Consider the following 55,036-nt stretch of genomic DNA (forward strand, 5'->3'; position numbering starts at 1 on the left):
TGACCCGCCGGTCGCTCACCGGCACACCCAGCTGCGCGGTCTGCACCCGGAGCCGCCGCCGGACCTCGGCGAGGTGCCCCTGGTCCCCGTCCCGGGGCGACACTCCTCCCGGGGGCCGGTCCACGGTCTCGTGTCGCGGCTCCACCTCACGGGCGCCCACGTCGCGGTCATCTCGATCGTGGTCGCGGTGGCCGTCGCGGTGGCATCGTGGCTGGCCGTTCGCTCCGATCCCGAACCGGTGCCGGCGCTGGCTCCGGTCAGCGAGCCGCTCGTGAGCACGTCCCCGGTCCCGCCCGGATCGCCGGCGTCGATCCCACCGGGGCCGGCCACCGGGACGGCGACGGGGACGGCGACCGGGTCGGCCGAGGTGACCGTGGACGTGGCCGGCAAGGTGCGCAGCCCCGGCATCGCTGTGCTGCCGCCGGGCTCGCGGGTGGTCGACGCGGTGGAGGCCGCCGGTGGGGCACGGCGAGGCGTCGACCTTGCCTCGCTCAACCTGGCCCGACCGCTGGTTGACGGGGAGCAGATCCTCGTCGGACTGCCGGTCCCGGCGGGCGTGGTCGGCTCGTTGGGGGCGACACCCGGTCCCGCGCAGACGGGGCCGCTGGTCAACCTCAACACCGCCGACCCCGTGACGCTGGAGACGCTGCCCGGGGTGGGGCCGGTGACGGCCGGGGCGATCGTGTCGTGGCGCACCGAGCACGGCGGCTTCACCGCGGTGGAGGAGCTGCTTGAGGTGGACGGCATCGGTGACGCGACCCTGGCCGAGATCGCCCCGCACGTGACGATCTGAGGAGGTGGTGCGAGACCTTCGGCTGCCGTTGCTGGGGGTCGGCGCCTGGTCAGGAGGACTGGCCGCCGCGGGACTGCCCGCCTGGCTGAGCCTCGCGCTGGCCCTGCTGGCGCTCGGGATGGCCGCCTGCGCCCGGTCCTGGCCGGCGCTGGCGTGCGCCCTCGCCGCCCTGGCCGTCGTGGCGGTCGCCACGCTGCGGGTGGCGCCCTTCGGGACCGGCCCGGTGGCCGACCTGGTGGCGCAGCGCGCGGTCGTGTCCGCGCGGGTCTCGATCACGAGCGACCCGCGCGCCATGGCCGGGCGGTTCGGCGATCTCGTGGTGGTCCGGGGGACGCTCACGCACGTGACCGGCCGCGGGGCGACGTACTCCCTGAGGGCGCCGGTGGTGCTGCTGGCCGACGACGCATGGCTGGCGGTGCGCCTCGGCTCGGAGGTGCGGGTGTCGGGCCGGCTGGCGCCCGACGACGGCCATGGTGCGGCGGTGCTGGGCGTCCTGTCGGTGCGCGGGCCACCTGTCGTGGAGTTCGGGCCCGACGCCTGGTGGCGGGCGGCGGCCGCCGTTCGCACCTCGATCCGCGAGTCCGTGGCGCCGCGGGGCGAGCACGCGCGCGAGCTGGTGCCGTCGCTGGTGGTGGGCGACGACAGCGGCCTGGATCCGGCGCTGGCCGAGGACTTCCGCACCACCGGGCTGACCCACCTGCTCGCGGTCTCCGGCACCAATCTGACGTTGCTCGTGGGCTTCCTGCTGATCGTCGGGCGGTGGTGCGGTGTGCGGGGCCGGTGGACCTACGCCCTCGCTGCTCTCGGCATCATCGGCTTCGTGCTGATCGCGCGGACCGAGCCGAGCGTGGTCAGGGCGGCGGCGATGGGCACGGTGGCGCTGATCGGCATGGGGAGCAACGGCCGCGAGCGCGGCACGCGGTGCCTGGGCGCCGCCGTGTTCGCGCTGCTGCTCGTCGATCCGGGGCTGGCTGTGACCGCCGGGTTCGCGCTGTCGGTGCTGGCGACCGGCGGGATCCTGTTCCTGGCGCCGACGTGGCGCGACGCCATGACCCGCTGGCTGCCCCGCTGGGTGGCGGAGGCCGTCTCGGTGCCGCTGGCGGCCCAGGTCGCGTGCACGCCCGTCGTCACGGCGATCTCGGGACAGATCAGCCTGGTCGCGGTGATCGCCAACCTGCTGGCCGCGCCGGCGGTCGCGCCCGCGACGGTCCTCGGCCTGGCGGGCGGCCTCGTGGGCCTCCTGTGGACCCCGCTCGGGCAGGTGGTGGCCGCTCCCGCGGCCTGGTCCGTGTCGTGGATCGTGGTGGTGGCCCAGCGTGGAGCGGCCCTGCCGACGGCGGCCGTCGAGTGGGGGACCGGTCCGGTGGCGCTGGCGGTCGTCACGCTCGGATGCGTCGCCGTGGTCGTGTCCGCGCCGCGCCTGCTGAGATCGCCGGTCACGGGGGTCGGCTGCTCGGTGCTGCTGGTCGTGACGGTGCTGACGCGGCCACCGACCCCGGGCTGGCCGACCGCCGGCTGGGTGCTGGCCATGTGCGACGTCGGCCAGGGCGACGCCCTGGTGCTCAACGCCGGGGCGGGAGCGGGAGTGGTCGTCGACGCCGGTCCGGACCCGGAGCTCATCGATCGCTGCCTCGACCGGCTCGAGATCACGCACGTGCCGCTCGTGGTGCTCACGCACTTCCACGCCGACCACGTCGACGGGTTGTCCGGGGTGCTGGAGGACCGCACGGTCGGCGAGGTCGACGTGACCTCGATGGTCGACCCGCCCCAGGGTGCCGTTGCCGTCGGGCGCACCCTGGCTGCGCCGCCGGTGGTCGCGGCCTACGGCCTCACCCGTGAGGTGGGGGCGGTGAGGCTGCAGACACTGTGGCCGCTGCCGGGCGCGCCCACCGCCGGCGTCGGTGACGGCAGTGCGGCCAACGACGCCAGCGTGGTGCTGCTGGCGCAGGTCGGCGGCGTGCGCATCCTGCTCACGGGCGACATCGAGCCTCCGGGACAGCTCGCGCTGCGCCGTACCCTCCCCGACCTGGCCGTCGACGTGCTGAAGGTGCCGCACCACGGCAGCCGGCACCAGGACCTCGACTTCCTCACAGGGCTCCGGGCTCGGCTGGCGCTGGTCTCGGTGGGCGCCGACAACGACTACGGCCACCCCGATCCGGGCGTGGTGACGGCGCTGACCCAGACCGGTGCGGTCGTCCGCCGCACGGATCTCGACGGCGACGTGCTGGTGCTCGCGACGGACGACGGGATCGCTGTCCGCGGTCGCGGCTAGGGTTGCCCCACCATGGCTTCCACCCCCACCGCAGCGCAGGTCCTCGGCCGGATCATCCTCGTCACCGGCAAGGAGGAGTTCCTCAGCGAGCGCACCGTCGCCGGTGTGCGGACGGCCGTGAAGACCTTCGACACCGAGGCCGAGATCGCCGACTCCGAGGCCTCCGACGTGACGCTGGCGAGCCTGGGGGAGATGGCTGCGCCGTCGCTGTTCTCCTCGACCCGCTGCGTCATCGTGCGCGGTCTCGAGGGGCTGCCTGACGACTGCCACGACGGGATCCTCTCCTACGGCGCAGCGCCGGCCGAGGACATCGCGCTGGTGCTGGTGCACGGCGGCGGGCCGCGCGGCAGCGGCCTGCTGACCAAGCTGCGCAAGCTCGCGTCGGTCACCGAGGTGAAGTCGCAGGAGATCAAGGCCTCCGACCTGACGAGCTTCGTGAGCGCCGAGGTGGCCGGTCACGGCGCGAAGATCGCCGGCGACGCCGCGGCCTTCCTGGTGACGGCGGTCGGGGGCGACCTGCGCTCGCTCGCCGCTGCGGCCCACCAGCTGACCAACGACTTCCCCGGCGAGCAGCTCACCGTCGACAAGGTCCAGCGCTACTTCGGCGGCCGCGCCGAAGCCAAGTCCTTCGCGGTGGCCGACGCCGCGTTCGCCGGCCGCAAGGCCCAGGCGCTCGAGGCGCTGCGCTGGGCGATGGACGGCGGCACCGCCTCCGTGCTGGTCACCTCGGCGATGGCCGGCTCGGCGCGCAGCATCGCCCGGTTCCTCGGTGCCCCCAACGGCCAGCGCGAGGGCGACCTCGCCCGTGACCTGGGCGTGCCCCCGTGGAAGGTCCGGCAGGTCCGTGACCAGTCCCGCGCGTGGACCCCCGACGGGATCTCGGCCGCGGTCCGTGCGGTCGCAGTGGCGGACGCCGACATCAAGGGCCAGGCCCACGACGCGGCGTACACCCTCGAGCGGTTGGTGCTCACCGTCGCCGACCTGCGCAGCAAGCGCTGACCCAGCCACCCCGGTGCCATCCAGCTCCTCACTCCGTGGCGGTGAGTGAGCCACATTCCGTCACCCGGAAACGTGGCTGAGTCACCGCTGCTCGGTGTGTCCGCAGCGACTCGCCGAAGGCGAGGGGAGGGGAATTGCTCCGAAATGCACGAACGCCCCGCCGCAGTGCGACGGGGCGAACGAGTCAGAAGATCAGAGAGCGGCGGACTGCTTCGCGATCGACGACTTGCGGTTCGCAGCCTGGTTCTTGTGGATGACACCCTTGGAGGCGGCCTTGTCCAGCTTCTTGGCGGCGTCACGGCCCGCGACGACGGCGGTGTCCTTGTCGCCCGCGGCGACGGCCTCGCGGAACTTGCGCACCGCGGTCTTCAGGCCCGTCTTCACGGCCTTGTTGCGCTCGCGCGCCTTCTCGTTCTGCTTGTTGCGCTTGATCTGGGACTTGATGTTGGCCACAGGAGAACCTTTGCTCGTTGCTGGTCAGGGAAAGTCTGTGTGTCGGCTGCCGACAAACCCTTGACAGGGCTGGGCGCCGGACATGCAAGGAGAAAGACTACTGCCGAGGCGCCCGACCACCCAAATCGAGTCGATGACGACTCACGCCCAGCCCCGGCGCTCGCACAGCCAGTGCCAGCAGACCTCGCCCTGCCAGCGCTGGTGGTCGCGCATGAACGGTGAGGTGGGCGGCACCGGGTCATCGGCGGACTTGAGGAAGTAGCCCGTGAGGAGCGCCAGGACGCGGTCGATCGAATCGGCCGGTACGTCGCGGGTCAGCGAGCGAGCGGCCAGCACCGACTCCACGTCGAGGCCGTCGCCGCGCGGGCCGACCAGGGTGAAGAGGGTGTCGATCCACGCGGCCCCGACGATCGGCCAGTTCCAGTCGCAGATCCACACCTTCCCCTCGGCGTCGAGGAGCAGGTTGTCGTCGCGGATGTCGGTGTGGACGAGCGTGTCGCCCCCGACCACCTCGGCGTAGCCGGCCGCGAGCGCCGCCGCCTCCTCGGCGTGGGGCAGGTCGGGCCGGGTCGCCACGACGTGGTCCCACATGGCGACGAGGGGCTTGAAGTCGTCCTCGGCGCTGTCCAGCACCAGCCCGGCCGGGGGCGGGGTGAGCCGGTCGGCGACGACCTCGAGGGCGTCGAGGGCGGACTCGAGGTTCTCGGAGCGCCAGGGCCGGTGCGGTGCGCGCCCCTCGACGTACTCGATGCCGAGCGCGACCCAGTCGTCGTCGAGGTGCCAGAGCAGCCGCGGGCTGGGCACGCCGGGAGGAAGGGCCGCGAGCTTGCGCGCCTCCTCGCGGTAGGAGTCGGCGAAGAGTCGCTGGGCCTTGACCGAGGCGGCCTTCACGAAGTGGCGCGAGCCGTCCGCGCACACCAGCACGCTGGCGAAGCCCGGCGTGAAGCCGGACGTCTGGGAGATCGCCTCGACCACGGGGGAGCCGCACTTGCGCTCGATGAAGGCGCGCAGGTTGGGCGGCAGGAACGACCACTCCAACCGGCGGGCGGTCTGGCCGACGGGGGCGGGGTAGGGACCGGGCGCAGACGACATGGCGCCATCCTCCCGAAGAATTGGACTCGACGTGAATCGGATAATCGGTCCATGCCCGAACTCATCGAGCCGCACGTCCGTGTCCGCGCGTCCTTCCTGGAGGCCGTCGAGGAGCTGGTGGCCGACGGTCGTGCCTACGACGGCTCGATGATCGGTCGCTGGATCAGCCTGTACGGCGACCGCTGGGCCGACGAGGCCGGGTTCGCCGACTTCGTGGGCTACCTGCAGGCCGACGCGACCCCGCACGCGCCGCGGCCCACCACGCACGTGCCGCAGAGCACCTGGTGGCTGGTCGAGGGCGACACCTACCTCGGCCGGATCTCGTGCCGGCACCTGCTCACCGAGTGGCTGGCGGAGTTCGGCGGCCATGTCGGCTACGAGGTCCGCCCCTCCGCACGCCGGCAGGGCCATGCGACGACCATGCTGCGCGCCGTGCTCCCGCACGTGCACGCGCTCGGCATCGATCCCGCCCTGCTCACCTGCGACGACGACAACGTGGCGTCCCGCAAGGTGATCGAGGCAGCCGGCGGGGTGTTCGAGGACCAGCGTGGTGTGAAGCTCAGGTTCTGGGTGCCGACTCGGTAGTTCGTGGGCGCGCTGCCGTGCGTGGAAGAATGGCCGGACCTCGCCATACCCCTCCGGAAAGTCGCCTGTGTCCTTGAAGAACGCGCCCAAGCCGGGCCAGACCGATCCGGCGATCATTCGCAACTTCTGCATCATCGCCCACATCGACCATGGCAAGTCGACGCTGGCCGACCGGATGCTGCAGCTGACGGGCGTCGTCGACGCGCGCGCGGCCCGCGCGCAGTACCTCGACCGCATGGACATCGAGCGCGAGCGCGGGATCACGATCAAGAGCCAGGCCGTCCGCATGCCGTGGACCGTGCCGGCCGACAACGACGAGGGTGCGGTGCCGGGGACCTACGTCCTCAACATGATCGACACCCCCGGCCACGTCGACTTCACCTACGAGGTGTCCCGCTCGCTCGAGGCGTGCGAGGCCGCGGTGCTGCTCGTCGACGCAGCGCAGGGCATCGAGGCGCAGACGCTCGCCAACCTCTACCTCGCGATGGGTGCCGACCTCCACATCATCCCGGTGCTCAACAAGATCGACCTGCCGGGCGCGATGGTCGACAAGTACGCCGCCGAGCTGGCCGGCCTCGTCGGCTGCGAGCCGCACGAGGTGCTTCGCGTGAGTGCCAAGACCGGCGTCGGCGTCGAGGGCCTGCTCAACGAGATCGTGCTGCAGACCCCGGCTCCCGTCGGCAACGCGGACGCCCCGCCGCGCGCGCTGATCTTCGACTCCGTCTACGACACCTACCGCGGCGTGGTCACCTACGTCCGCGTCATCGACGGCAAGCTCACCCACCGCGACCGGATCAAGATGATGTCGACCGGTGCCGTGCACGAGATGCTCGAGGTCGGCGTGATCAGCCCGGAGCCGGTCAAGGCCGGCGACCTGGGCGTCGGCGAGGTCGGCTACCTCATCACTGGCGTGAAGGACGTCCGCCAGTCGCGCGTCGGTGACACCGTCACCAGCCAGCACCACGGCGCGACCGAGTCACTCGGCGGCTACAAGCACCCCAACCCGATGGTCTACTCCGGCCTCTACCCGATCGACGGCGACGACTACCCGACCCTGCGCGACGCCCTCGAGCGGCTCCAGCTCAACGACGCGGCGCTGACCTTCGAGCCGGAGACCTCCGGCGCGCTCGGCTTCGGCTTCCGCATCGGCTTTCTCGGGCTGCTGCACATGGAGATCACCCGGGACCGGCTCGAGCGTGAGTTCGACCTCGACCTCATCTCGACCGCACCCAACGTGGTCTACGAAGTGCTGATGGAGGACGGCTCCAAGATCGTCGTCACCAACCCCAGCGAATACCCTGAGGGCAAGATCGCCGAGGTGCACGAGCCGGTCGTCAAGGCGACGATCCTCAGCCCCAGCGATTACATCGGCACGATCATGGAGCTGTGCCAGGCCAAGCGTGGCAACCTGCAGGGGATGGACTACATCTCGGAGGACCGCGTCGAGATGCGCTACACACTGCCGATGGGCGACATCGTCTTCGACTTCTTCGACCAGCTGAAGTCGCGCACCAAGGGCTATGCCTCGCTCGACTACGAACGCGCCGGCGAGCAGGCGGCCGACCTGGTCAAGGTCGACATCCTTCTGCAGGGCGAGCCCGTCGACGCGTTCTCCGCGATCGTGCACCGCGATGCGGCGTACGGCTACGGCGTGATGATGGCCGGCAAGCTCAAGGACCTCATCCCTCGCCAGCAGTTCGAGGTCCCGATCCAGGCCGCCATCGGCGCCCGCGTGATCGCCCGCGAGAACATCCGCGCCATCCGCAAGGACGTGCTCGCCAAGTGCTACGGCGGTGACATCACTCGCAAGCGCAAGCTGCTCGAGAAGCAGAAGGAAGGCAAGAAGCGGATGAAGATGGTCGGCCGCGTCGAGGTGCCGCAGGAGGCCTTCATCGCCGCGCTGTCGACCACGCAGCCGACGGAGACGAAGAAGTAGGACCATGAGCGTCGTACGGCGAAGCGAGGTCGCCCCCGTCCCGTGGGCCAACGGCGGCGGGACGACGCGTGAGCTGCTCGTCGCCGAGGACGGGGCGTGGCGCATCAGCCTCGCCGACATCGAGCGTGACGGACCGTTCTCGTCCTTCCCGGGACGCGCGCGGCTGCTCACCGTGGTGGACGGGGTCGTGCTCGGGCTCGTCGTCGACGGTGTCGAGCAGGTCGTCGAGCCGCGGCGCCCGTTCGCCTTCCCCGGTGCCGCCGAGGTCGTCGCGAGCGTGCCCGAGGGCCCGGTGGTCGCGCTGAACCTGATCGTCGACCCGGCGCTGATCGACCCGTTCGTCACGGTCCTCGAGCTCGGACGCGGCTCGACGCTGCCGCTCGCGGACGACCAGGCCGCCCTGGTCCTTCAGGGACAGCCGGCTGCCGGGGTCGAGAGCGCAGCGCCGTACGACCTGGTCGCCGGCCCGGCCGACGTGTCCGGCCGCTGCACGCTCGCCGTCATCACCCTGCAGCGCACATGAGGCTCGCCGACCGGCTGCGGGTCGAGACGATGCGGGCGACCGCGCGCTTCACCGTGTCGTACGGCGACAACCTGCGCTTCGCCGGCACCGACCTGCCCGCCCCGGAGAAGGTGAGGGTGCCGACGCGGCACGGCCGGGTCCCGGTCCACCTCTACCGCCCGCCGGGCGCAGGGGACGCTGCCGTGCACGTGCACCTGCACGGGGGCGCCTTCCTGATGCGCCACCCCGCGATGGACGACTGGTGGTGCCGCTACCTCGCCGCGACCGCAGGCGTCGTCGTCGCCAACGTCGACTTCGAGGTCGCGCCGCGCGTTGCCTATCCCGTTGCGCAGCACCAGGCCCACGACGTCGCCGCGTCCTTCGCCCGGGACGGAGCCCGGGTGTCGGTCGGCGGGTTCAGCTCCGGCGGCGGCCTGGCCGCGTCGGTCGCGCTGCAGGCGCGCGACTCCGGGTCCTTCACCCCGACCCTGCAGGTGCTGGGCATCCCCTCGCTCGACCTCGCCGCGGAGCCGCGCGACGGCGACCCCGGCATGATCTCGCCGGCGCTGCGGCGGCTCGTCCGCCGGGTCTACCTTCCCGATCCGGCGTCCCGACGAGAGCCCTACGCCTCACCGCTGCTCGCCGACGACCTCACCGGCCTCCCGCCCGCGGTGGTCCTCACCGCCGAGCGCGACATCCTGCGGGCCGAGGGCGATGCGTACGCCGAGCGGCTGCGTGCGGCCGGGGTGCGGGTCGTGCACGACGTGACGCCCGGTGTCGACCACTACTTCCTGACCGAGGACCCGGTGCGTGCTCGCACCACGATGGCGATGGTCGCCGCAGAGGTGCGCGCAGCCGGTCAGCCGCGCATGGCACCGCCCGGCCGGTCGTAGGACTCCGCCACGATCTCGGCCACCACGGACAACGCGATCTCGCCGGGTGCCTTGCCGCCGAGGTTGTGGCCTGCCGGCACGTGCAACCGGGTGACGTCCACGCCCTCGGCGACCAGCTCGGCGAGCAGGCCCTCGGACCGGCGTCGGCTCGCCATCATCGCGACGTAGCTGGCGTCCGACGCGAGCGCGGCTCGCAGCACGGTCGGCGCGTCCGGTGCGTCGTGGTCGCACAGGACGACAGCGTCGCCCGCCCGGGGGTCGAGGCCGGGACCCCCGTCATCGGCGCCCTCGACCAGCACCTCGCGGCCCACGGTGCGCCCGATGGTCTCGATCGCCCTCGCGATCGGGTTGTCGCTCAGCACCAGGATCCGGCCGTGTGGCGGGCCGTCGTCGGACCACGGCTGCTCACGAGTCATGCGCCCACACTGACACCCTCGCGGGTCAGCGTCACCCCGGTGACCGAGATGCCCAGTGCGGCCTCCAGCGACGCGACCGGCTCGGACAGCTCGGACTGCCGCGGCTTGCGGGTGCCGGCGAACCACACCACCTCGAGCGGTCGCTTCCGCGCCGAGCCCGTGGCCCGCCAGTAGCCGGTGATGCGACCGTCGACGAGCAGCGGCGCCAGCACCATCCCGTTGTTCTGGTTCCACAGCCTCCGCAGGTGTCCCGGCTCGGCGAAGCGGTCGCGCGCGGACGGGTCGTAGCCGCACATCAGGGCATCGAACTCCGGCAGCAGGCGTACGCCGGGCAGGTCCCGCGCGGGCGGCGGGGAGGGTACGTCGACGTACGACCGTCCGTCGGGACCGGGGACGCCGACCAGCCCGAGCCCGTCGAGCGCGGCGTCGACGACCCGCAGTCCCAAGCCGGACCACCACGCGATGTCGTGCCGCGACACCGGCCCGTGGCAGCGGACGTGCAGCGCGACGGCATCGACCGGCGTCGCCGCGACGACCGGGGGCAGGGTCCGGTAGACGGGAGCGCCCTGGCCGGACCAGCTGCCCTTCGCCGGGCGGCGCACCAGGCCGCCGTGGCCGAACGCCAGGTAGCGCCCCGCCTGCTGACCGGTCACCTCGTCGTGGCCCTCGCGTGAGACCAGCCAGTCGTGCAGGTGCTGCTGCAGCTCGGCTGGCGTGCGCCACTCCGCTGCGAACTCCTCCGTCGCGGACCACAGCTCCTCGAGGGTGCCGTGCTCGAGCTTGAGCATGCGCTGCCACAGTGTGCGCTGGCCCACCCGGGTCGCGGCACCGAGCGCGGCGTACTGCTCCGGCGTCGACGTGTGCACCGTGCCGCGGATCGTGCTGCCGCGCACGATCTCTCCGGACTCGTACGCCGACGTGATCTCGGCATGCGTCGTGCCGGGCCGTCGCGCGGCGAGCCCGATGAACGGGGACCGTGCCGTCTGGGACTGGACCGGGCCGGTCGCCGCCACGAGGTCGGCGACGTCCCCGGTCGTGGTGGGGAACTGCCGGCCCAGCGACAGCGCGGTCAGGTCGTCGAGTGCGAACGCCATGCCCTCACGCTAGGGCGAAGGGAGGTCGGGAGTGGTCCACAAGGTGGGGTTCTGACGACCGTGTCGGGCTACCCTTCTTCTCGTTCACGAGGGGAGAGAGGAACGCGGTGGCGCACGAGATATCGGTTTCCAGAACGGGATCGGGGCAGGTCGTCGAGACGATGGGGGAACTTGGCCGTCAGACGTCGCGCACCCACTCGTTCGCGAGCTTCGGCTCGTCAATGCACGAGACGGAGGCGTTCCGCGGGTTCCTCGGGCTGTTCAAGGGCACCTACAGCACGGCGCACACCGATCTCGTCGACTGCCTGAAGCTCGCCTACGAGGCGGCCTTCGACTTCGAGGACGCGATCGCCGAGGCGCGCAAGGACATCCTCACGACGGACGAGAACGTTGCCGAGACGCACCGGAAGCTGGCCGTCAACCTCAACGATCAGGCGCCTGGGACTGGGCCGGGGCACTCGACGACCGGCTGGCCCGATCGAACCAACGGCCCGTTGGTCGGCGCCAACACCATGCACTCGATGATGAACGATCCCGAGATCAGCGACTCGATCGTCCGCAACCAGGCCGACCCTCCCAAGCACGCCGCGACCCATACCTCCACCCATTCGCCGTTCGCCCTGCTGGACGTTGCCCAGCAGGGACAGAGCGCTGTGCAACACGCGCAGGAGCAATCCGGCGCGCGCGACGACGAGGACAAGATGGACGACTACCTGAACCGCAAGGACCGAGACTGATGGCCTACGTCGTCCAGTTGCGCGACGTGGATTCCGTGCTGGTGTCCGGCGCCTCCGGCACCGAGGGCGACCTCGTCGAGCAGATCAAAGGCAACTGCGGCTATGTGGTGCGCGGCATCAACTGGGTCCTGGAGCAGGTCAACATCCACCTTCTCGACGCCTTGTTCGACAAGCTCGGCGGTGACTTCTCCACCGTCAGCGTGATGGCCGAGGACTGGCGCCGCACGGGACTGGCCGCCGGGATCCTCGCCGACAACTACCGCGAGATGGCCGCCGCTGTCCCGACCGTGTGGCGCGGCGACACGGCCGATGCGATGACGGCCAAGATGGAGGAGTTTGCCGAGAACCTGGACGCGGCCGCCGAGTGCATCGAGATGGTCCAGATGGCCATCGACGACATGCTGGCCGCGACGAAGTCGGCGATGGAGCTCGTCGCCATGTCACTGAGCCTGATCGACGATCTGTGCATGTACTTCGCCGGGAGCCTGGCGAAGCTGGCCAAGGAGATCCTCACCGGCGGACGACGGATCAAGCAGATCATCGAGCTTGCGCGCGACGTGATCCGCACGCTCGAGGCGCTCGCAGACCTGATCCCGGCTCTCACCAAGACCGCCTCGGCGGTTGCGGTGACCCTCAAGGGGCTCGACTTCGTCATCGTGGCCTCCAACACCAAGACCAACAAGGACGTCGGCGACAAGGCCGACGATGCGAGCTCCCACCTGCCAACCTTCCCCGTGGGCGGCCGGTGATGGGGCGCAACGAAGCCCTCCGGGCGCACATGGCGCAGTTGCGGTCGCAGGTGTCGGCGTTCCGCGAGGAGACGGCCGCCTTCCGCGAGCAGATGGAGCGACTGAAGACTGAGCTGCGCCCGCGAGCGGAGAGGGCCAGCGCCGATCGTTCCGAGGCCATGGAGGAGCTGCGCCGCGACTTCGCCGACAAGCGAGTCCCAGAGGAGGACCGCGCGCTCATTGCTCGGGTCCTCGGTGGCGAGACCACGTGGCACGACGTGCTGAGCGGCATCGACGAGCACGCGATCGCGGTCGACTACCGCAACCGCTTTGGCGCCGAGTTCAGCCGCAGCGTCGAGCAGCTTGCCGCGGACGACGAGGACCTGGCCCAGGCCCTCGGCGACGCCCAGTCGGACGACCACGACGTGGATCCGCGCCGATGATCGCCCGGGACGACCTGGCCGGTCGTGGGCTGCTGGAGACGTTGCGCTGGAGGTTCACCAACGGGGACATCTTCTACTGGAGGTTCCTGGTCGGATCGGTTGGCGTCACCCTCGCTCTCACCTACGTGCAGACGGCGGTTGTCTGGGGCGGCGGCGCGCAGCCCTGGTCGCTGCTCGCGCCCCTCCTTGCGCCGTTCGCGATCTACTTCTTCGTACGCGGGTGGGCCTACGCCAAGCCACTGCCCTACCTGTGCGGCTTCGTCTTGTTGATGGTCGGCGGCGTGCTCCCCTTCGCGCTGATCCAGCCCGGCTGACGCAGGTGACTCCTCAGCTCGGCGCCTGCCACTCCGGATCACGTCCGAGCCGGGCCAGCAGGCGGTCGGAGGCCGAGGCATCGGCGGCGACGGGCACGGCGGGGGAGCAGACGCCCTCGGCGTACAACGCTGGACCCCAGCCGTCGGCGGTGGCGCCCAGCGATGCCGCCTCGGAGTCGCTGATCGACCAGGGCTGGCCGGTCGCCCGGGCGATGTCGGAACCGTGGATGACCAGGTCCCAGCCGTAGAAGTCGGCCATGGTGGCGGCGATCGTGGTCCGGCCGAAGTGGCCGTCGTACTCCTGTTCGGCCACGCCGGGCTGGCCGAGGACCTCGGCGACGGTCTTGGCGTGGTCGCGCCAGGCGGTGGCGGGATCGGCGAGGTCGGGGGCGGCGCCGGGGTCGAAGCCCTGGCGCGTGAGGAAGTCGCGCTCGCTGTCGATGGCGTGCGCGACGACGTCGCGCACGGTCCAGCCGTCGCACGGGGTGGGGGCGTCCCACTGCTGGTCGGAGGAGTCGAGGATGGCGGCGAGCGCGTCGGCCCGCTCGATGAATCGCTGTGCGGTGTCGGTCATGGCTCCACGCTCGCACCGCCGGTGACCCGGGCTCTTGTGATAATCGGACACATGTCTGACACAGGGGGAGTGCGGGTCGTCGACCCGGTCGATCGGGCGCACCTCACCGGGGTCACCCGGTCGTCGCCACCCATCCACCGCTAGGCAGCGTCCGTGGAGCTCGCCGACCTGGTCGAGCGCTTCTGGATCCCGGTCTGGTCGCTGGCCGAGCCGTCGACGCAGAGCACCTTGCAGCACCCGGTGTGCCTGATCGTCGTGAGCAACACCTATGCCCGGTTCTACGGCGTGGGACGCGGGCGCTCGAGCGTGACGCTCGAGGGCGACGGCTGGGCGGTGGGCACGATGTTCACCCCGGCCGCCGGGCGGCTGGTCCTGGGACGCTCGGTCGCGGAGGTCACCGACACCTACGTCGACCTCGGTGAGGTCGAGGGTCTCGACGACGGGTCCTTGGTCGCCGAGGTCCGCGCGATCATGGGCGCCGACCCGCACGACCCGGCCGCCCACGCAGCGGCGATCGCGTCCGTCGAGCGGAGGCTGGCGGCGTACCTCCCGGTCGACGAGCCGGGGCTGCTCATCAACGAGGTCGTCACGTGGTTGCGCGACCACCCCGAGGTCACCCGGGTCGACGAGCTCGCGTCACACGTCGGTCTGTCCGAGCGCAGCCTGCAGCGCCTCGTCGAGCAGCGCGTCGGCATGAGCCCGAAGTGGCTGATCCAGCGACGCCGCCTCCATGACGCGGTCGAGGCGATGAAGGCGGGTGGGTCGTCGCTGGCCGACATGGCGGCGCGGCTCGGCTATGCCGACCAGGCCCACTTCACCCATGACTTCCGCACGGTCACCGGGATGACGCCGGGGGAGTACCTCGGCGACCAGCCACGGTGACCGCTGATCGGCTCACACGGCCTGCATGAGCACCTCGCGGACGACCATCGCGCCCGCGAGCTGGCCGGCGTGGGCGGCGGCCAGCACCGACGGCATCGGCATCGGCAGGTCTGCGACGTGCGCGAGGTCGCCGGCGGCGAAGACACCGGGGACGCTGGTGTGGCCGAACATGTCGATCGCGATGCAGCCGCTCTCGCGCAGCTCGAGCCCGAGCTGCTCCGCGAAGGGCGCTGACTGTTCGAAGGCAGGGTGGGCGAACAGTCCGTCGACGACGACGGCCGTGGACCCCGAGGTCACCACGAGCCCGGCCGCCGAGGAAGCCACCCGGGTCACCGGCGGCACCACGGTGATCGCCCCGGCGATCGGCGAGAGCAGCGCGACGGCGTGCCCGGCGTTGGGGGAGTCCTGGATCGCGACCCGCTTGCCGCTCAGCTCGTGGCCGTGGCAGAACGGGCACACGTGCACGGTGCGGCCCCACTGCTCGGCGAAGCCGGGGACGTCCGGCATCACGTCGCGCAGGCCGGTGGCCAGCACCACCGTGCGGCTCGCCACGGTGGAGCCGTCGGCGAGCGTCGCCGCGAAGGTGCCGTCGACCAGCCGCTCGACGCTGGTCGCCGCGACGTCGCGCACCTCCACCTCGCCGTACGCCGCCAGCTCGGCGCGCACGATCGACCTGAACTCCGCGGGGTCGCGGCCGTCGTTGGTGAGGATGTTGTGCATGGCGTCGACCGGGGCGTTGCGGTAGCTGCCGGAGTCGAGCATCAGGGTCGGCCGGTGCATCCGGCCGAGGGTCAAGGTGGCCTGCAGGCCGGCGGGACCGCCGCCGATCACGAGTGCGTCATACATGTTCTGTCTCCTTCGGGATTGCCAATGAGACGAGCATGTGACTTCATGTCAACATGAAGTCAAGTCGTGATCGCACCTGGTCCGTCGGCGAGGTCGCAGAGCGCTTCGACCTGCCCACCAACGTGCTGCGGCACTGGGAGTCGGTGGGCCTGCTGAGGCCGGAGCGGGACTCCGCCGGTCGCAGGAGATATGCCCACGACGACATCGCCCGGGTCGCGGCGATCCAGCGGAACAAGGACGCGGGCATGACCCTGGACCAGATCGGGGTGCTGCTCGACGCGGACTCGCCCGAGCGGCATGCCGTGCTGCAGGCCCACCTCGACGACCTCGACCGGAGGATGGAGCAGATGCGGATCTCGCGGGAGATGACCGAGCACGCCTTCAACTGCAAGGCGCACGACATCAGCGCCTGCCCCCGCTTCCAGCAGCACGTCAGCGACCTGATGGCGGCCTTCGAGTGAGGCTCCCGAGGGGCCGGACGAGGCAGGCCGTGCCCTCTATGCGGACTTTGCTACCACCGCGTAACAAGGTGATCTAGGTTACTCCTCAGGAGTCAGCCTCTGTGGTCCCCGGAGACCGCAGCCCGAGTAATTGAGTCAGGGAGTCGCATGCCCATCCACCACGACACAACTTTCGTCGACAAGATGCCGCGCAACGTCGCGGTGCAGTTCCACGACCGCGTCGCCAAGTCGCCCACCAGCGAAGCCTTCCGCTACCCCAAGGGCGACGCGTGGGAATCGGTCACCTGGAAGCAGGCAGGCGAGAGGGTCGAGGCGCTCGCCGCTGGCCTGCTGTCGCTCGGGCTGGAGTCCGAGCAGCGCGTCGGTATCGCATCGGGCACCCGCTACGAGTGGATCCTGGCCGACCTCGCCGTCATGTGTGCTGCTGGCGCGACGACGACGGTCTACCCGACGACCAACGCCGCCGACACGGCCTACATCCTGAGCGACTCCGAGTGCCGCATCGTCTTCGCTGAGGACGACACGCAGATCGCCAAGCTGGTCGAGAACAAGAACGAGCTGCCCCACCTCACGAAGGTCGTCACCTTCGACGGCAAGGCCGACGGTGACTGGGTCATCACCCTCGACGACCTGGCCGCCCTCGGCGCGAAGTTCCTCGCTGACAACCCCGACGTCATCGCCGAGAAGGCCGCCGGCATCGAGCCCGACCAGCTCGCGACCCTGATCTACACCTCCGGCACCACCGGCCGCCCCAAGGGCGTGCGCCTGCGTCACAAGTCGTGGGTCTACGAGGGCGAGGCCATCCGCGCGCAGAACATCCTCGACGAGAGCGACCTGCAGTTCCTGTGGCTGCCGATGGCGCACTCGTTCGGCAAGGTGCTGCTCTCTGCCCAGCTCGCCTGCGGCTTCGCGTCGGCCGTCGACGGTCGCGTCGAGAAGATCGTCGACAACTGCGCGAGCGTGAAGCCCACGTTCATGGGCGCGGCCCCGCGCATCTTCGAGAAGGCCTACGGCCGGATCCAGACGATGCAGGCGGCCGAGGGCGGTGCCAAGGAGAAGCTCTTCCACAAGGCGTTCGCGACCGGCCTCAAGGTCGAGCAGCTCAAGCGCGAGGGCAAGTCGATCCCGGTCGGCCTGAAGGTCCAGCACGGCCTGTTCGACAAGCTCGTCTTCAGCAAGGTGCGCGCCCGCTTCGGTGGTCGCGTGCGCTTCTTCATCTCCGGTGCTGCCGCCCTCAACCGGGAGATCGCCGAGTGGTTCAACGCCGCCGGCATCGTGATCCTCGAGGGCTACGGCATGACGGAGAACTCCGCCGGTGCCACGGTCAACCACCCCGACGAGAACCGCATCGGCACCGTCGGTCGGCCCATGCCGGGCAGCGAGGTCAAGATCGGTGACGGCGACGAGGTGCTGCTGCGCGGTCCGCACATCATGGACGGCTACCACAACCTGCCCGAGGAGACGGCCAAGGCGCTGGACGCCGACGGCTGGCTGCACACCGGCGACAAGGGCTCCCTGGACGCCGACGGGTTCTTGACCATCACCGGTCGGATCAAGGAGCTCTTCAAGACCTCCGGCGGCAAGTACATCGCCCCGCCGGCGATCGAGTCGAAGTTCAAGGCGATCTGCCCCTACGCCAGCCAGTTCATGGTCTTCGGCGCCGAGCGCAACTACGTCATCGCGCTGATCACCCTCGACCCCGACGCCATGGCCGGCTGGGCCGCCGAGAACGGCCAGGAGGGCGCCTCCTACACCGACCTCGTCCGCAGCGACGCGGTCAAGAAGATGGTGGGCGACTACGTCGACGAGCTCAACGCCAAGCTGAACCGTTGGGAGACCATCAAGAAGTGGGAGCTGCTCGACCACGACCTGACGGTCGAGTCCGGCGAGATGACCCCCTCGATGAAGGTCAAGCGCAACGTCGTCGAGGACAACTACAAGGACAAGATCGAGGCGCTCTACGCCTGAGATCGACCCCAGCACGTCGCTGGATGGGTGTCGGTGGGAGACCACCGGCACCCATTCGCCATTTCCGCTCCCGCCGCGGCGTGATCCGGGCCCCGCTGGTGATTGGATGTGCACGTGCCCCCCGCCCAACCCGCTGGCCTGACCATGCCTGCCGACGGATCACTTCCTGACGCGGCGCTGGCGGAGCTCGGCTCACAGCCCTTCGGGCTCTACGTCCACGTCCCGTTCTGCTCGGTGCGCTGTGGCTACTGCGACTTCAACACCTACACCGCCGAGGAGCTGGGCGATGTTCCGGGCGCGTCGCGTTCGACGTACGCCGAGGCGGTTATCGCCGAGATCCGGCACGCGCGGCGCGTGCTCGGTGATCGCGACCTGCCCATCGACACCATCTTCTTCGGGGGCGGCACTCCCACCCTGATCAAGCCGGCCGACCTGGGTGCCGTCGTCGCGAGCGCGGCCGCCGAGTTCGGGCTCGCCGACGGCGTCGAGATCACGACGGAGGCCAACCCCGACTCCGTCACGGCCTGGGACCTGGCGGAGCTGCGCCAGGTCGGCTTCAACCGGATCAGCTTCGGCATGCAGTCCGCCGTCGACCACGTGCTCAAGGTGCTCGACCGCACGCACGACCCGCTCCGGGTCCCCGCGGCCGTGGGCTGGGCCCGGCAGGCCGGCTTCGAGGAGGTCTCGCTCGACCTGATCTACGGCACGCCGGGGGAGTCGGTCGCCGACTGGGAGACCTCGCTCGATGCGGCGCTCGCGTGCGAGCCCGACCACGTGTCGGCGTACTCCCTCATCGTCGAGGACGGCACGGCCCTGGCGCGACGCGTGCGTCGCGGCGAGCTGCCGATGCCCGACGAGGACGACCTGGCCGACAAGTACGACCTCGCCGACGAGCGGCTCACCGCCGCCGGGCTGGAGTGGTACGAGGTGTCCAACTGGGCGCGGCGGCCCGAGAGCCAGTGCCGCCACAACGTCCTCTACTGGACCGGCGGGCACTGGTGGGGTGCCGGGCCGGGCGCGCACTCCCACGTCGGCGGCGTGCGCTGGTGGAACGTCAAGCACCCTGCGGCGTACGCCAATCGGCTGGCCGCGGGCACGAGCCCGGCCATGGCCTACGAGCACCTCAGCGGCGACGACCGCCGCATCGAGCGCATCCTGCTCGAGCTCCGGCTCCGGGACGGGCTGCCCGTCCTGGCGCTCGATCGCAGCGGGCGTGCGCAGGTCGCGCGACTGGTCGAGGAGGGACTGGTCGACCTGGCCACCGAACGCCTGGTCCTGACCCGCCGCGGGCGGTTGCTCGCCGATGCGGTCGTGCGCGACCTGACCTAAGGCGCAGTGACGAAGTCGATGAGCTCCTCGACCCGGCCGAGCAGCTGCGGGTCGAGGTCCTCGAAGCCGCGGACGCCGCCGAGGATGTGCTTCCAGGCGCGGGCGATGTCGGCTTGGTCGCGGTGCGGCCAGCCGAGCTGCTGGCAGGTGCCCTTCTTCCACTCGATGTTGCGCGGCACGTCGGGCCAGCGCTTGATGCCCAGGCGCGAGGGCTTCACGGCCTGCCAGACGTCGATGAACGGGTGGCCGACGATCAGCACGTGCTTGCCGATCTCGGACTTCACGATGCCCTGCGCGATCCGGCTCTCCTTGGACCCGGGCACGAGGTGGTCGACGAGCACGCCGACGCGACGCTGCGGGCCGGGCTTGAAGTCGCGCAGGTGCTCGGCGAGGTCGTCGACGCCGCCGAGGAACTCCACGACCACGCCCTCGATCCGCAGGTCGTCGCCCCAGACCTTCTCGACCAGCTCGGCGTCGTGGCGGCCCTCGACGAAGATGCGGCTGGCGCGGGCCACGCGGGCCTTCGCGTCGTGGACGGCGATCGAGCCGCTCGCCGTACGCGTCTTCTTCTCCGGGCCTGACCGGACCGGGCGCCCCAGCACCACGGGCTTGCCCTCGCGCAGGAACCCGGGGCCGAGCGGGAACGTCCGTCGCTTGTTGCGCCGGTCCTCGATCGTCACCGTGTCCAGGTCGCGGTCGATGGCGACCACCTCGCCGACCCAGTCGGTGATGACCTCCTCGAGGATCATCCCGATCTCGGCGGGCACGTCGACGGCGCGGCCGTTCTTCGGCGCGCGCCAGTCGGTGGTCAGGACGTCGGAACCGTAGCGATCATGCGTGGGGGAAGGCACCGTCCAACGCTAGGCGGGCGATGCGCCCGGTTGGTCCCGCCACGCCGGTGACGCTCAGTCCTCGCTCGGCTCCTGTGCCTCCGCGCTCGCGCTGGCCGCCGAGTCGGTGTCGGCGTGCTCCGGCTCCTCGGTCGAGGGAGTGGGCCCGGTGGACTCGTAGGTGCCGGGGGTGTCCTCCTGGGTGTCGTCCATGCCCAGCTCCTCGGGGTCCTTCGTCTCCTCGGCGTCGGGATCCAGGGGCTCGGCCAGCGGGTTGTCGTCGCCGGGCTGCAGGTCCTCGGGCAGCAGGTCGTCGTCGGAGTGGTCGGAGAGGCCGGCCAGCTGCTGGTCCTCGGGCGCCGCGGAGGAGCCGTCGTGGTCGGCGTCGGCCTCGCTGCTCGTGGAGGACGCCTGGGGCACTTCGCTCGATTCGGTCATGCCTCGTTCCTACGCGCCTCGCGCCGGGGAGTAAACACCCCTTCAGACGAGCGGCAGCCTTTTCTGCGCGCGCGGCAGGTGCTCATAGCCGAGGCGTACGGCGGAGGCGAGCAGCGCAGGATCCCAGGGCCACTCACCCTGCTCGAGCGCCTGGGAGACGGGCACACCCCGGCTCGCGAGGTCGCGGATCGTCTCGGCGATGATCCCGAGCTCCACGCGCTGGTCCTGGACGTAGTCGCGGTCGATGACCTTGCCGTGGCCGGGGACGACCACCGTGGCGTCGGTCATCAAGCCCATCACCAGGTCGAGCGTGAGCGGCCACTCCAGGGGGAACGAGTCGTCGCCGATGAACGGCTTGTCCGACTCCTCGACCAGGTCGCCGCCGACGATCACGTCGGCGTCGGGCACACGGACGACCAGGTCGCCGGCGGTGTGGCCGCGGCCTGGGTGGATCAGCTCGATCACCCGGTCGCCGAGGTCCAGCGCGACGACCGAGGAGAAGCCGCGGGTCGCCGGGCGCAGGGTCGTGGCCAGGATCTCGTCGGCGCGGGAGTTGTCAGCCAGGTGTGGGTCGTGGCGGCCCTGCGTCGCGACCATCCGGTCGAGCGCGAAGTCGGTGGCGTGCACCGGCAGGTCGCCGTACTCCGTGAGGAGGACGTCGTTGCCGTACCAGTGGTCCCAGTGGTCGTGGGTGTTGACCAGGGCCGTGATCGGGCCGGCGCCGAGCCGGCGCACGTCGTCGGCGACGACCCGCGCCTGCTTCTCGGAGCCGTGGGTGTCGACCATGACCAGGCCGTCGTCGCCACCGATCAGGGTGATGTTGACGGCCATCCAGTCGTAGTGGGCGACCCAGGCCCGTGGGGCCACCTCAGTGATGATGCCGTCGGTCTTCACGTTGCCACCCTACGTACCGCCAGAGTTCAGGCGTACGTCGCGGGCAGGACCGTCGACGGCTCCTAGCGTCGACGCCATGACCTCCACCCCGCAGACCTCGCGCCGCAACCTGCTCCGCGGCGCCGCCCTGACAGCCGGCGTGGCCGGCCTCCCATTCGCCTCGCTGGCGACCCGCGCGGAGGGCGCCACTGCGGCGTCCGCCGTCTTCTCCGACGCCGGCTACGGGCCTCTCCTGCCCGCGGTCGACCAGGCCACCGGGCTGCAGCTCATCTCGCTGCCACGCGGCTTCGAGTACCTCTCCTACGGCTGGACCAACGACCTCATGAGCGACGGCACGCCGACGCCCAACGCGCACGACGGCATGGGCGCCTACCGCCTCGGCGACCTCGTGCACATCGTCCGCAACCACGAGCGGAACCCGTCGGCTGCCTTCACCCAGCCGGCCTACAACCCGCTCGGCGGTGGCGGGACCACCACGATCGTGTTCGACCCCGAGGCCGGCCAGTTCACGGAGTCGTGGGGCAGCCTCGGCGGGACCGTGCGCAACTGTGCGGGCGGCGTGACGCCCTGGGGCACGTGGCTCACCTGCGAGGAGACCTTCAGCGAGGCCGGCGGCATGCGCCACGGCTACGTCTTCGAGGTGCCGCCCACGGGCAAGGGCAACCCGGCGCCGTACAAGGCGATGGGCCGCTTCAACCACGAGGCCGCAGCGATCGACCCGGCCACCGGCATCGTCTACGAGACCGAGGACCGCGGCGACGCCTGCCTCTACCGCTTCGTCCCGACCACGCCGGGGCGGCTGGCCGACGGCGGCCGGCTGCAGGCCCTGACGATCGGTTCGACGAAGGTGGACACCCGTCGCGACGGCTCCGGCACGTCGTACGGCGCCGTCGGCTGGGTCGACATCGACGAGCCGGACCCGGCGACCGACACGGTGCGCGTCGAGGCGCAGGGCAAGGGCGCCGCGGTGTTCTCGCGGCTCGAGGGCGCTTGGTACGGCAACGGCCGCATCTACGTCATCACCACCGACGGGGGACCGGCGCGGCAGGGCCAGGTGTTCGAGCTGGACCCGGTCACCGACCGGCTGAGCGTCCTGTTCGCCTCACCCAGCGGTGAGGTGCTCAACGCGCCGGACAACATGTGCGTGAGCCCGCGCGGCGGCCTGGTGCTGTGCGAGGACGGCGGCGGCACGGAGTACGTGCACGGCCTGAGCACCGAGGGCGAGATCTTCCGCTTCGCCGCCAACGACGCCGACCTGCGCGACGGGACGGCCGGCAAGAACGTGCCCGCCAACGACTACCGCGGCTCGGAGTGGGCGGGTGCGGTGTTCGAGCCGAGCAACGGCAGCTGGCTCTTCCTCAACATCCAGAGCCCGGGCATCACCTTGGCGATCACCGGCCCCTGGCGCCAGGGCGCCCTCTGACCCGAGCCTTCCCGCGCCAGCCCCCGGCCCGCCCTCCCACACGGAGGGCGGGCCTCCGCGTTCCACCTAGTAGTCTTGGCACTCACACAGTCGGAGTGCCAGAACACGGGAGGAGGGCGAGATGGTCGAGGACCGCAAGCTCGCCGTCCTGCGCGCGATCGTGGAGGACTACGTCGCCACCGAGGAGCCCGTCGGCTCCCGCGCCCTCGTCGAGCGGCACGGGCTGGGCGTCTCGCCGGCCACCGTGCGCAACGACATGGCCGCGCTGGAGGACGAGGGCTTCATCCACCAGCCCCACACCAGCGCCGGCCGGGTGCCGACCGACAAGGGCTACCGGCTGTTCGTCGACCGGCTGAGCTCGGTCAAGCCGATGAGCACCGCCGAGAAGCGGGCGATCGCCACCCTCCTCGACAGCGCGGTCGACCTCGACGACGTCGTCCAGCGCTCGGTGCGGCTGCTGAGCACGCTGACCCGCCAGGTCGCGATCGTTCAGTACCCGACGCTCTCGCGCAGCACCGTGCGCCACATCGAGATGGTCTCGATCACGCCGACCCGGGTGATGGTGATCCTGATCCTGAGCACCGGCCGGGTCGAGCAGCGCCTCGTCGAGATCCCGGGCGAGATGTCGGAGACCCAGCTCGCCGACCTGCGCATCCGCTTCAACCAGGCCGCCGCGGGGGAGCGCATCGCCGACGGTGCGGCTGCCCTGGGGCGCCTGCCCGACGGCGTACCCCACGCCGACCAAGCGCTGACGCGCTGCCTCGCCGACGTGCTCACCGACGCGATGTCCGACCACCGCAGCGACGAGCGCGTGGCCGTGGCCGGCGCGGCCAACCTCGCGCGGTTCGGCGACAGCTTCGACACCGCGGTGCGACCCCTGCTCGAGGCGCTCGAGGAGCACGTCGTGCTGCTCAAGCTGATCGGCGAGGTCACCGCCGGCGACGCGGTCACGGTGCGCATCGGCCACGAGGGCCCCTACTCCGAGCTCGCCTCCACCAGCGTCGTGGCCACCGGCTACGGCCCCCCTGACCAGGCCCTCGCGACGCTCGGCGTCGTCGGCCCCACCCGCATGGACTACCCCGGATCGATGGCTGCCGTGCGTGCTGTTGCGCGCTACGTCTCCCGGATCCTCGACGAAGGACAGCAGTGAGCCAAGACCTCTACGAGTTGCTCGGTGTCTCCCGCGACGCCGACGCGGCCGCCATCAAGAAGGCCTACCGGGGCCTCGCGCGCCAGCTCCACCCGGACGTCAACCCGGACCCTGCGACGCAGGAGAAGTTCAAGGAGGTCTCGCGCGCCTACGAGGTCCTCTCCGACCCGCAGAAGCGCGCCGCCTACGACCGCGGTGGCGACCCCTTCGGCGGCGGCCAGGCCGGCTTCGGTCAGGGGCAGGGCTTCTCCTTCACCGACATCATGGACGCCTTCTTCGGCGGCGGCGCCCCGGGCGGCGGCGGCCAGGGACGCGGTCCGCGCCAGCGTGTGCGCCGTGGCCAGGACGCCCTGATCCGCCTCGACGTGGAGCTGGCCGAGGCCGCCTTCGGCACCACCACCGAGCTCAAGGTCGACACCGCCGTCGTCTGCACCGCCTGCCACGGTGACGGGGCGGCGCCCGGCTCCAAGCCGATCACCTGCGAGACCTGCCGCGGCGCCGGCGAGGTCGCCCAGGTCCAGCGGTCGTTCCTCGGCGAGATCCGCACGCTGCGCGCGTGCGCGGCCTGCCGCGGCTTCGGCCAGATCATCCCCGAGCCGTGCCGCGAGTGCTCCGGCGACGGCCGCGTCCGCTCGCGCCGCACCCTCAACGTCAAGATCCCCGCCGGTGTCGACCACGGCACCCGGGTCCAGCTCACCGAGCAGGGCGAGGTCGGCCCCGGCGGCGGCCCGCCCGGCGACCTCTACGTCGAGATCCACGTCGAGCCCCACCCGACCTTCACCCGCCACGGCAACGACCTGCACAGCACGGTCACGCTGCCGATGACCGCGGCTGCGCTCGGCACGACGCTGACCTTGCCGCTGCTCGAGGCCGACCTCGAGACCGGCGAGGACTCCGAGGTCCGCACCGACTACGACCTCGAGATCGCGCCGGGCACCCAGTCGGGCAGCCAGCAGGTCCTGCGCGGCTTCGGTGTGCCGGGCCTCCGCGGTGGTCGCGGCGACCTGATCGTCACCGTCGTCGTCGACACCCCGACCCGGCTCGACGAGCGCCAGGAGGAGCTCCTGCGCGAGCTCGCCGCGATCCGTGGCGAGGAGTCGCCCACCGGCCAGGTGCAGTCGTCGCAGAAGTCCGTCTTCGGCCGGCTCCGCGACGCCTTCCAGCAGCACTGAGCCATGTCGCTCCCGGTCCATCTCGTGCCGTCGCTCGACGGTGTCGCCGTCGGGTCCAGCGTCGAGGTGACCGGTGACGAGGCACACCACGCTGTCGCGGTACGGCGCCTGCGGGTCGGCGAGGAGGTCGTGCTCACCGACGGTGCGGGCCACCGCGTCGTCGGGTCCGTCGCGTCGACCGGGAAGCGGGTCTTCGCCGTCTCGGTGACGTCCTTCGACCTCGTGGCTCGTCCCGCTCCCTCGTTCACCGTCGTCCAGGCGCTGCCCAAAGGCGACCGCGGCGAGCTGGCGGTCGAGGTGCTGACCGAGATCGGCGTCGACACCGTCGTCCCGTGGGCCGCCTCCCGCTCGGTCGCCGTGTGGAAGGGCGAGCGCGCCGCCAAGTCGCACGCGAAGTGGCAGGCCACCGCCCGCGAGGCCGGCAAGCAGGCGCGCCGCTCCTGGTCTTGTTCGGTCTCGCCCCTCTCGTCCAGCGCGGAGGTGGTGGCGCTGCTCTCGGACGCTGCGTTGGTCGCCGTACTCCACGAGGACGCGACGACGCCCCTGGCCTCGCTCGACGTGCCGAGCGCCGGTGAGGTCGTCGTCATCGTCGGCCCCGAGGGCGGCATCGCGCCCGATGAGCTCGCCGCCTTCGAGGCCGCCGGCGCTGTCACCGTCCGCCTCGGGGACGAGGTCCTGCGTACGTCGACCGCCGGGCTCGCCGCCGTCAGTGCCCTGCTCGCGCGGACTGCTCGCTGGAGCTGAGCTGCGCGAGCAGAATCGTCCGTGTGGACGAACGTGCACTCGCCGTCGCCCGGTGTGAGCGCGAGACCCCGCGCAGAATCGTCCAGAGGGACGATTCTGCGCAAGGTGGCGCCTACTCGATCGTGAAGTCCTTGGTGTCCTCGTGCGGCCCGGAGCCCTCGGCGCCACCGGAGGGGTCGTCGGTGCGGGCGACGAACGTGTAGTCGCCGGGCTCCAGCCCGGAGACGTCGATCGAGGTCTCCCACGGGTAGAGCTTGTCCATCCAGCCCTCGGCGGTCGCGAAGCCGTCGAGGACGACCTCGTCGCCCCGGCGGATCTCCCAGGGCATGGTGGCCTCGAAGGAGGAGCCGACACCGCTGGCCTCGAGCGTGTCGCCCGTGACGACCGCACCCTGCTCGGGGGTGGTGATGTTGACGAGACCCATGACGTCGAGCGGGGCGGCGTTGGTGAACTCCTGCTCGGTGCTCAGCCCGAACAGCCGGAAATCTGTGCCCCCGCGCTTGACCACGACCGGGACCCGCTCCTGCTGAACGCCCTGGATGGTGAAGACGAGCTGCTGGAGGGCCAGCTTCGCGGCCTTCCTCGACATGCCGTCGGGGCGCGCGGTGAAGCCGTCGCCGGGGATCTGGACGAGCAGGACGCCGTCGGTCGCACCCACCGAGGAGACCTCGACCTGGGGCCAGAGCGTGCGGTAGTCGGGATCGAGGCTGTCGCCGGCCAGCATCAGCGCCGTCGCTTCCATCAGCGGGTTGTCGGCGGGTACGGCGCGGAACTCCCGGAACAGTCGCGGCCCCTGCGGGGTGTCGCCGACGAAGTAGACCGGCACCACCGTCTCGCCGGCCGCCGCCCCGGTCTCGCCGGCCTCGCCCGGGTCGCTCGTGGGGGAGTCGGTGGGGGAATCGGTCGGCGTCTCCGTGGCGGTCTCGGCCGCGGGCGACGTGTCGCGGTCAGGGACCTCCTCGCTGCACGCGGTCGCGCCCAGGGCGAGCGCGCCGAGCGAGAGGAGGGCAGCAAGTCGACGGGAGGGGGAAGTCATGTGTTTCACGCTAGTGGGACGTACGGCGGTCGCAGCCGGTTACACGCCGCGCCCGCACGATCTACTGTGAAGGCCATGACTTCTCCAGAGCGCCCTGATGACTGCGTCTTCTGCAAGATCGTCACCGGTGAGATCCCGGCGGAGATCGTCCACGCGGGCGACACGACCGTCGCCTTCCGCGACCTGAACCCCCAGGCCCCCTCACACCTGCTCGTGATCCCGCGCAGCCACTACGAGACGGCGGCCGAGCTCGCGCACCACGAGCCGGTGAGCGCGGCCGAGATGCTGCGCGTGGCCGACGCCGTGGCCGAGACGGAGGGGCTCGACTCCTACCGCACGGTGGTCAACACCGGCGCCGGTGCGGGCCAGGTCGTGTTCCACGCCCACCTGCACGTCCTCGGCGGCCGGTCGATGACCTGGCCACCGGGCTGATCGCTCAGGAGCTGGGCAGGTCCCGCGCCGTGTCGACGACCTGGTCCCAGGTGACGATGCGGTGGTCGTGGCCGTGGGCCAGCACGGCCAGCGACCGGCGTCGCATGGCCGGGTCGAGCCCCGTCCCGAGCCGGTCCACGACCAGCAGTCGTTGGGGCCGGCTCAGACCGCCCAGCAGCTCGCGCGCGGCGTCCTGCAGGTCGCGCAACGTCGCCGGGGTCGGCGCTGCTTCGTCGGCCAGGACCACGGCGGCCCCCACGACGCGACCGAGTCGCTGGTCGGTCGTCTCGAACGCCTCCGCGTCGGTGACGAACGGCTGGTCGCGGAGCACGTCGCGCACCTCGTTGAGCGAGACGAGCTGCCCCGACACCGAGATGACCTCGTCGAGGCGGCCGAGGAACTCGACCTCCCCGGACGCGGTGCGCCGGGCCACGTCGCCGGTGGCGTAGACGCCGGGGTGCCGCTCCCAGTGGTAGGACGTCGGGTCCGTGCCGTCGGGTGCCTCGACCCCGCGCAGGACGCCGGGCCAGGGCAGCACCATGACCCACTCGCCGGGCTCGCCCGCCGCGACCTCGTCGCCCTCGGCGTCCACGATGGCGAAACCCGGGTCCGGCATCGCCGGTGAGGGTTCGTCGCTCGTCACGATCCCGCCGAGCTCGAGCTGGCCCCAGGCGTCCGACACCCTGACGCCGTCGCCGAGCACCTCACGCAGCCAGGCCCGGAGGTCGGGCTCGAGCCGGTCGCCGATCGTGGTCAGGCGGCGCAGCGACCCGGTGGCGCCGGTCGGCGTGAGGGACCAGCCGCGCAGCGCGCGCACGATCGAGGGGGACGTCATCATCGCGGTCACGCCGTAGCGCTCGATGATCTGCCACGTGCGAGCAGGCGCCGGGACGTCGAGGGTGCCCTCGTACATCACCGTGCTCGCACCGCCCAGCAGCGGACCGACGACGCCGTGCGCCTGCGCGCCCAGCCAGGAGATGTCGGCGGCGCCCCAGAAGACGTCGCCCTCGCCCATGACGTGGAGGTGGTTGGCCAGCGCGACGACCGCGAGATCGGCGGTGCCGTGGTGGATCGCGACCGCCCGGCCACGGCGGTTGGCGAGGTGGACGCAGGCGACCGGGTGCGAGGCGGGTACGGCGACGGGCTCGCCGTCACGCGGATCTGCGGCGGTCAGCAGGTCGTCGTACCACCGATCGCCTTCGTACCAGTCGACCTGGACGCCGGTGCGGCGCACCACGACCGTGGCCTCGACGCCGCTGCTGGCCTCGAGCGCCTCGTCGATCCGCGACTTCAGCGGCAGGATCGCGCCGTGGCGCCAGCCGCCGTCCTGGGTGAAGAGGACCTTGGGCCCGAAGTCGTCGACGCGCACGGCGAGGGCCTCGGTCGGCAGCGCCACCGGGATGACGGTGTACTCGGCACCGATCCGGGCGCACGCCATCATCGCGGTGACCGCCTCCGGCACCCACCCGAGGTGGAGGGCGACGCGGTCACCCTGGCCGACCCCGAGCGCGCGCAGGGCGGCGGCGAGGCGGACGACCTGCATGTGCAGCTCGCGGTAGGTGACGACGCGACGGTCTCCCGGCTCGCCCTCCCACAGGATGGCGGCGCGGTCGCCGCGCTCGGCGAGATGGCGGTCGATGCAGTTGACCGACAGGTTGAGACGGCCCTCGACGAACCAGTCGTGCAGGGGCGGCTGCTCACGGAAGAGCTCGGTCCAGGGGGTGTCCCACGTCAGGGTGCCGGCGGCCTCGGCCCAGGCAGCGAAGTAGGCAGCGGTGTCCCGCGCGGTCTCAGCCATGACCCAGCGTCCTTCCTGCTGCGCTTGCGGCGCGGGACAGGTGTGTCGCGATGACCTCGACCCGGGCGGCGTCCGCGCCGGGCGGGACGGTCGCGGACAGGGCGGCGACGGGGGTCTCGCCCGCGTCGTGCACGACCACGGCGATCTCGTCGCCGGAGGTGAGGTGAGCGGCTCGTGACCACTCGGCCCGCAGCCGGTCGGGGTCCTCGTCGACGAGCCCGGCGTGGGACGCGACGCACTGCTTCCACACCTCGTCGCCGGCGCGCGCGGCCAGCATCCGGCCCGCGGCGGTGGACAGGGCGTCGGTGACGCGGTGGCTGTCGCGGTAGGGACCGCCGTCGCTGGCGTCGATGCGGTCGACGTAGACGACCGACTCGCGCACGAGCACCGCGACGTGGATGGTCGTCTGCAAGGTGTCGCGCAAGGACACGAGATAGGGGGAGAGAGCCCCGAGGATGGGCAGCCGACCGAGGTAGCGCTGCGACAGGCGCGTGACCTCCGGGCCGAGGCTGTAGCGCGAGGAGCGCGGGTCCTGCTCGACCAGGTCCGCCAGGACCAGTGAGCGCAGCAGGCGGTGGGCCGTCGGCACGGACAGGCCCGAGCGCTCGGCCAGGTCCGTGAGCTGCTGGTAGGCCGAGCCGTCGGCCAGCAGGTCGAGGAGGCGCACCGCGTTGCGGACCGTCCCCAGTGTCCCGCGCACCTCCGTGGGTTCGCCCCGTACGTCGCTCATCGAGTCCCTTCCGCTTATGTGTGGCCGTCAGGCTATCAGCGGAAGCCGATTTCAAATAGGGGGTTGCACTTCCACATAGTGGAATCTATGGTGAGGTGCAGGTCACATCACTCCGCCCGACGGTTCGGGCGCCACAGGGAGGAACCAGGTGCTCAGTCGGGCATACCGCTTCGAGCTCAACTCCAGCCGCGTGCCGGTGGGCGAGCCGCTCCTCGAGATCGGCGACGTCTCCTTGCGCTTCGGCGGCATCCGCGCCCTCTCCGAGGTGTCGTTCACGGTCCGCCAGGGCGACGTGCACTCCGTCATCGGCCCCAACGGTGCCGGCAAGTCCAGCCTGCTCAACTGTGCGAGCGGCCTCTACAAGCCGCAGGACGGACACATCACGCTGCACACCCGCTCCGAGGAGGGTGTCGCGCGGACCCACGACGTCGTGGCCATGCCGCCCCACCGGATCGCCCGCCACGGCGTGGCGCGCTCCTTCCAGAACATTGAGCTCTTCGGCCACCTGACGCTCCTCGAGAACCTCATGCTCGGGCGCCACATCCACATGAAGCACAGCCTGCTCCCGTCGTTGGCGTGGTTCGGCCCGGCCCGCAAGCAGGAGTTCGCGCACCGCGAGTTCGTCGAGGAGGTCATCGACCTCCTCCAGCTCCAGGAACACCGGCATGCCCACGTCGGCGCCCTGTCCTACGGCATCCAGAAGCGGGTCGAGCTCGGCCGCGCCCTGTGCATCGAGCCCGGGCTGCTGCTGCTCGACGAGCCGATGGCCGGCATGAACGCTGAGGAGAAGGAGGACATGGCGCGCTACATCCTCGACGTCAACGAGCTGCGCGGCGTGACCGTCATGCTGATCGAGCACGACATGGGAGTCGTCATGGACATCTCCGACCGCGTCAGCGTCCTCGACTTCGGCAGGCTGATCGGCGACGGGACACCCGCCGAGGTGCGCGCCAACCCCGCCGTCGTCGAGGCCTACCTCGGGGCCGACTCATGAGCACGACCATGCCGCGCCTCCTGGCCGAGCGTGCCGCCGACCGACCGCAGGGCATCGCCCTGCAGGAGAAGCTCTACGGCATCTGGCAGCCGATCACCTGGGCCGAATATGCCGAGCGCGTGCGCGACATCGCCCACGGCATGGCCTCGCTGGGCGTACGCCGCGGGGAGATCGTCGCCGTCATCGGGGACAACCGCCCCGAGTGGCTGATCTCTGAGCTGGCCGCCCAGTCGCTGGGCGCCGCTGTGGTCGGGATCTACCCGACCAGCCTCGACGAGGAGATCGTGCACATCCTCGAGCTCAGCAAGGCCCGTGTCGTCATCGCCGAGGACCAGGAGCAGGTCGACAAGCTGCTCAAGGTCCGCCCGTTGCTCCCGCACGTCGAGCAGGTCGCCTACTACGACCCGCACGGCCTCGAGGAGTACGCCGACGAGTGGCTCGCCGACTTCGAGGACCTCGCAGCGCGCGGTCGCGAGTGGGCGACCGACCGGCCGGGCTGGTTCGAGCAGGAGGTCGCGCTCGGCACCGCTCACGACGTGGCGGTGGTCTGCACGACCTCGGGCACGACCTCGCTGCCCAAGCTCGGTCAGCTCACCCACCACAACCTCCTGTCGATGGCCGAGCACCTCACCAGCGTCGATCCGCTGGGACCCAAGGACAGGTTCGTCTCGTTCCTGCCGCTGGCCTGGATCGGCGAGCAGATGATGGCCGTGGCCTGCGGGCTGCTGCGCGGCTTCACGCTCTCCTTCCCCGAGGACTCCGCGACCCAGCGCTCCGACATGCGCGAGATCGGCCCCAACGTCATGTTCAGCCCGCCGCGGATCTGGGAGTCGATGCTCTCCGAGGTCCAGGTGCGCATCGACGAGGCTGGTTGGCTCAAGCGACGCGTGTTCGGCATGGCCTACTCCGTCGGCGACAAGGTCGCCGCCCGCCGCGTCAACGGCAAGGGCGCGGGCCCGCTGCTCGGGCTGCTGGCCCTGCTCGCCGACTGGGTCGCCCTGCGCCCGGTGCGCGACCAGCTCGGGCTCGCCCGGGTCAAGCGCTGCTACACCGGTGGCGCGCCGCTGGGCCCCGACGTCTTCCGCTTCTTCCACGCGATCGGCGTCAACCTCAAGCAGATCTACGGCCAGACCGAGATCTGTGGCATCGCGGTGCTGCACCACAGCAACGACGTCCGCTTCCACACCGTGGGCGTGCCGTTGCCCGAGACCGAGATGCGGATCGCCGACGACGGCGAGATCCTGCTGCGCAGCTCGTCGGTCTTCTCCGGTTATGTCGGCAACGAGGAGGCCACCGCCGAGACCGTCGACGCCGACGGCTGGCTGCACACCGGCGACGCGGGCTACCTCGAGGACGGCCACCTCGTCGTCATCGACCGCGCCAAGGACGTGCTCACCGCACCCGACGGCACCCGCTTCTCGAGCGCCTTCATCGAGAACAAGCTCAAGTTCTCGCCGTACGTCGAGGAGGCGGTCGCCTTCGGGACGACCGACATCACGGCGATGGTCACGATCGACCCGGCCACCGTCGGGTCGTGGGCCGAGCACGAGCGCATCGGCTACACGACCTACACCGACCTGGCCGGCAACGACCGCGTCGCCGAGCTCCTCAAGCAGGAGGTCCACCGGGCCAACGCCGAGCTCCCCGACAGCATCAAGGTCAAGCACTTCCTGGTGCTCTTCAAGCAGCTCGACCCCGACGACGACGAGATCACGCGCACCCGCAAGGTCCGCCGCAGCGTCATCAACGAGCGCTATGCCGAGCTCATCGAGGCGCTGGACCGCGGCGACGACCGGGTCGCCATGACCAACACCGTCTCCTATCAGGACGGCACGTCGACCAAACGGGCCATCACTCTCGACATCCACCACCTGGAGGGATACGTGCCCCCGCAACACAGCAAGCAGCGCCCGGTCTGGAGTGGTCGGCGATGAGCAACTTCCTGACCCAGACGATCTACGGCGTCTCCGACGGCGCGATCCTCGCGCTGGCCGCACTCGGCTTCGTGCTGATCTACAAGTCCACCGGCGTCATCAACTTCGCCCAGGGCGAGTTCCTGCTCATCGGCGCCTACACGGTCTACGCCGCCTTCGTCGTCTTCCAGCTGCCGCTGGTGCTCGCCGTCGTGGTCGGCATCCTGTTCGCGATCGTGATGGGCGTCCTGATCGAGCGGCTGATCCTCCGCCCACTGGTGGGTGAGAGCGCGATCAGCGTGATCATGGTGACCATCGGGCTCGCGGCCGTCCTCAAGGCCGTGGCGCAGCTGTTCTTCGGCACCCGCGCCGTCACCCAGCCCGCCGTGCTGCCGCGCACCACCATCGAGCTCGCCGGCGCCACGTTCCCCCTCAACCGCATCCTGGTGATCGTGATCGCAGCCGTCGTGCTGACACTGTTCACCCTGTTCTTCCAGCGCAGCCGCCACGGCATCGCGATGCGCGCCGTCGCCGACGACCAGCAGGCCGCGCTCACGCTCGGCATCTCGGTCCGCCGGATCTTCGCGATGGCCTGGGCGCTCGCCGCCGTCAGCGCGCTCATCGGCGGCGTGCTCCTCGGTGACATCACCGAGGTGAGCAGCCGGCTCACGACCTTCGGGCTGCTCGTCTTCCCCGTTGTGATCCTCGGCGGCCTCGACTCGGTCCCCGGCACGATCGTCGGCGGCCTGGTGATCGGACTCTCCGGCCAGTACGTCAGCAGCTACTGGGATCCGGGCCTGGCCCAGATCGCGCCGTACCTGCTGCTGGTCGCCATCCTCCTCGTCCGCCCCTACGGGCTGTTCGGCGAGACGCGGATCGAGAGGGTCTGAGATGTCTGCCACCGCAACCGGTGTCTACCACCGCAGCTATCGACGCGAGAGCGCCCTGCGGCACACGAAGGCGGAGTACTTCCGCCTCGCGCTGATGATCGTGGGCCTGCTCGTGACGCCCTACGTCCTCGACAACTACTGGCTCTCGATCGTCAACACGATCCTGATCGCCGTCATCGGCGCCGTCGGGCTCAACATCCTGGTCGGCTTCACCGGCCAGATCTCGCTGGGCCAGGGCGGGTTCCTCGCCATCGGCGCGTTCTCGTCCGCCCTCCTCTACCAGCGCGCTGACCTGCCCGCTCCGCTGAGCATCGCCTGCGCAGTCGTCATCACGGCCGTGGCCGGCGCACTGTTCGGCCTGCCGGCGCTGCGGATCAAGGGGCTCTACCTCGCGATCGCCACGCTCGCCAGCCAGGAGATCATCGTCTTCGTCGCCCGCCGCTGGACCTTCCTGCGCGACGGCAGCGCCCCGCTGACGGTCGACAGGTTGAGCCTGGGCAGCTTCGAGATCGAGCGCCAGTACTTCGAATGGCAGTGGTACTGGATCCTGCTCACCTTCGCGGTGCTGGCCGTCCTCGCGGCCCGCAACCTGTTCCGCTCGTCGCTGGGCCGCTCGTTCATGGCCGTGCGCGACCAGGACATCGCGGCGTCCGCGATCGGCGTCAACATCACCCGGGCCAAGGTCACGGCGTTCGCCGTCTCCTCGGGCTTCGTCGGTCTCGCCGGAGCGCTCTCGGCGCACTACACCGAGACGGTCACCTGGGAGGCGTTCACGCTCGACGTCTCCATCCTCTACCTCGCGATGATCATCGTCGGCGGGCTCGGCACCATCGCCGGCTCGGTCTACGGCGCGGCCTTCATGGTGCTGGTGCCGGTCTTCATCCAGGAGACCGTCGGCGCCGTGGGCGACTCGGTGCCCGTGCTGCTCAGCCGGGTCCCGGCCATCGAGCAGGTCGTCTTCGGCCTCGTCATCATCTTCTTCCTCCTGTTCGAGCCACGCGGGCTCGCCCAGATCTGGCAACGCATGAAGGACTACATCCGCTTCTGGCCGTTCCGCTACTGACCTCCCAGCTCCACCCCGCACCACGTCAGCACCACGTCAGCACCGCCCCAACCCACAAGGAGAAACCTCATGTTCAGGATTCGCTGGACGGCCACGCTCGCGGCCTCCGCCCTGGTTGCGCTCACCGCTTGTGCGCCCCCCGGCGCCGACGAAGGTGGCGACGAGGGCGGCGCCATCCCGATCGGCGTCATCGCCGACCTCACCGGTGCCACCGGCGACGTCGGGACGCCCTACAACGACGGCATGCTCGGCTACATCGACTGGGTCAACAGCGAGGGCGGCATCGAGGGCCGCGAGATCGACGCCACGTCGAAGGACTACGCCTACGACGTGCCGACGGCCGAGCGCCTCTACAAGGAATACCTCAACGAGGGCGCGGTCGCGATCCAGGGCTGGGGCACCGGTGACTCCGAGGCACTGTCCGGCAAGGTGTCGCAGGACGAGATCCCCTTCATGTCCGCGTCGTACGCCGAGGCGCTGACCGACCCCGCGCAGGCGCCGTACAACTTCGTGGTCGCGCCGACCTACTCCGACCAGGCGCGTGTCGGCCTGAACTGGATCGACGAGGACTCCGACGCCACGGCCGAGGTCGCGTTCTTCCACAACGACTCGCCCTTCGGCCTGGCGCCGCTCGCGGACGCCGAGGCCTGGATCGAGGAGAAGGGCCTCGACATCTCGATGGAGGCCTACCCGATGCCGGCCGGTGCGGCCAACTACGTCGGCCTGCTCGCGCGTGCCAAGTCCCAGGGCGCGAAGTACGTCCTGATCCAGAACGTGTCGAGCCCGGCGGCCACGGTCGCCAAGGACATCGCCGCGCAGAACCTGGACATGCGGATCGTCTGCCTGAACTGGTGCTCCGACGAGCTGTTCATCGAGACCGCGGGCGACGCGGCCGAGGGCAGCGTGCTGGTGCAGCCGTTCGCGCCGGTGACCGCTGACCAGGAGGGCCACGCCGACATCGAGGCCTACCTCACCGAGAAGGGTTCCTCCCTCGAGGAGGAGGGCGTGCACTACGTCCAGGGCTGGTACACGATGCACATCCTCGCCGAGGGCATCCGCCAGGTGCTCGAGGACGGTGACGACCTCTCCGGTCCGGCGATCAAGGAGGCCCTGGAGACGATGGGCCCGATCGACACCGGCGGTGTCGTGGGAACGGGCACGGTCGAGTTCAGCAGTGACTCGCACCGCGGCTCCACCGGCTCGGGTGTCTACGTCGCCGAGGGTGGCTCCATGAAGCCGCTCGAGACCGGTGTGACGCCGGAATGAGCGACACGTCCATCCAGTCCGCCGCGGCCGGGCACGTCCCGGCCGCGGCGGCGGGCCGCTCGCTGCTGAGCGTCGACAGCATCGAGGTGATCTACGACGAGGTGATCCTCGTCCTGCGCGGTCTCTCGCTGTCGGTGCCGGAGGGCAAGATCGTCGCCCTGCTCGGCTCCAACGGTGCGGGGAAGTCGACCACGCTCAAGGCGGTCTCCGGGCTGCTCCCCAGCGAGCGCGGCGAGATCTCCGACGGCAAGATCGTCCTGGACGGCCAGGACATCACCCGGATGGACGCGGCAGCACGCGTCAAAGCAGGTCTCTCGCTGTGCATGGAGGGGCGCCACGTCTTCGAGCACCTCACGGTGCACGAGAACCTCGTGGCAGGCGGCTACTCCCGTGGTGGCGCGAAGCCCGAGGACTTCGACCTCGTCTACACCTACTTCGAGAAGCTCGCCGACATGCGCAGCCGCGTGGCCGGTTATCTCTCCGGCGGTGAGCAGCAGATGCTGGCCATCGGCCGGGCCCTGATGGCCAAGCCGCGGCTGCTGATGCTCGACGAGCCGTCGCTGGGCCTGGCCCCGCTGCTGGTCCAGGAGATCTTCGGCCACATCCGAAACCTCAACGCGGAGACCGGGCTCACCGTGCTGGTCGTCGAGCAGAACGCCCGCCGCGCCCTGGAGGTGGCCGACCACGGCTACATCCTCGAGCGCGGCCGCATCGTCCTCGAGGGGACGGCGGCCGAGCTCTCGGAGAACCCGGACGTGAAGGAGTTCTACCTCGGCCTCGGCGGCGAGGGTGGCGCCAAGAACTACCGCGAGGTCAAGCACTACAAGCGTCGCAAGCGTTGGCTCTAGGAGGGGGAACGGTGTCTGACATGAAGGCGGTCCGGGACTACTACGACAAGCGCGGCGCCGAGGCCGCCGGTGCGGTCGGGCGCATGGTGGACCGGGTCCCGTCCATCCGCGACCGGCTGGCCGCAGCGGGGGTGGGCAGCTCAGGGCTCACCGCCGTCGACCTCGACTCGGTCCCGGTCCTCACGAAGGACGCCCTGCCTGCGCTGCAGCGTGCCTATCCGCCGTACGGCGGTCTGGTGGCCGAAGGCACGCCCGTGGCACGGGTGTTCGCCTCGCCCGGTCCGATCTACGAGGTCCAGCTCGAGGGCGAGGACCCGTGGCAGTGGGCGGCGGCGCTCCAGGCGTGCGGGATCGGCGCGGGGGACGTGGTCCTCAACTGCTTCGGCTACCACCTCTCGCCCGCGGGCATGATGTTCGACCTGGCCTGCGGCGCCGTCGGCGCCACCGTGGTGCCGGGCGGGGTCGGCTCGGTGGAGGTCCAGGCGCGGGTCGTGTCCGACATCGGCGTGACTGCCTACATCGGGCTGCCGAGCTATCTCGCGGCGCTGGTCGAGGCGTTCGACAACCTCGACCTGCCGACCGATCGCTGGCACGTCGACAAGGCGCTGGTGACGGCGGAGCCCCTGCCCGACGCGCTGCGCGAGCGCCTCGTGCAGAGGGTCCCGACGGTGCTGATGGCCTACGGCACGGCCGAGGCCGGTCTCATCGGCCACGAGGTCGAGCCGGGTGCCGGGCTGGAGGTGCCCGACCACGTGTTCGTGCAGGTCTGTGACCCCGAGAGCGGCGTGCCGGTGCTCGACGACTCCCCGGGCGAGGTCGTGGTGACGATGGTGGGGGCGGGGACGCCGCTGCTGCGCTTCGGCACCGGCGACATCTCGCGCTGGCAGCTCGACGAGGACGATCGGTTGCGGCTGGGTGGCGTGCTCGGCCGGGTCGGCGCAGCCGTCAAGGCGCGCGGCATGTTCATCCACCCGCACCAGGCCGCCGAGGTGGTCCGCGGACTGCGGGACCTGGGCGTCGAGGGCGGCCGCTACGTCGTGCTGCGTGACGCGGACCGGGACGAGCTGAGGCTCGAGCTGGTCGCCGGCAGCGGCGCCGACCGAGCCGTGGTGACCACGGCCGCGGAGGAGCGCACCCGCGCCTCGTTGCGGGTGCGGCCACTTGTCACGTTCGTGGAGTCGGTGCCCGCCGGCGACGTGCTGGTGGACGCGCGCGAGGCGATCTGAGGAAGGCGCTTCCGGGAGCACCGCCTGCGCCTAGGCTGGCGGGATGAGTGAACTGCGCGCACGTCGCGGCCTGGTCGCGCTGGCCGCGACCGCCACGCTCGTCCTGTCGGCCTGCGGTGGCACGGGTGCCTCCCGCGAGGACGGGCCCACGGCGGCGACCCAGTCACCGAGCGAGACCGCCGAGCCGGTCGCCACGGGCCACGACGGTCACGAGGCGGCCGAGCCGGCGAAGGAGGTCCCGCTCCGCAAGGGCGAGCGCCGCGCGACGCTGACCATGCCGGAGGCCTACTCTCCGTCGGCCCCGTTCGGCGCCGGCACCGACGACTACCGCTGCTTCCTCCTCGACCCCGCGCTGGCCGAGGACGAGTGGCTCACGGGGACGACGGTGCAGCCCGGCAACCCCGAAGTCGTGCACCACGTCATCCTCTTCCAGGTCCCGCCCGAGCAGGTCGAGACGGCCGAGGCGAAGGACGCCGAGGAGGACGGCGAGGGCTGGACCTGCTTCGGCGGCACCGGGCTCGACGAGTTCCAGGACGTCGACGACGCCCCGTGGATCGGGGCCTGGGCGCCCGGCGGCACGGAGTCCGTGCGCAGGCCCGGCCTGGGCGTGAAGCTGCGCGCCGGCAGCCGGATCATCATGCAGGTCCACTACAACCTCCTGGCCGGTACGGCGCCGGACACCTCGGCCGCGCAGCTGCGCCTGGCTCCCGGCGACCGCGAGCTGCAGCAGCTGCACACCATGCTGCTGCCCGCGCCGGTCGAGCTGCCGTGCCGCGCGAAGCACGCCGACGGTCCGCTCTGCGACCGCGACGCCGCCATGTTCGACGTGCTGGACCGTTTCGGCCCGGAGGGATCGCGCACCGCCAACGCGCTCTACCTGCTCTGCGGCGGCGAGCCCAGGGCCGGGCAGGTGCAGAGCTGCACGCGCACGATCCGGGAGCCGATGACCATCCACGCGACCGGTGGCCACATGCACCTGCTGGGGCGCCAGATCCGGATCGAGACCAACCCGGGAACGCCCGAGGCCGAGACCGTGCTCGACATCCCGGTCTGGGACTTCGACGACCAGGGCGCCCGTGACATCGACCCGGTGACGCTCCAGCCGGGCGACACCGTGGAGGTCACCTGCAAGCACGTGCAGTGGCTGCGCGACCAGCTGCCGTCCTTCGAGGGCCAGCCCGACCGCTACGTCGTCTGGGGCGAGGGCACCACCGACGAGATGTGCCTGGGGATGCTGCAGGTCACGCGTCCCTGACCCCGGACGTGGCGCCACCCCGGCGTCGAGCAGAACCCGGTGGGCGGCGTCGGTCCCGCTCGCTACCATTGAGCGACGCTTCCGTCTCCGCGATCCGGGAAGGCCGCCCACCATGGGCATCCATGACTGACACCTCACCAGCACCGACACACACCGTTGTCGTGCCCAACAGCATCGACATGGTCAACGTGCTCGGTCCCGGCGATGCGCACCTGCGGATCGTCGAGCGGGCCTTCGGTGCGAGCGTCCACGTCCGGGGCAACCGGATCACGCTGAGCGGGCCGCCCGCCGAGATCGCGCTGGCCGAGCGGTTGCTCGACGAGATCGTCACCATCATCCGCACCGGCCAGGGCATCAGCGAGGACGTCGTCGAGCGCATCGTCACGATGATGAAGGCCGAGACGAAGGAGCGCCCGGCCGAGGTGCTCTCGCTCAACATCCTCAGCAACCGTGGCCGCACGATCCGGCCCAAGACGGTCAACCAGAAGCACTACGTCGACTCGATCGACAAGCACACGATCACCTTCGGCATCGGCCCGGCCGGCACCGGCAAGACCTACCTCGCGATGGCGAAGGCCGTGCAGGCCCTGCACGCGAAGGAGGTCACGCGGATCATCCTGACCCGTCCGGCCGTGGAGGCAGGCGAGCGGCTGGGCTACCTCCCCGGCACGCTGAGCGAGAAGATCGACCCCTACCTGCGCCCGCTCTACGACGCGCTGCACGACATGGTCGACCCCGAGTCGATCCCCAAGCTGCTGGCCGCCGGCACCATCGAGGTCGCACCGCTGGCCTTCATGCGCGGCCGCTCGCTCAACGACTCGTTCATCATCCTCGACGAGGCCCAGAACACCTCGCCCGAGCAGATGAAGATGTTCCTCACGCGACTCGGCTTCGGCTCCAAGATCGTGGTCACCGGTGACGTCACCCAGGTCGACCTGCCCAGCGGGGTCAAGTCCGGCCTCCGCGTGATCGAGGGCATCCTCGACGGCATCGACGACATCTCGTTCAACCGCCTCACCGCCAGCGACGTCGTCCGCCACAAGCTGGTGGGCAGGATCGTCGCGGCCTACGACGAGTTCGACGCCTCCGCTCCGCACGCCGAGCCCGGCCGACCCCGAGGGACCCGTTCATGAGTGTCGAGATCCTCAACGAGTCCGGCACCGACATCGACGTACGCCGCCTCTCGACCCTGTCCCGGTTCGTCATGGACAAGATGCGGGTCCACCCGCAGGCCGAGCTGTGCATCAAGGCCGTCGACGAGGACACCATCGCGCTGCTCAACGAGCAGTGGATGGACAAGTCCGGTCCCACCGACGTGCTGGCCTTCCCGATGGACGAGCTGCGTCCCGGCAAGGTGACCGAGGAGCCGGAGGAGGGCGTGCTCGGCGACCTCGTGCTCTGCCCGGCCATCGCCGAGCGCCAGGGAGTCGAGGCCGGTCACGGCCGCGACGCCGAGATCGAGCTGCTCACCGTCCACGGCATCTTGCACCTCCTCGGCTACGACCACGCCGAGCCGGAGGAGCACCGCGAGATGTTCGGGCTGCAGGACCGGTTGCTGGAGGAGTGGCGAGCCCCCGCCGCTGACCCGGCCCAGTGAGCGGCGATCTGTGGCTGCTCCTCGTAGCAGCCTTGCTCGTCCTCCTGGCCGGACTCTTCTCCGCCGCCGATGCCGCTCTCGCGGGGTTCTCGCACGCCCGTGCCGAGGAGCTCGAGGACGAGGGCCGGCCCGGTTCGCGCCGGCTGGTGCGGATCCTCGACGACCCGGCTCGCTACCTCAACACCGCGCTGCTCATCCGGTTGCTGTGCGAGACGGCCGCGATCGTGCTGGTGGCGCTGTGGATCCACGACCTCTACGACGGTGACTTCTGGCCGGCCTACCTCACGGCCGTGGGCTCGATGCTGCTGGTCTCCTTCGTCGCGATCGGGGTCGCCCCGCGCACCCTGGGACGCCAGCACGACGCGTCGGTGGCGCTGTTCGCGGCAGCCCCGCTCTACTTCGTCACCTCGATCCTGGGTCCGCTCCCGCAGCTGCTCATCCTCGTCGGCAACGCCCTCACCCCGGGCCGCGGCTTCCGCGAGGGACCGTTCTCCACGGAGACCGAGCTGCGCGAGCTCGTCGACCTCGCCGAGGCGTCCGCCGTGATCGAGTCGGGCGAGCGCAAGATGATCCACTCGGTGTTCGAGCTCGGTGACACCACGACCCGCGAGGTGATGGTCCCGCGCACCGACGTCGTCTACATCGAGCGCCACAAGAACCTCCGCCAGACGATGTCGCTGTTCTTGCGCAGCGGCTTCTCCCGGGTGCCCATCATCGACGACAACCTCGACAAGGTCGTCGGCATCGCCTACCTCAAGGACCTCGTCCGCCGCGACTTCGAGCAGCCGGACGTCGAGTTCACCCAGCGCGTCGACGAGGTCATGCGGCCGGTGCACTGGGTGCCCGAGTCGAAGCCCGTCGACGCGTTGCTCACCGAGCTCCAGGCCCGGCGCCAGCACATCGCGGTCGTCATCGACGAATACGGCGGCACTGCCGGCATCGTGACCATCGAGGACGTCCTGGAGGAGATCGTCGGCGAGATCACCGACGAGTACGACGAGGAGGAGATCGAGGTCGAGTACGTCGACGACTCGACGTACCGCGTCTCCTCACGCTTCCCCGTGGACGACCTGGACGAGGTCGTCGGCATCGAGGTGCACGACGAGGAGGTCGACAGCGTCGGCGGGCTTATGGCCAAGCACCTCGGCCGGGTGCCGATCCCCGGATCGGTGGTCGAGTGCCACGGGCTCCGGTTCGAGGCCGAGCGCCTCACCGGTCGACGCAACAAGATCGGCACCGTGCTGGTGAGCGTGGTGGTCGAGGACGACGATGACGACGAGCAGGAGAACGACGATGACTGACCTCAGCGCCGAGGACCAGAAGCTGGTGACGCTCGCGCGCGCCACCCGCGCCCGCACCAACGCCGCCGAGGGGGCCGCCGTCCGCGACCTCGACGGCCGGACCTATGCCGCGGCGACCGTCGCGCTGCCGTCGCTGGCCCTGGCTGCGCTCGACGTGTGCGTGGCAATGGCGATCGCGTCCGGTTCGCGCGGGCTCGAGGCGGCCGTCGTGCTCACCTCCGCCGAGGAGGTGCCCGGGCTGGCCGCTGCGACGGAGTTCGCCGGGGCCGGGGTGCCGGTCCACGTCGGCGACGTCCGCGGAACCATCGGCTCGACCCTCTCCACCTGAGGCAGCCGACGCGCTAGCGTGGAGGAGTGCGCACCGCGGTCGGGTGGGAGACACATCGGGAGGGTGTCGCGCGGCTCCGTCAGTCCTGGGCCGCACTGCCCGGTGATGCTCCCGTGCGGCTGGCCAAGCCCACGTCCAACCTGTTCCGCGGGCGCGCTCCCCGGGGCGCCGGCCTCGACGTCTCTGGCCTGGACGGGGTCATCGCCGTCGAGCGTGCGGACGGCCGCAGCGTCGCCGAGGTGCAGGGCATGTGCACCTACGAGCACCTCGTCGAGGTCACGCTCGCGCACGGCCTGATCCCGCTCGTGGTGCCGCAGCTGCGGACGATCACCCTCGGTGGTGCGGTGAGCGGGCTCGGCATCGAGTCGACCAGCTTCCGCAACGGACTGCCGCACGAGTCGGTGCTCGAGATGGACGTCCTCACCGGCGCGGGGGAGGTCGTCACCACCCGGCCTCGCCCGGGAGACGAGCACCGTGACCTGTTCGACGCCTTCCCCAACTCCTACGGCTCGCTGGGCTATGCGACACGGCTGCGGATCGAGCTCGAGCGGGTCTCGCCGTACGCCGCTCTGCGGCACGTGCGCCTCGACGATCCCGAGGGCCTGCCCCAGGCCATCTCGCGGATCGTCGCGACGGGCGAGTGGGAGGGCGAGCGCGTCGACGGCCTCGACGGTGTCGTCTTCGCGCCCGACGAGGCCTACCTGACGCTGGCGCGCTGGACCGACGAGCCCGGGCCGACCAGCGACTACACCGGCCAGCAGGTCTACTACCGCTCGATCCAGCAGCGCTCGACCGACCGGCTGAGCATGCTCGACCACGTGTGGCGCTGGGACACCGACTGGTTCTGGTGCTCGCGCGCCTTCGGGGCACAGCACCCGGTCGTACGCCGCCTGTGGCCCCGTCGCCTCCGCCGATCCGACGTCTACATGTCGCTGGTCGCCCTCGATCGCCGGTGGGGGATCGGCGACCGCCTCGACCGGCGCGCCGGCCGCCCGCGCAGCGAGCGGGTCGTCCAGGACGTCGAGGTCCCGGTCGAGCGGCTGCCGGAGTTCCTGGCCTGGTTCGACGCCGAGATCGGGATGCGGCCGGTGTGGTTGTGCCCCCTGCGCCTGCGCCGCACGAGCCCGGCCCAGCCGTGGCCCTCCTATCCGCTGCGGGCCGGCACCACCTACGTCAACGTCGGGTTCTGGGGCAACGTCCCGGTCGGGCCACAGGCGCCGACCTCCCCGCGCAACCGGGCGATCGAGGCGAAGGTGCACGAGCTCGGCGGCCACAAGTCGCTCTACTCCGAGGCGTTCTACGACCGGGACACGTTCGACGCGCTCTATGCCGGCGCCAACCTCGCGGCCGTCAAGAAGAGGTACGACCCCGACGACCGGCTGACCGGTCTCTACGAGAAGGTGGTGGAGCGGAGATGAGCACGACCATCGCGGACGCCTTCGCGACCTTGATGCGCGGCGGGATGCCGGTGCGCTTCACGGCCTACGACGGCAGTGAGACCGGCCCCGCAGGCGCGGCGATCGGCCTGCACCTGCACAACGAGCGCGGCCTGGCCTACCTCCTGACGGCGCCCGGCGACCTCGGCATGGCGCGCGCCTACGTCATGGGCGACCTCGACCTGTCCGGCGTCCACCCGGGTGATCCCTACGACGCGCTCCTGCTGCTCAAGGACAACGTGCGGTTCCGGATGCCGCCGCCGGCCGAGGCCTTGGCGCTGGTGCGCGACCTCGGCCTGGGCCGGCTCCGGCCCCCGCCTCCTCCGCCGCAGGAGCACCTGCCGCGCTGGCGCCGCGCGGTCGAGGGGGTGCGGCACTCGATGGCCCGCGACGCCGAGGTGATCGCCCACCACTACGACGTCTCCAACCGCTTCTACGAGCTGGTGCTCGGTCCGTCCATGGCCTACACCTGCGCGGTCTTCGAGGAGCCGGACGCCACCCTCGAGGAGGCGCAGGCGGCCAAGTTCGACCTCATCTGCCGCAAGCTGGCCCTCGAGCCGGGGCAGCGGCTGCTCGACGTCGGGTGCGGCTGGGGCGGGATGGTGCGCCACGCCGCCCGGGAGCACGGCGTCCAGTCGCTCGGCGTCACGCTGTCCCTGCAGCAGGCCGAGTGGGCCAAGGCGGCGATCGATCGTGAGGGCCTCGGCGACCTCGCCGAGGTGCGCCACCTCGACTACCGCGACGTGGTCGAGGGCGGCTTCGACGCGGTCAGCTCGATCGGGCTGACCGAGCACATCGGGGTGCGCAACCACGCCGCCTACTTCGCCCACCTGCGCGACCGGCTCAAGCCCGGTGGCCGGCTGCTCAACCACTGCATCACCCGACCGCACAACCGCCGGCAGGAGACCGGGGCGTTCATCGACCGCTACGTCTTCCCCGACGGAGAGCTGATCGGATCGGGCAGCGTCATCCGCGCGGCGCAGGACGCCGGGCTCGAGGTGCAGCACACGGAGAACCTGCGCCAGCACTACGCGCTCACGCTCGCCCAGTGGTGCCACAACCTCGAGGTCGGCTGGGACGAGTGCGTCGCCGAGGTGGGCGAGAGCACCGCCCGGGTCTGGGGGCTCTACATGGCCGGGTCCCGGATCGGCTTCGAGCGCGGCGAGATCGAGCTGCACCACGTGCTCGCGACGCGTGCGGAGGAGACCGGGCCGGCAGCCTTCCCGCTGCGCCCGGACTGGACGCCGTAACCTTGCCCGGTGAGCACCCGAGCAAGGCAGTTCCAGGCGCAGGTCGTGCGACGGGAGCAGCTCTCGTCGCACTTCGTGCGCCTCGTCCTCGGCGGTCCCGGACTCGCGGAGTTCGCCTCGACCGGCATCCCCGACGAGTGGGTCGCGCTCGTCATCCCCGGCCAGTTCCAGATGCGCTACTACACCGTGCGTGCGTGGGACGGGGCCGAGCTCACGCTCGACATCGTCGTCCACGAGCACGGCCTGGTCACCGAGTGGGCCTCGACGGACTGCGTCGGCGACGTGGTCACGGTGAGCGAGCCGAAGGGCTCCTTCGCGATGCCCGCCGACGCCTCGTGGCTGCTGCTCGTCGGCGACCTCACCGCCCTGCCCGCGGTCGCGCGGATCATGGAGACGGTGTCGGTCCCGGTCACGGCGTGGGTCGAGACGCCCGACGAGCCGATCCGTGCGTACGTCGACGGGGACGTCAGCTGGTCCACGCCGCCCGACGGCCTGGAGACCGCGACGTCGGACATCGTCACCGCCATCGACTGGCCGGAGGGGTCCGGCTACTTCTGGATGGCGGGGGAGTCGGCCCAGATGCGGGCGATCCGCAAGCACCTCATGCGGGAGCGACAGCTGCCGTCGGCGGCGTACGACGTCATGGGCTACTGGCGCGGCGGTGGCCAGAAGCGGCAGCCCCGCGCGGTCGATCCGGGACCCATCTGGCGCGCCGGCAAGGCGGCAGGGAAGAGTGACGAGCAGATCTGGGCCGACTACGACGCAGCACGAGAGAAGACCGAATGAGCAACGAGCACGACAGTGAGCGGGACAAGGACTTCGACGTCAGCGGGATCGAGCCCGCGGGCCCGATCTACGGCACCCGTCCCGAGGGCTTCCGCAGCGGCTTCGCCAGCTTCGTCGGCCGGCCCAATGCGGGGAAGTCCACGCTCACCAACGCGCTCGTCGGCTCCAAGGTCGTCATCACGTCCTCCAAGCCGCAGACGACCCGCACGGTCGTGCGCGGCATCGTGCACCGACCGGACGGCCAGCTGATCCTGGTCGACACCCCCGGCCTGCACCGTCCGCGCACCCTGCTCGGCGAGCGGCTCAACGACCTGGTGAAGACGACGTGGGCCGAGGTCGACGTGGTCGCGGTGTGCTTCCCGGCCAACGAGAAGATCGGTCCCGGAGACCGGTTCATCGTCAAGGAGCTCGGCAAGGTCCGCCGTACGATCAAGATCGCGGTCGCGACCAAGACCGACCTCGTCACCCCCGAGCAGCTCGGCGAGCACCTCCTCGACATCGCCACGCTCGGCACCGAGACCGACACCGAGTGGGCCGAGATCGTCCCGGTCTCGGCCGTCTCGGGCGACCAGGTCAGCCTGCTGGCCGACCTGCTCCTCGCGCTCCTGCCCGAGGGACCGCCGCTCTACCCCGACGGCGACCTGACCGATGCGCCCGAGGCCGTCCTCGTCGCCGAGCTGATCCGCGAGGCCGCGCTCGAGGGCGTCCGCGACGAGCTGCCCCACTCGATCGCCGTCCTGGTCGACGAGATGGGCCTGCGTGAGGGCCGCGACGACGACAAGCCGCTGCTCGACATCTACGCCAACCTCTACGTCGAGCGCGACTCGCAGAAGGGGATCATGATCGGCCACAAGGGCGCCCGCCTGCGCGAGGTCGGCACCGCCGCCCGCAAGCAGATCGAGGCGCTCCTCGGCACCCCGGTCTACCTCGACCTGCAGGTCAAGATCGCCAAGGACTGGCAGCGCGACCCGCGTCAGCTGCGCAAGCTCGGCTTCTGAGTGTCTTCTGATGCGCGGGTGCTGGATCGTCTGAGCAGCTCGATCCGGAGCGGCGAGCCCTCGCGCAGCGATCCCCACTCGCCGGTGGCGACGAAACCACAGCTCTCGTAGAGGGCGCGCGCGGCGTCGTTGCCCTCGGTGACGTGCAGCTCGACGGTGCTGATCCCGTGGTCCTGCGCCCAGTCGAGCAGCCAGGCGACCAGGGAGCGGGCGTGACCGCGACCGCGGGCCTCGGGGGCGGTCCACATGCCCCACACCATCATCACGTCGGGCTGCTCGGGCGGCAGGTAGCCGCCGCCCATCGCGACGAGCCCGCCGGCGGTGCGTACGGCGATGGTCGGGCCGGGAAGCGACAGGGGTTCGCGCCACAGCTCGTCGGGTCGCTGCTCGGCGTCCGCGAGCATGACCGAGAAGGCGTCCGGGGCGTCGGCGAGCGCCCGCAACCGGATGGCGCGGCACTCCTGCCAGTCCTCGGGTCCGAGCTCGACGATGCTCATGCCGGGCTCACGCGGGTGCCCAGCAGATGCCGTGGTGCTGGCCGGCGTCCCACTGGGCGCGGGACGGGCGCTCCTCGGACCAGGTGAAGTCGAGCGGGTCGTCGGCGCGCGAGCGGGCGGCGGCGCGACAGGCCGACTCCATCTGCGTGCTGGCCTCGACGGCGGACGGATAGGACTTCCCGGTGAGGGCCACCGTCGCGACGGCCACCCACGAGTGCTTCGCCGAGCAGGTGACCCGCCGGTGCGACGCAGCGTCCGGCGTCGCCGTACCGCACATCGCGAAGCGGGAGGACGACCCCACGAGACCCGCTGAGGACCGGGGCAGCGGAGCGAGCCGGCCATCGCTCGCGAGGGCGACGACGTCGCAGCGGAACCAGTCCGCGCCCGCGGCCGCCTCCTCGACGGACGGTGTGAACCAGACCGCCTGGACCATGCTCAGGCGCAGGTCCTCCGGCGAGCCGCCGACGTGGGCACCCAGCAGCGAGGTGCACGAGGTCGCCACGGCGTCCTGGACCGACGGGGAGTCGACCGCCAGCAGGTGGCCGTCGGAGAGGAGAGAGAGCCTGCCGACCTTGTAGGTCTGCGACGTGTGCGGCTTCCTGCACGAGACGTCGGTGCCGCCGACGACGGGCGCGACGGCCTGCCGGTAGCTCAGGCGGTGGCAGCCGTTGCGGACCGGACGCGGGGGCAAGGAGGTCGCGGTGGTTGACGGCTCGGACGAGGACGCCGAGGGGGACGGGGAGGACGACGGGACGGGCGGTGCGGGATCGGTGCAGCCCGCCAGCACGATCGCCAGGAGCAGCACGGCGATGGGTCTCATGTCGTCGTCCAGGCCCAGCAGATCGAGCGCCGGTTGCCGGTCTTCCACTCGGCCTCGTGGAACCACGTGTAGGCGAACTTGTACTGCAAGGGGTAGCCGAGCCAGGCGCTCACCGAGTCGTCGCAGTAGTCGCGCGACGTGACCTCGACGAGCCGGTCACCGGGATAGGGGTCGCCCTCGGCGCCGACCTTGATCGTGGTCACCGCGCGCCACGTGTGGTCCTCGCTGCAGGGGATCCGGGGTGCGCCGGGCACGGCCTCGCCGTCGACGCACGACATCCACTGGTCGTCCGGCACGCCGGAGGACATCAGCCCCTCGGCCGTCTCGGGCAGCGTGACGAACTCGGTCGCCTCCTCCGTGCCGCCGACGAGGTCGCAGCGGTACCAGCGCGCGCCGTTGTCCCACGCCTCCTCGGACGGGCGGAACCATGCCCACGACAAGAGCGTGCGCATCGCCAGGCTCTCGTCGGCGCCCAGGAAGTTCATGAACGCCCGCGTGCAGGTCTGATAGGCGAAGGCACCGATGTCGGGATCGTCGTACGCCGCGTCGTCGAGCTCGGAGGGCAGCGGCCCGACGGCATAGGTCTCGGCCGTGTGGTCCTCCGCGCAGTCGACGGTGGGGGCGGAGTTGGCCGACGCGGCGACGTCATCGGGAGCCAACAGGCGGCAGGCGCCGAGCTCGGGAGCCGCCACCGAGGTCGCGTCCTCCGCGCCCGTGTCCTGGGAGCACGCAGTGGCGAGCAGCAGCAGGGTGAGGAGGGGAACCGTCAGCAGGCGCTCGGCCATGTGTCTCCCCGTCTCGTCACTCGCTCAGCAGCGCCGCGATCGTACCCCCGAGCTCGTAGCCGGACGCGCGTTCCTCGTCGCCGACGTCGCCGAGGACCTCCAGCACGGAGGCCGACTGCTGCCAGCCGAGGGCCTGCACGATCGACTGGACCGACCGCACGGCGCCGGTCGTGTCGTAGCGCCCGTGCACCCACAGCCCGTAGGGCTTGCGGCCGCCGGTCGCTGACCCCGCGGACCCGTCGTCGGCCAGCGCGCCGCCGGCCTGGAGGAAGATCGTGTCGAAGAAGTGCTTGAGCGCGCCGGACATGTAGCCGAAGTTGGCGGTCGTGCCGAGCAGGTAGCCGTCGGCGGCGAGCACGTCGTCCGCGCTGGCCGCGAGCGCCTCGCGCACCACGACCTCGACACCCTCGATCGCCTCGTCGCCGGCGCCCGCGACCACGGCCTCGGTCAGCGCGCTCACCGTCGGGGTGGGGGAGTGGTGGACGATCAGGAGTCGGGCCATGCCGTCAGCCTAGAAGAGAACAGGCCACTCGGGGCGGGCACAGGAGTAGCGTCGGATGCCGTGACGTTCGACGTGGCAGGCGAGGCATACGACCGGTTCATGGGGCGCTACTCGCGACCGCTGGCCGGTGCGCTGACCGACTGGCTCGACGTGCGGGCCGGGGAGCGTGCCCTCGACGTCGGCTGCGGCCCCGGCGCCTGGACCGAGCACCTCGTGCAGCGTCTCGGGGCCGGCCGGGTCTCGGCCGTCGATCCGTCGCCCTCCTTCGTGGACGCGTGCCGGGAGCGGTTCCCCGTCGTCGACGTGCGCCAGGGCAGCGCCGAGTCCTTGCCGTACGGCGATGCGTCGTTCGACCTCGCAGGCGCCTGTCTCGTCGTGCACTTCATGGCGGACCCCGCGGCAGGCATCGCCGAGATGGCCCGGGTCACCCGTCCGGGCTGCTGGGTCGGCGCGACGGTGTGGGACCTCGCCGGCGAGCGCGCCCCGATGGCGCCCGTGTGGTCCGCGCTCGCAGCGGTCGGCCCCGCGCAGGCGGCTCCGTCGGGCGAGCGGTCGCTGCCGGGCGGGGCTGCCGGCCAGCTCGAGGAGCTCTTCGTCGGGGCCGGACTGCACGACGTCGAGGGCACCGAGCTCGCGGTCACCGTCACCCACCCGGACTTCGAGGAGTGGTGGGAGCCCTACCTCCACGGCGTCGGTCCGATCGGCGAGGCGGTCGCGGCCCTCGACGAGGCGGGCGTGCAGCGGTTGCGCGAGCACTGCCGGGCCCAGCTCGGCGACGGTCCGTTCGAGATCACCGCCGTCGCGTTCGCGGTGCGAGGACGGGTCGCGTCTCACGATGCCGGGACAACTTTTCGTCGTGAACCCGACGGGGCTAGGCTGTCCTCATCATGACGCGCAGCCTCCTTCTTCGCTGCCGCAGCGGGGCCTGACCAGCCGGACCCCTCGCTGCGGAGAGTGTGTGCGCGCCGGCACCACCCACACCAGTTCGAGGACACCGTCATGATCTCCAGCAGCCCAGCACACGACCGCAACCCGCAGCAGTCGAGTGGCATGCCCCACCAGCGCTACGAGCCGTTCATCCCGGTCGACCTGACCGACCGCACCTGGCCGACCAAGCGGATGAGCCAGGCCCCGCGCTGGTGCGCGGTCGACCTCCGCGACGGCAACCAGGCGCTCATCGACCCGATGAGCCCCGCCCGCAAGAAGAAGATGTTCGAGCTCCTCGTGAAGATGGGCTACAAGGAGATCGAGGTCGGGTTCCCGGCGGCGAGCCAGACCGACTTCGACTTCGTGCGGATGCTGATCGAGGAGGACCTGATCCCCGATGACGTCGTCATCCAGGTCCTCACCCAGGCGCGCGAGGAGCTGATCGAGCGCACCTACGAGTCCCTGCGCGGCGCCAAGCAGGCCATCGTGCACCTCTACAACTCGACGTCCACCCTCCAGCGGCGCGTGGTGTTCGGTCTCGACGAGGAGGGCATCCTCGACATCGCCGTACGCGGCGCGGAGATCTGCAAGAAGTACGAAGAGCTGCTGCCGGACACCGAGATCTACTACGAGTACTCGCCCGAGTCCTACACCGGCACCGAGCTGGAGTACGCCGTCCGCGTCTGCAACGCCGTCATCGACGTGTGGAAGCCGACGGCCGACAAGCCGGTCATCATCAACCTGCCCGCGACCGTCGAGATGGCGACGCCCAACGTCTATGCCGACTCCATCGAGTGGATGGGGCGCCACCTGCGCAGCCGCGAGTTCGTCCTCCTCTCGCTGCACCCCCACAACGATCGCGGTACGGCGGTGGCGGCGGCCGAGCTCGGCTACCTCGCCGGCGCCGACCGGATCGAGGGTTGCCTGTTCGGCAACGGCGAGCGCACCGGCAACGTGTGCCTGGTGACGCTCGGCCTCAACCTGTTCACCCAGGGCATCGACCCGCAGATCGACTTCAGCGACATCGACGAGATCCGCCGCACGGTCGAGTACTGCAACCAGCTGCCGGTCGCCGAGCGCCACCCCTACGGCGGCGACCTCGTCTACACCGCGTTCTCCGGCTCCCACCAGGACGCGATCAAGAAGGGCTTCGAGGCACTCGAGCGCGACGCCGCGCGCGCGGGCGTGCCGGTCGACGAGCAGCCGTGGGCCGTGCCCTACCTGCCGATCGACCCCAAGGACGTCGGCCGGTCCTACGAAGCGGTGATCCGCGTCAACAGCCAGTCCGGCAAGGGCGGCGTGGCCTACATCCTCAAGAACGACCACAAGCTCGACCTGCCGCGACGCGCGCAGATCGAGTTCTCGCGGGTCATCCAGGCCCACACGGACTCCGAGGGCGGCGAGGTCAGCCCGGAGCAGATCTGGGAGACGTTCTCGACCGAGTACCTCGAGCGCGAGGCCCCGCTCAAGCTCGACTCCGTGCACACCTCCAGCGCCGAGGGGGAGAAGGACCAGCTCAACGTCGGCGTCTACGTCGACGGTGAGCTGCATGCCCTGTCCGGAGAGGGCAACGGCCCGCTGTCGGCCTTCGTCACCGCGATCAACGCGGTGCAGCGCGCCGACCACGACTCCTTCGACGTGCGGGTACTCGACTACCACGAGCACGCACTCAGCGCCGGTGGCGACGCGATCGCCGCGGCCTACGTCGAGTGCGCGGTCGGCGACCACGTCCTGTGGGGGGTCGGGCTCGACGCCAACATCGTGACCGCGAGCCTCAAGGCCGTGATCAGCGCGGTCAACCGCGCCAACCGCTAGGTGGACGTCCCGCGAAACCGCGGAGATTTCACCTAGATTCGGGCCATGTTGGTCTCCGAGCGCATTGGGCAGTTCTTCCTGAGTCACCCCGACAGCGGTCGGGACCGACTGGAGTACACCGAGTACGGCTCCGGCGACCACTGGGTGGTGCTGCTGCACGGGCAGCTGATGCCGCGCCGGATGCACCAGCCGCTGGCGCGTGCGCTCGCGGGCCATGGCCTGCACGTGGTGACCCTCGACCTGCTCGGCCACGGCCGCTCGGACCGTCCGGCGGACCCGCTGGTCTACTCGATGACGGCCTTCGCCGAGCAGGTCGTCGCGCTGCTCGACCACCTCGGCGTCGACCGGGCAGTCGTCGGCGGCACCAGCCTGGGGGCCAACGTGTCCCTCGAGGTCGCGGTGCTCGCACCGGGGCGGGTCAAGGGGCTGCTGCTCGAGATGCCCGTCCTCGACAACGGCCTCGAGGCAGGGCTGATGACCTTCGGCCCGCTGCTGTTCACCGCCAGGTTCCTGCCGCTGACGGTCTCGGCGCTGCGCTGGGTGACCCGGCCGATCCCGCGCGGGATCGTGCCGTTCTGGGCCGGCATCGTCCTCGACACCTGCAACCAGCGCGCGGAGCCGATGGCGGCCACCGTCCACGGCATCTTCTTCGGCCGGATCGCACCCTCGTCGCGACAGCGCCGCGCGATCACCGTCCCGGCGCTGGTCATCGGCCACCCGGCCGACCCGATCCACCCCGCCGCGGACGCCGCCATGGTGGCCGAGGAGATGCCCAACGCGACCTTCGTGAGCGCTCGCTCCATCCTGGAGTGGCGCGCCCGGCCCGAGCGACTCACCGCCCTCGCGGTCGACTTCGCGACGTCCTGCTGGGAGACCCCGAAGCGCTCGCGCCGCCGCGCCACCTGAGGTCACGGCCCGCAGATCCCGGCGCCGGCCCGGCGATGGGGGAGAATGGCTCCGTGCCTCTCTATCGCGACGAGGCGATCGTGCTGCGCACCCACAAGCTGGGCGAGGCCGACCGCATCATCACCCTCCTGACCCGTCAGCACGGGCGGGTGCGCGCCGTTGCCAAGGGAGTGCGCCGCACGACCTCGCGCTGGGGCTCGCGGCTCGAGCCGTTCATGCACGTCGACCTCCAGCTCGCCGAGGGCCGCAACCTCGACACGATCACCCAGGCCGAGACGATCGACCCGTTCCACGCGCGGCTCGGCCTCGACTACGAGCGCTACACCGCCGGCACCGCGATGCTCGAGACCGCCGAGCGGCTGGTGACCGAGGAGAAGCAGCCCTCGGTCCAGCACTTCCTCCTGCTCGTCGGCGGGCTGCGCGCGATGGCCGCCGAGGAGCACGCCGCCAACCAGGTCCTCGACTCCTACCTCCTCCGCTCGCTCGCCGTCTCCGGCTATGCGCCGTCCTTCGACCACTGCACGAGCTGTGGCGTCGAGGGTCCCCATCGCTACTTCAACCCGTCGGCCGGCGGCGTGCTCTGCACGACGTGCAAGATCCCCGGCTCCGCCTCGCCCGCCCACGAGACGATCCGCGTCCTCTCCGCGCTGCTCACCGGCGACTGGGCGTGCGTCGGTGCCACAGACCCCCGCCACCTGCGCGAGGCGAGCTCGCTGGTCGCCGCGTACCTCGCCTGGCACCTCGAGCGCGGACTGCGTTCGATGGCGTACGTCGAGCGCTGAGCGAGCACGCTCGTTAGTCTTCGCCCGTGAACCGATCCGTCCGCCGGCCGACCCCGCACCCCAGCGGCGCGCGACCACCCGCCGTACCCGCCGATCTCGTGCCGAGGCACGTCGCGATCGTGATGGACGGCAACGGCCGGTGGGCCAAGGACCGTGGCCTGCCGCGCACCGCCGGTCACGAGCAGGGTGAGAGCTCGCTCTTCGACGTCGTCGAGGGCGCGATCGAGATCGGCGTGAAGGCGATCTCGGCCTATGCCTTCTCGACCGAGAACTGGTCGCGCTCGCCCGACGAGGTGCGCTTCCTGATGGGTTTCAACCGCGACGTGATCCGCCGGCGCCGCGACGAGATGCACGAGCTCGGGGTGCGGGTGCGCTGGGCCGGGCGCGCGCCGCGGCTGTGGAAGTCGGTGATCAAGGAGCTCAAGGTCGCCGAGGAGCTGACCAAGGACAACGACGTCTGCACGTTGACGATGTGCGTCAACTACGGCGGCCGCTCCGAGCTGGTCGACGCCGTGCGCGGTGTCGCCCGCGAGGTCGCCGCCGGGAAGATCAAGCCCGACAAGATCGACGAGCGCGCGATCGCCCGCCACCTCTACGTCCCCGAGCTGGCCGATGCCGACCTGGTCTGGCGGACGTCGGGGGAGCAGCGGCTCTCCAACTTCATGCTCTGGCAGGCGGCCTACAGCGAGTTCGTCTTCACCGACGTGCTGTGGCCCGACGTCGACCGTCGCGACCTGTGGCGCGCGATCGAGATCTACGCCGGCCGCGACCGGCGGTACGGCGGAGCAGCGCCCAACTTCTAGGCCCGCCGGCAGGCGGCGCAGGTCCCGAAGATCTCCAGGGTGTGCGCGACGTCGGAGTAGCCGTGCTCGGCGGCGATCGTGCGG

The 55,036-nt window shown here is 71.0% G+C and carries 58 protein-coding genes (1 of these 58 only partly in view); 41 read left to right on the forward strand and 17 right to left on the reverse strand.

All coding sequences use genetic code 11. The features are described 5' to 3' along the window. The 3 genes from CF8_RS07405 to holA all read left to right on the forward strand — a co-directional run. A partial coding sequence (locus CF8_RS07405) for a helix-hairpin-helix domain-containing protein (protein WP_084622815.1) occupies positions 1-793 on the forward strand: 793 nt, incomplete at its 5' end. 7 nt (positions 794-800) lie between these two features. Next, entirely contained in the window at positions 801-3,065 is a 2,265-nt protein-coding gene (locus tag CF8_RS07410) for a ComEC/Rec2 family competence protein (RefSeq protein ID WP_010832510.1), read from the forward strand. A gap of 12 nt (positions 3,066-3,077) precedes the next feature. After that, positions 3,078-4,064 carry a DNA polymerase III subunit delta gene (gene holA / locus CF8_RS07415; protein WP_010832511.1) on the forward strand — a complete coding sequence of 329 codons (987 nt, stop codon included), beginning with the start codon at positions 3,078-3,080 and terminating at the stop codon, positions 4,062-4,064. Between the two features lie 192 nt (positions 4,065-4,256). Here the strand turns inward: holA and rpsT are convergent, their stop codons facing one another. Further along, a complete protein-coding gene (rpsT, locus tag CF8_RS07420) occupies positions 4,257-4,517 on the reverse strand; it encodes a 30S ribosomal protein S20 (RefSeq protein ID WP_010832512.1) in 261 nt (86 codons plus the stop codon). Between the two features lie 141 nt (positions 4,518-4,658). Then, positions 4,659-5,609 (reverse strand): phosphotransferase, encoded by a 951-nt coding sequence (locus CF8_RS07425; protein WP_051204147.1) that lies wholly within the window; start codon positions 5,607-5,609, stop codon positions 4,659-4,661. Positions 5,610-5,660: 51 nt separating this feature from the next. Here CF8_RS07425 and CF8_RS07430 point away from each other — a divergent pair, with 51 nt between their 5' ends. The 4 genes from CF8_RS07430 (at position 5,661) to CF8_RS07445 (ending at position 9,525) form a co-directional block, all read left to right on the forward strand. Next, on the forward strand, positions 5,661-6,194 hold the full coding sequence (locus CF8_RS07430; RefSeq protein WP_036490484.1) for a GNAT family N-acetyltransferase: 534 nt from the start codon (positions 5,661-5,663) through the stop codon (positions 6,192-6,194). Positions 6,195-6,267: 73 nt separating this feature from the next. Then, positions 6,268-8,130 carry a translation elongation factor 4 gene (gene lepA / locus CF8_RS07435; protein ID WP_036492480.1) on the forward strand — a complete coding sequence of 621 codons (1,863 nt, stop codon included), beginning with the start codon at positions 6,268-6,270 and terminating at the stop codon, positions 8,128-8,130. Positions 8,131-8,134: 4 nt separating this feature from the next. Further along, positions 8,135-8,653 (forward strand): HutD/Ves family protein, encoded by a 519-nt coding sequence (locus CF8_RS07440; RefSeq protein ID WP_010832515.1) that lies wholly within the window; start codon positions 8,135-8,137, stop codon positions 8,651-8,653. Then, the gene (locus CF8_RS07445; RefSeq protein ID WP_010832516.1) at positions 8,650-9,525 is read left to right on the forward strand and encodes an alpha/beta hydrolase fold domain-containing protein; all 876 of its coding nucleotides are present in this window, start codon (positions 8,650-8,652) and stop codon (positions 9,523-9,525) included. The genes CF8_RS07440 and CF8_RS07445 overlap by 4 nt, the downstream gene beginning before the upstream one ends. Here CF8_RS07445 and CF8_RS07450 read toward each other — a convergent pair. Both CF8_RS07450 and CF8_RS07455 read right to left on the reverse strand, forming a co-directional pair. Further along, positions 9,492-9,941 (reverse strand): XdhC family protein, encoded by a 450-nt coding sequence (locus CF8_RS07450; protein ID WP_010832517.1) that lies wholly within the window; start codon positions 9,939-9,941, stop codon positions 9,492-9,494. The genes CF8_RS07445 and CF8_RS07450 overlap by 34 nt on opposite strands. After that, a complete protein-coding gene (locus CF8_RS07455; protein WP_010832518.1) occupies positions 9,938-11,035 on the reverse strand; it encodes a DNA glycosylase AlkZ-like family protein in 1,098 nt (365 codons plus the stop codon). Before CF8_RS07455 ends, CF8_RS07450 begins: the two co-directional genes overlap by 4 nt. 107 nt (positions 11,036-11,142) lie before the next feature. Between CF8_RS07455 and CF8_RS07460 the strand changes: the two genes are divergently transcribed. Genes CF8_RS07460 through CF8_RS07475 form a run of 4 tightly spaced genes read left to right on the forward strand, consistent with a single transcriptional unit; the run spans position 11,143 to position 13,257 of the window. After that, positions 11,143-11,772 carry a hypothetical protein gene (locus tag CF8_RS07460; protein ID WP_156887173.1) on the forward strand — a complete coding sequence of 210 codons (630 nt, stop codon included), beginning with the start codon at positions 11,143-11,145 and terminating at the stop codon, positions 11,770-11,772. Then, the gene (locus tag CF8_RS07465) at positions 11,772-12,521 is read left to right on the forward strand and encodes a hypothetical protein (protein WP_010832520.1); all 750 of its coding nucleotides are present in this window, start codon (positions 11,772-11,774) and stop codon (positions 12,519-12,521) included. Before CF8_RS07460 ends, CF8_RS07465 begins: the two co-directional genes overlap by 1 nt. After that, complete coding sequence (locus CF8_RS07470) at positions 12,521-12,943, forward strand: hypothetical protein (protein ID WP_156887174.1); 423 nt, start codon at positions 12,521-12,523, stop codon at positions 12,941-12,943. The genes CF8_RS07465 and CF8_RS07470 overlap by 1 nt, the downstream gene beginning before the upstream one ends. Next, the gene (locus tag CF8_RS07475) at positions 12,940-13,257 is read left to right on the forward strand and encodes a hypothetical protein (protein ID WP_010832522.1); all 318 of its coding nucleotides are present in this window, start codon (positions 12,940-12,942) and stop codon (positions 13,255-13,257) included. The genes CF8_RS07470 and CF8_RS07475 overlap by 4 nt, the downstream gene beginning before the upstream one ends. A gap of 13 nt (positions 13,258-13,270) precedes the next feature. On the opposite strand, the gene CF8_RS07480 is transcribed toward CF8_RS07475, so the two are convergent. Next, on the reverse strand, positions 13,271-13,831 hold the full coding sequence (locus CF8_RS07480) for a TIGR03086 family metal-binding protein (protein ID WP_036490486.1): 561 nt from the start codon (positions 13,829-13,831) through the stop codon (positions 13,271-13,273). Positions 13,832-13,984: 153 nt separating this feature from the next. Here CF8_RS07480 and CF8_RS07485 point away from each other — a divergent pair, with 153 nt between their 5' ends. Then, entirely contained in the window at positions 13,985-14,713 is a 729-nt protein-coding gene (locus CF8_RS07485; protein WP_010832524.1) for a helix-turn-helix domain-containing protein, read from the forward strand. Between the two features lie 12 nt (positions 14,714-14,725). Here the strand turns inward: CF8_RS07485 and CF8_RS07490 are convergent, their stop codons facing one another. After that, entirely contained in the window at positions 14,726-15,559 is an 834-nt protein-coding gene (locus tag CF8_RS07490) for an NAD(P)/FAD-dependent oxidoreductase (protein WP_010832525.1), read from the reverse strand. A gap of 53 nt (positions 15,560-15,612) precedes the next feature. Between CF8_RS07490 and CF8_RS07495 the strand changes: the two genes are divergently transcribed. From CF8_RS07495 to hemW, 3 genes are all read left to right on the forward strand, one after another. Beyond that, the gene (locus CF8_RS07495; RefSeq protein WP_010832526.1) at positions 15,613-16,020 is read left to right on the forward strand and encodes a MerR family transcriptional regulator; all 408 of its coding nucleotides are present in this window, start codon (positions 15,613-15,615) and stop codon (positions 16,018-16,020) included. 147 nt (positions 16,021-16,167) lie between these two features. Beyond that, the gene (locus CF8_RS07500) at positions 16,168-17,988 is read left to right on the forward strand and encodes an AMP-dependent synthetase/ligase (protein WP_010832527.1); all 1,821 of its coding nucleotides are present in this window, start codon (positions 16,168-16,170) and stop codon (positions 17,986-17,988) included. A gap of 114 nt (positions 17,989-18,102) precedes the next feature. Beyond that, positions 18,103-19,317: a radical SAM family heme chaperone HemW gene (gene hemW / locus CF8_RS07505; RefSeq protein ID WP_036492486.1), complete on the forward strand. Its 1,215-nt coding sequence runs from the start codon at positions 18,103-18,105 to the stop codon at positions 19,315-19,317. Here hemW and CF8_RS07510 read toward each other — a convergent pair. Genes CF8_RS07510 through CF8_RS07520 form a run of 3 tightly spaced genes read right to left on the reverse strand, consistent with a single transcriptional unit; the run spans position 19,314 to position 21,479 of the window. Continuing rightward, on the reverse strand, positions 19,314-20,168 hold the full coding sequence (locus tag CF8_RS07510) for a DUF3097 domain-containing protein (protein WP_010832529.1): 855 nt from the start codon (positions 20,166-20,168) through the stop codon (positions 19,314-19,316). The two genes, hemW and CF8_RS07510, sit on opposite strands and share 4 nt — an antisense overlap. A gap of 54 nt (positions 20,169-20,222) precedes the next feature. Next, entirely contained in the window at positions 20,223-20,585 is a 363-nt protein-coding gene (locus CF8_RS07515) for a hypothetical protein (RefSeq protein ID WP_010832530.1), read from the reverse strand. A gap of 42 nt (positions 20,586-20,627) precedes the next feature. Next, the gene (locus CF8_RS07520; RefSeq protein WP_010832531.1) at positions 20,628-21,479 is read right to left on the reverse strand and encodes an MBL fold metallo-hydrolase; all 852 of its coding nucleotides are present in this window, start codon (positions 21,477-21,479) and stop codon (positions 20,628-20,630) included. Between the two features lie 76 nt (positions 21,480-21,555). Between CF8_RS07520 and CF8_RS07525 the strand changes: the two genes are divergently transcribed. From CF8_RS07525 to CF8_RS07540, 4 genes are all read left to right on the forward strand, one after another. Next, positions 21,556-22,902: an alkaline phosphatase PhoX gene (locus CF8_RS07525; protein ID WP_010832532.1), complete on the forward strand. Its 1,347-nt coding sequence runs from the start codon at positions 21,556-21,558 to the stop codon at positions 22,900-22,902. Positions 22,903-23,023: 121 nt separating this feature from the next. Further along, entirely contained in the window at positions 23,024-24,052 is a 1,029-nt protein-coding gene (gene hrcA, locus CF8_RS07530) for a heat-inducible transcriptional repressor HrcA (protein WP_010832533.1), read from the forward strand. Beyond that, entirely contained in the window at positions 24,049-25,224 is a 1,176-nt protein-coding gene (gene dnaJ / locus CF8_RS07535; RefSeq protein ID WP_010832534.1) for a molecular chaperone DnaJ, read from the forward strand. Before hrcA ends, dnaJ begins: the two co-directional genes overlap by 4 nt. A gap of 3 nt (positions 25,225-25,227) precedes the next feature. Then, on the forward strand, positions 25,228-25,968 hold the full coding sequence (locus CF8_RS07540; RefSeq protein WP_010832535.1) for a 16S rRNA (uracil(1498)-N(3))-methyltransferase: 741 nt from the start codon (positions 25,228-25,230) through the stop codon (positions 25,966-25,968). 112 nt (positions 25,969-26,080) lie between these two features. On the opposite strand, the gene CF8_RS20800 is transcribed toward CF8_RS07540, so the two are convergent. Next, positions 26,081-27,004, reverse strand: a complete 924-nt coding sequence (locus tag CF8_RS20800; RefSeq protein ID WP_051204148.1) for a Gmad2 immunoglobulin-like domain-containing protein — start codon at positions 27,002-27,004, stop codon at positions 26,081-26,083. 75 nt (positions 27,005-27,079) lie between these two features. Between CF8_RS20800 and CF8_RS07550 the strand changes: the two genes are divergently transcribed. Further along, on the forward strand, positions 27,080-27,436 hold the full coding sequence (locus CF8_RS07550; protein ID WP_036492495.1) for a histidine triad nucleotide-binding protein: 357 nt from the start codon (positions 27,080-27,082) through the stop codon (positions 27,434-27,436). A gap of 4 nt (positions 27,437-27,440) precedes the next feature. Here the strand turns inward: CF8_RS07550 and CF8_RS07555 are convergent, their stop codons facing one another. Continuing rightward, positions 27,441-29,234: an AMP-binding protein gene (locus CF8_RS07555; RefSeq protein ID WP_010832538.1), complete on the reverse strand. Its 1,794-nt coding sequence runs from the start codon at positions 29,232-29,234 to the stop codon at positions 27,441-27,443. After that, positions 29,227-29,964: an IclR family transcriptional regulator gene (locus CF8_RS20805; protein ID WP_051204149.1), complete on the reverse strand. Its 738-nt coding sequence runs from the start codon at positions 29,962-29,964 to the stop codon at positions 29,227-29,229. The genes CF8_RS07555 and CF8_RS20805 overlap by 8 nt, the downstream gene beginning before the upstream one ends. Before the next feature lie 148 nt (positions 29,965-30,112). Here CF8_RS20805 and CF8_RS07565 point away from each other — a divergent pair, with 148 nt between their 5' ends. The 16 genes from CF8_RS07565 (at position 30,113) to era (ending at position 47,115) form a co-directional block, all read left to right on the forward strand. Continuing rightward, entirely contained in the window at positions 30,113-30,958 is an 846-nt protein-coding gene (locus tag CF8_RS07565; protein ID WP_010832540.1) for an ABC transporter ATP-binding protein, read from the forward strand. Then, on the forward strand, positions 30,955-32,892 hold the full coding sequence (locus CF8_RS07570) for an AMP-binding protein (RefSeq protein WP_010832541.1): 1,938 nt from the start codon (positions 30,955-30,957) through the stop codon (positions 32,890-32,892). Before CF8_RS07565 ends, CF8_RS07570 begins: the two co-directional genes overlap by 4 nt. Then, positions 32,889-33,761: a branched-chain amino acid ABC transporter permease gene (locus CF8_RS07575; protein WP_010832542.1), complete on the forward strand. Its 873-nt coding sequence runs from the start codon at positions 32,889-32,891 to the stop codon at positions 33,759-33,761. The genes CF8_RS07570 and CF8_RS07575 overlap by 4 nt, the downstream gene beginning before the upstream one ends. 1 nt (position 33,762) lies before the next feature. Beyond that, positions 33,763-34,824 carry a branched-chain amino acid ABC transporter permease gene (locus CF8_RS07580; RefSeq protein ID WP_010832543.1) on the forward strand — a complete coding sequence of 354 codons (1,062 nt, stop codon included), beginning with the start codon at positions 33,763-33,765 and terminating at the stop codon, positions 34,822-34,824. A gap of 69 nt (positions 34,825-34,893) precedes the next feature. Next, positions 34,894-36,090: an ABC transporter substrate-binding protein gene (locus tag CF8_RS07585; protein ID WP_010832544.1), complete on the forward strand. Its 1,197-nt coding sequence runs from the start codon at positions 34,894-34,896 to the stop codon at positions 36,088-36,090. Next, positions 36,087-36,938, forward strand: coding sequence for an ABC transporter ATP-binding protein (locus CF8_RS07590; RefSeq protein WP_010832545.1), 852 nt, complete (start codon positions 36,087-36,089; stop codon positions 36,936-36,938). Before CF8_RS07585 ends, CF8_RS07590 begins: the two co-directional genes overlap by 4 nt. Before the next feature lie 20 nt (positions 36,939-36,958). Beyond that, positions 36,959-38,164 (forward strand): phenylacetate--CoA ligase family protein, encoded by a 1,206-nt coding sequence (locus CF8_RS07595; protein ID WP_010832546.1) that lies wholly within the window; start codon positions 36,959-36,961, stop codon positions 38,162-38,164. A 43-nt stretch (positions 38,165-38,207) separates the two neighbouring features. Next, positions 38,208-39,419 (forward strand): hypothetical protein, encoded by a 1,212-nt coding sequence (locus CF8_RS07600; RefSeq protein WP_010832547.1) that lies wholly within the window; start codon positions 38,208-38,210, stop codon positions 39,417-39,419. 122 nt (positions 39,420-39,541) lie between these two features. After that, entirely contained in the window at positions 39,542-40,552 is a 1,011-nt protein-coding gene (locus CF8_RS07605; RefSeq protein WP_010832548.1) for a PhoH family protein, read from the forward strand. Next, the gene (gene ybeY, locus CF8_RS07610; protein ID WP_010832549.1) at positions 40,549-41,016 is read left to right on the forward strand and encodes an rRNA maturation RNase YbeY; all 468 of its coding nucleotides are present in this window, start codon (positions 40,549-40,551) and stop codon (positions 41,014-41,016) included. Before CF8_RS07605 ends, ybeY begins: the two co-directional genes overlap by 4 nt. Further along, entirely contained in the window at positions 41,013-42,317 is a 1,305-nt protein-coding gene (locus CF8_RS07615; RefSeq protein ID WP_010832550.1) for a hemolysin family protein, read from the forward strand. The genes ybeY and CF8_RS07615 overlap by 4 nt, the downstream gene beginning before the upstream one ends. After that, positions 42,310-42,645 (forward strand): hypothetical protein, encoded by a 336-nt coding sequence (locus CF8_RS07620; protein ID WP_010832551.1) that lies wholly within the window; start codon positions 42,310-42,312, stop codon positions 42,643-42,645. The genes CF8_RS07615 and CF8_RS07620 overlap by 8 nt, the downstream gene beginning before the upstream one ends. Before the next feature lie 26 nt (positions 42,646-42,671). Beyond that, positions 42,672-44,063, forward strand: coding sequence for an FAD-binding oxidoreductase (locus tag CF8_RS07625; RefSeq protein WP_010832552.1), 1,392 nt, complete (start codon positions 42,672-42,674; stop codon positions 44,061-44,063). Next, positions 44,060-45,331: a class I SAM-dependent methyltransferase gene (locus CF8_RS07630; RefSeq protein ID WP_010832553.1), complete on the forward strand. Its 1,272-nt coding sequence runs from the start codon at positions 44,060-44,062 to the stop codon at positions 45,329-45,331. Before CF8_RS07625 ends, CF8_RS07630 begins: the two co-directional genes overlap by 4 nt. 9 nt (positions 45,332-45,340) lie before the next feature. Continuing rightward, a complete protein-coding gene (locus CF8_RS07635) occupies positions 45,341-46,117 on the forward strand; it encodes a siderophore-interacting protein (protein WP_036490492.1) in 777 nt (258 codons plus the stop codon). Beyond that, positions 46,114-47,115 carry a GTPase Era gene (gene era, locus CF8_RS07640; RefSeq protein WP_010832555.1) on the forward strand — a complete coding sequence of 334 codons (1,002 nt, stop codon included), beginning with the start codon at positions 46,114-46,116 and terminating at the stop codon, positions 47,113-47,115. Before CF8_RS07635 ends, era begins: the two co-directional genes overlap by 4 nt. On the opposite strand, the gene CF8_RS07645 is transcribed toward era, so the two are convergent. Genes CF8_RS07645 through CF8_RS07660 form a run of 4 tightly spaced genes read right to left on the reverse strand, consistent with a single transcriptional unit; the run spans position 47,091 to position 49,719 of the window. Next, positions 47,091-47,612 carry a GNAT family N-acetyltransferase gene (locus CF8_RS07645; RefSeq protein WP_010832556.1) on the reverse strand — a complete coding sequence of 174 codons (522 nt, stop codon included), beginning with the start codon at positions 47,610-47,612 and terminating at the stop codon, positions 47,091-47,093. The two genes, era and CF8_RS07645, sit on opposite strands and share 25 nt — an antisense overlap. Positions 47,613-47,619: 7 nt before the next feature. Continuing rightward, on the reverse strand, positions 47,620-48,432 hold the full coding sequence (locus CF8_RS07650; RefSeq protein ID WP_036492530.1) for a septum formation family protein: 813 nt from the start codon (positions 48,430-48,432) through the stop codon (positions 47,620-47,622). Then, on the reverse strand, positions 48,429-49,217 hold the full coding sequence (locus tag CF8_RS07655; RefSeq protein WP_010832558.1) for a septum formation family protein: 789 nt from the start codon (positions 49,215-49,217) through the stop codon (positions 48,429-48,431). The genes CF8_RS07650 and CF8_RS07655 overlap by 4 nt, the downstream gene beginning before the upstream one ends. A 16-nt stretch (positions 49,218-49,233) precedes the next feature. Continuing rightward, positions 49,234-49,719: a flavodoxin family protein gene (locus CF8_RS07660; protein ID WP_010832559.1), complete on the reverse strand. Its 486-nt coding sequence runs from the start codon at positions 49,717-49,719 to the stop codon at positions 49,234-49,236. A 60-nt stretch (positions 49,720-49,779) separates the two neighbouring features. On the opposite strand from CF8_RS07660, the gene CF8_RS07665 reads away from it, so the two are divergent. The 5 genes from CF8_RS07665 (at position 49,780) to CF8_RS07685 (ending at position 54,952) form a co-directional block, all read left to right on the forward strand. Then, complete coding sequence (locus tag CF8_RS07665) at positions 49,780-50,610, forward strand: class I SAM-dependent methyltransferase (protein ID WP_010832560.1); 831 nt, start codon at positions 49,780-49,782, stop codon at positions 50,608-50,610. Positions 50,611-50,718: 108 nt separating this feature from the next. Beyond that, the gene (gene leuA / locus CF8_RS07670; protein ID WP_036490494.1) at positions 50,719-52,461 is read left to right on the forward strand and encodes a 2-isopropylmalate synthase; all 1,743 of its coding nucleotides are present in this window, start codon (positions 50,719-50,721) and stop codon (positions 52,459-52,461) included. Between the two features lie 45 nt (positions 52,462-52,506). Further along, a complete protein-coding gene (locus CF8_RS07675; protein WP_010832562.1) occupies positions 52,507-53,367 on the forward strand; it encodes an alpha/beta fold hydrolase in 861 nt (286 codons plus the stop codon). A gap of 53 nt (positions 53,368-53,420) precedes the next feature. After that, positions 53,421-54,149, forward strand: coding sequence for a DNA repair protein RecO (gene recO, locus CF8_RS07680; protein ID WP_010832563.1), 729 nt, complete (start codon positions 53,421-53,423; stop codon positions 54,147-54,149). A gap of 26 nt (positions 54,150-54,175) precedes the next feature. Next, positions 54,176-54,952, forward strand: a complete 777-nt coding sequence (locus CF8_RS07685; protein ID WP_010832564.1) for an isoprenyl transferase — start codon at positions 54,176-54,178, stop codon at positions 54,950-54,952. On the opposite strand, the gene CF8_RS07690 is transcribed toward CF8_RS07685, so the two are convergent. Continuing rightward, a protein-coding gene (locus CF8_RS07690; protein ID WP_051204151.1) for a Fur family transcriptional regulator crosses the window boundary here: on the reverse strand, positions 54,949-55,036 show its 3' end. Its footprint extends 326 nt past the window's final position; only the last 88 of its 414 coding nucleotides appear in the window; the start codon falls outside the window, past its right edge; the stop codon is at positions 54,949-54,951. The genes CF8_RS07685 and CF8_RS07690 overlap by 4 nt on opposite strands.

The organism is Nocardioides sp. CF8, from assembly GCF_000389985.1.
Taxonomy (GTDB): domain Bacteria; phylum Actinomycetota; class Actinomycetes; order Propionibacteriales; family Nocardioidaceae; genus Nocardioides; species Nocardioides allogilvus.

What these genes read in the sequence shown, in the direction of transcription:
- holA (WP_010832511.1), top strand. Translation starts at nt 3,078, where the DNA reads ATGGCTTCCACCCCCACCGCAGCGCAGGTCCTCGGCCGGATCATCCTC.
- CF8_RS07425 (WP_051204147.1), bottom strand. Translation starts at nt 5,609, where the DNA reads ATGTCGTCTGCGCCCGGTCCCTACCCCGCCCCCGTCGGCCAGACCGCC.
- CF8_RS07430 (WP_036490484.1), top strand. Translation starts at nt 5,661, where the DNA reads ATGCCCGAACTCATCGAGCCGCACGTCCGTGTCCGCGCGTCCTTCCTG.
- CF8_RS07440 (WP_010832515.1), top strand. Translation starts at nt 8,135, where the DNA reads ATGAGCGTCGTACGGCGAAGCGAGGTCGCCCCCGTCCCGTGGGCCAAC.
- CF8_RS07445 (WP_010832516.1), top strand. Translation starts at nt 8,650, where the DNA reads ATGAGGCTCGCCGACCGGCTGCGGGTCGAGACGATGCGGGCGACCGCG.
- CF8_RS07450 (WP_010832517.1), bottom strand. Translation starts at nt 9,941, where the DNA reads ATGACTCGTGAGCAGCCGTGGTCCGACGACGGCCCGCCACACGGCCGG.
- CF8_RS07455 (WP_010832518.1), bottom strand. Translation starts at nt 11,035, where the DNA reads ATGGCGTTCGCACTCGACGACCTGACCGCGCTGTCGCTGGGCCGGCAG.
- CF8_RS07465 (WP_010832520.1), top strand. Translation starts at nt 11,772, where the DNA reads ATGGCCTACGTCGTCCAGTTGCGCGACGTGGATTCCGTGCTGGTGTCC.
- CF8_RS07470 (WP_156887174.1), top strand. Translation starts at nt 12,521, where the DNA reads ATGGGGCGCAACGAAGCCCTCCGGGCGCACATGGCGCAGTTGCGGTCG.
- CF8_RS07475 (WP_010832522.1), top strand. Translation starts at nt 12,940, where the DNA reads ATGATCGCCCGGGACGACCTGGCCGGTCGTGGGCTGCTGGAGACGTTG.
- CF8_RS07480 (WP_036490486.1), bottom strand. Translation starts at nt 13,831, where the DNA reads ATGACCGACACCGCACAGCGATTCATCGAGCGGGCCGACGCGCTCGCC.
- CF8_RS07490 (WP_010832525.1), bottom strand. Translation starts at nt 15,559, where the DNA reads ATGTATGACGCACTCGTGATCGGCGGCGGTCCCGCCGGCCTGCAGGCC.
- CF8_RS07495 (WP_010832526.1), top strand. Translation starts at nt 15,613, where the DNA reads ATGAAGTCAAGTCGTGATCGCACCTGGTCCGTCGGCGAGGTCGCAGAG.
- CF8_RS07500 (WP_010832527.1), top strand. Translation starts at nt 16,168, where the DNA reads ATGCCCATCCACCACGACACAACTTTCGTCGACAAGATGCCGCGCAAC.
- CF8_RS07515 (WP_010832530.1), bottom strand. Translation starts at nt 20,585, where the DNA reads ATGACCGAATCGAGCGAAGTGCCCCAGGCGTCCTCCACGAGCAGCGAG.
- CF8_RS07525 (WP_010832532.1), top strand. Translation starts at nt 21,556, where the DNA reads ATGACCTCCACCCCGCAGACCTCGCGCCGCAACCTGCTCCGCGGCGCC.
- hrcA (WP_010832533.1), top strand. Translation starts at nt 23,024, where the DNA reads ATGGTCGAGGACCGCAAGCTCGCCGTCCTGCGCGCGATCGTGGAGGAC.
- CF8_RS07540 (WP_010832535.1), top strand. Translation starts at nt 25,228, where the DNA reads ATGTCGCTCCCGGTCCATCTCGTGCCGTCGCTCGACGGTGTCGCCGTC.
- CF8_RS20800 (WP_051204148.1), bottom strand. Translation starts at nt 27,004, where the DNA reads ATGACTTCCCCCTCCCGTCGACTTGCTGCCCTCCTCTCGCTCGGCGCG.
- CF8_RS07550 (WP_036492495.1), top strand. Translation starts at nt 27,080, where the DNA reads ATGACTTCTCCAGAGCGCCCTGATGACTGCGTCTTCTGCAAGATCGTC.
- CF8_RS07555 (WP_010832538.1), bottom strand. Translation starts at nt 29,234, where the DNA reads ATGGCTGAGACCGCGCGGGACACCGCTGCCTACTTCGCTGCCTGGGCC.
- CF8_RS20805 (WP_051204149.1), bottom strand. Translation starts at nt 29,964, where the DNA reads ATGAGCGACGTACGGGGCGAACCCACGGAGGTGCGCGGGACACTGGGG.
- CF8_RS07570 (WP_010832541.1), top strand. Translation starts at nt 30,955, where the DNA reads ATGAGCACGACCATGCCGCGCCTCCTGGCCGAGCGTGCCGCCGACCGA.
- CF8_RS07575 (WP_010832542.1), top strand. Translation starts at nt 32,889, where the DNA reads ATGAGCAACTTCCTGACCCAGACGATCTACGGCGTCTCCGACGGCGCG.
- CF8_RS07580 (WP_010832543.1), top strand. Translation starts at nt 33,763, where the DNA reads ATGTCTGCCACCGCAACCGGTGTCTACCACCGCAGCTATCGACGCGAG.
- CF8_RS07585 (WP_010832544.1), top strand. Translation starts at nt 34,894, where the DNA reads ATGTTCAGGATTCGCTGGACGGCCACGCTCGCGGCCTCCGCCCTGGTT.
- CF8_RS07590 (WP_010832545.1), top strand. Translation starts at nt 36,087, where the DNA reads ATGAGCGACACGTCCATCCAGTCCGCCGCGGCCGGGCACGTCCCGGCC.
- CF8_RS07595 (WP_010832546.1), top strand. Translation starts at nt 36,959, where the DNA reads ATGAAGGCGGTCCGGGACTACTACGACAAGCGCGGCGCCGAGGCCGCC.
- CF8_RS07600 (WP_010832547.1), top strand. Translation starts at nt 38,208, where the DNA reads ATGAGTGAACTGCGCGCACGTCGCGGCCTGGTCGCGCTGGCCGCGACC.
- CF8_RS07605 (WP_010832548.1), top strand. Translation starts at nt 39,542, where the DNA reads ATGACTGACACCTCACCAGCACCGACACACACCGTTGTCGTGCCCAAC.
- ybeY (WP_010832549.1), top strand. Translation starts at nt 40,549, where the DNA reads ATGAGTGTCGAGATCCTCAACGAGTCCGGCACCGACATCGACGTACGC.
- CF8_RS07620 (WP_010832551.1), top strand. Translation starts at nt 42,310, where the DNA reads ATGACTGACCTCAGCGCCGAGGACCAGAAGCTGGTGACGCTCGCGCGC.
- CF8_RS07630 (WP_010832553.1), top strand. Translation starts at nt 44,060, where the DNA reads ATGAGCACGACCATCGCGGACGCCTTCGCGACCTTGATGCGCGGCGGG.
- era (WP_010832555.1), top strand. Translation starts at nt 46,114, where the DNA reads ATGAGCAACGAGCACGACAGTGAGCGGGACAAGGACTTCGACGTCAGC.
- CF8_RS07645 (WP_010832556.1), bottom strand. Translation starts at nt 47,612, where the DNA reads ATGAGCATCGTCGAGCTCGGACCCGAGGACTGGCAGGAGTGCCGCGCC.
- CF8_RS07650 (WP_036492530.1), bottom strand. Translation starts at nt 48,432, where the DNA reads ATGAGACCCATCGCCGTGCTGCTCCTGGCGATCGTGCTGGCGGGCTGC.
- CF8_RS07655 (WP_010832558.1), bottom strand. Translation starts at nt 49,217, where the DNA reads ATGGCCGAGCGCCTGCTGACGGTTCCCCTCCTCACCCTGCTGCTGCTC.
- CF8_RS07660 (WP_010832559.1), bottom strand. Translation starts at nt 49,719, where the DNA reads ATGGCCCGACTCCTGATCGTCCACCACTCCCCCACCCCGACGGTGAGC.
- leuA (WP_036490494.1), top strand. Translation starts at nt 50,719, where the DNA reads ATGATCTCCAGCAGCCCAGCACACGACCGCAACCCGCAGCAGTCGAGT.
- CF8_RS07675 (WP_010832562.1), top strand. Translation starts at nt 52,507, where the DNA reads ATGTTGGTCTCCGAGCGCATTGGGCAGTTCTTCCTGAGTCACCCCGAC.